We start from the raw sequence: 55,774 nt of genomic DNA, 5'->3' as shown, positions 1-55,774 counted from the left end.
ACGAATACGAATCGGCGCAGTAGCCCGTAAGGACGCCACGCTGAAGGCCATGGCAATCCGGTGGTCGCCATGGGCATGCACGTCGCCCCCGCCTATCAGGCCCCCGTCAATGATAATCCCATCAGGTGTCGGTTCACACTTCACGCCCAATGCCAACAGACCGTCGGCCATGACCTGAATACGGTCGGACTCTTTCACGCGCAACTCTGCAGCGCCGCGCAATACAGTGCGGCCCTCAGCGCAGGCCGCCGCGACGAACAACACCGGGAACTCATCAATAGCCAGCGACACCAACGCGTCAGGAATCTCGATGCCCTTCAGCGCAGCAGCACGCACGCGCAGGTCCGCAACCGGTTCACCGCCGACCTCACGCAGGTTTTCCAGGGTGATATCCGCGCCCATCAGCCGCAGGATATCGATCACCCCGGTACGTGTCGGGTTGACCCCCACATGCTCCAGCAACAACTCGGAGCCTTCGGCAATCGACGCCGCCACCAAGAAGAATGCAGAAGAAGAAATATCCCCCGGCACCTCAATATGCGTGGCGGTCAATGCATGGCCCGACTCGATCGACGCCGTAGCGCCCTGCACCTGCACCGGGTACCCGAAGCCGCGCAGCATTCGCTCGGTATGATCACGGGTCGGGGCCGGCTCAGTCACCGAGGTTTTACCCTCGGCGTACAAACCTGCCAGCAACAGGCAGGATTTGACCTGCGCACTGGCCATCGGCAGCGTATAGGTCAGCCCCTTCAATGCCTGGCCACCGCGAATGGTCAACGGCGGGTGCCCTTGCGGCCCGGTCTCGATCACGGCTCCCATTTCCCGCAGCGGCGTGACCACGCGGCTCATTGGGCGCTTGGACAGTGAAGCATCACCGGTCAAGACACTGTCGAAGCTCTGCGCCGCCAGCAACCCGGACAGCAGGCGCATGGACGTCCCGGAGTTACCCAGGTAAATCGGCCCCGGCGCTGGTTTCAAGCCATGCAAGCCAACGCCATGAATGGTCACGCGCCCATGGTGCGGCCCTTCAATCACCACGCCCATGTCACGAAACGCCTGCAAGGTTGCCAGGGCATCTTCACCTTCAAGAAAACCTTCAACCTCGGTCACGCCATCGGCCAATGAACCAAGCATGATCGAGCGATGGGAGATCGACTTGTCGCCCGGCATCCGAATCTGCCCGCTCAAGCGGCCACCCGGGTTGGCGAGAAAGGTCAGCTCATCGGCGTTCACGGCAGTTTCCATGTAGGCCCGGCGAGCCAGGATCTTGCTGAAATGCTCACGCGCCACCCTTGCACGGGTGAAAACGCCCAGTAATTGATGGCCGTCCCCGGCATCCACCGCGTCGCGCAAGGCGTCGAGGTCACTGCGGAAGGTGTCCAGGGTGCGCAATACCGCCTCGCGATTGGCAAGGAAGATGTCGTGCCACATCACCGGGTCGCTGCCGGCAATGCGCGTGAAATCGCGGAAGCCACCGGCGGCGTAGCGGAAAATGTCGAGGTTTTCGTTACGCTTGGCCAAAGAATCAACTAGACCAAACGCCAGCAGATGCGGCAAATGACTGGTCGCCGCCAGCACTTCGTCGTGGCGCTCGACCTGCATATGCTCGACATCCGCGCCCAGCTCGCGCCACAGCCGATCAACCACAGCCAACGCCGCCGGATCGGTTTGCTCAAGTGGCGTCAGGATCACCTTATGGCGGCGGAACAGCTGCGCATTGGACGCCTCCACCCCACTCTGCTCGGAACCGGCAATCGGGTGGCCCGGCACAAAACGCACCGGCATGCCGCCAAACGCGAGTTGTGCCGCGCGCACCACATTACCTTTGGCACTGCCGACGTCCGTCAGGATCGCCTGGCCCAAGTCCATCTCGGCCAGCAAAGCCAGCAGCTTCTCCATGGCCAGAATCGGCACAGCGAGCTGGATCACATCCGCGCCCTGGCATGCGAGCGCCAGGTCAGCTTCACAGCGATCCACCACGCCCAACTCAACCGCCAACTTGCGCGATTGTGGGTCCAGGTCCACACCGACCACTTCGCCGCACAACCCGCTTTCACGCAGGCCTTTGGCAAAGGAGCCGCCGATCAACCCCAGACCGACCACCACCAAGCGACCGATCATAGGCACAGCAGGTTGCAATGCAGTGACATCAACCACGAGCCAGAACCTTGGCCAACGCCTCCAGGAAGCGGCTGTTTTCCGCCGGCAAACCGATGGTGATACGCAGGTGGTTCGGCATGCCGTAGTTGGCCACCGGGCGCACAATCACGCCTTCGCGCAGCAGGCCCTGAAAGACCGGCGCAGCCGGTTGACCAAGGTCGACGCAAATGAAGTTGCCCTTGGACGGAATCCAGCCCAAGCCCAACTCACGGAAGCCTTCCTGCAGTTGCAGCATGCCGCTTTCGTTGATGCGACGGCCTTCTTCCAGGTATTCGGCATCCTTCACCGCCGCACAGGCCGCCGCCAGGGCGAGGCTGTTGACGTTGAACGGTTGGCGCACGCGGTTCAGCACATCGGCCACCACCGCCGTGGACAGGCCGTAACCCACCCGCAGCGAGGCCAGGCCATAGGCCTTGGAGAACGTACGCGACACCAGCAGGTTCGGGTAAGCCGCGAGGAAATCCAGGCCGTCCGGCAGGTCGCTGCCTTCGGCGTACTCGATGTAGGCCTCGTCCAGCACTACCAGCACGTGCTCCGGTACGTCTTGCAGAAAGTCGTTCAACGCCTGCGCATCGAACCAGGTGCCGGTCGGGTTGTTAGGGTTGGCGATAAACACCACACGGGTCTGGGCGTCGATGGCCGCCAGCATGGCCGGCAGGTCATGCCCCCAATCCTTGGCCGGAATAACGCGCGCGTCAGCACCCACCGCCTGAGTGACAATCGGATAGACGGCAAACGCGTGCTCGCTGAACACCGCATTCAAGCCAGGCGCGAGGTAGGCGCGGCCGACCAACTCAAGAATGTCGTTGGAACCGTTACCCAAGGTCACTTGGTTCAGCTCGACCCGGCAGTTTTCCGCCAGCAGGGACTTGAGGGCAAAACCGTTACCGTCCGGATAGCGGGTCAGCTCAGCCAGCGCTTCACGAATCGCCGCCAACACCTTGGGGCTTGGGCCCAGCGGGTTTTCGTTGCTGGCCAGCTTTACGATCTTCGACGGGTCCAGGTTCAACTCACGCGCCAGCTCGTCCACAGGCTTGCCTGGAACGTAAGGCGACAGTTGTTGCACGCCCGGCTGAGCCAGGGCGAGGAAGTTGCCACTCATGTTAAAGCCTCACAAAACCGCTTTCGGGTAAGAGCCCAGCACCTTGAGTGCTACGGCTTCCTGACTGATTTTCTCCAGCACACCTTTAACCAGTGGGTCGCGGTGATGGCCGATGAAGTCGATAAAGAACACATAAGTCCATTTACCGCTGCGCGAAGGGCGCGTCTCGATTCGCGTCAGGTCAATCCCGTTGTCGTGGAACGGCACCAGCAGCTCATGCAGCGCGCCGGGCTTGTTGCTCATGGAGACGATGATCGAAGTCTTGTCGTCGCCGGTCGGCGGCACTTCCTGACTGCCGATCATCAAGAAGCGCGTGGAGTTGTCCGGGCGGTCCTCGATTTTCTCGGCCAGACGCGTCAGGCCGTACAGGCCAGCGGCCATATCGCCGGCAATCGCCGCCGAATTCCACTCACCCTTGACCCGCTTGGCCGCTTCGGCGTTGCTGGACACCGCCACGCGCTCGACATTCGGGTAATGGGCGTCCAGCCACTTGCGGCACTGGGCCAGGGACTGAGCGTGGGAGTAGATACGGCTGATGCTGTCGGTCTTGGTGTTCTCGCCCACCAGCAAGTGGTGGTGGATACGCAGCTCAACTTCACCGCAGATCACCATGTCGTGCTCAAGGAAGCTGTCCAGCGTGTGGTTGACCGCGCCTTCAGTGGAGTTCTCCACCGGCACCACGCCAAAGTTCACCGCACCAGCGGCCACTTCACGAAACACTTCGTCGATCGCCGCCATCGGCTTGCTGATCACGGCGTGGCCGAAGTGCTTCATGGCTGCTGCTTGGGTGAAGGTGCCCTCAGGGCCGAGGTAAGCCACTTTCAGCGGCTGCTCCAGTGCCAGGCACGAAGACATGATTTCACGGAACAACCGCGCCATCTCTTCGTTGCCCAGCGGGCCCTGGTTGCGCTCCATGACGCGCTTGAGCACCTGGGCTTCGCGCTCAGGCCGGTAGAATACCGGCACTTCGCCTTCCGCCAGAGACGCCATCTTCACTCGTGCAACTTCCTGGGCGCACCGCGCGCGCTCACTGATCAGCTCCAGGACTTTCTCGTCCAGGCTGTCAATGCGTACGCGCAGAGCTTTGAGTTCTTGCTCAGACATTAGCCGTGTTCCTTTTCGAACTCTGCCATGTAGGCCACCAGCGCCTTGATGGCGTTGATGTCGACAGCGTTGTAGATGGAGGCGCGCATGCCACCTACCGAACGGTGGCCCTTGAGGTTCAGCAGGCCACGTGCGTCGGCACCGGCCAGGAATGGCTTGTCCAGACGATCATCAGCCAGACGGAACGGCACGTTCATCCACGAGCGGTCGGTCAGGTTGATCGGGTTGCTGTACAGGCCGCTGGCGTCGATGAAGTCGTACAGGGTGCGCTTCTTCTCTTCGTTGAGCTTGCCCATGGCGGCGACACCGCCCTGCTCTTTGAGCCACTCGAACACCAGGCCCGACAGGTACCAGGCGAACGCCGGCGGGGTGTTGTACATCGAGCCATTATCGGCCGCGACCTTGTAGTTGAGCATGGTCGGGCACACCGATCGCGCGCGACCCAGCAGGTCTTCACGAACGATGTTGACCAGGATACCGCTGGGGCCGATGTTCTTCTGCGCGCCGGCGTAGATCATGCCGTACTGGGACACATCAATCGGGCGCGAGAGGATGTCCGAGGACATGTCGCACACCAGCGGCACATCACCCACTTGCGGCACCCAGTCGAATTCCAGGCCGCCGATGGTTTCGTTGGCTACGTAGTGAACGTAGGCAGCATCCTTCGACAGCTTCCATTCGTTCTGACCGGGAATGGCGAAGTAGTCGTAAGGCTTGGCGGTGCCGGCTACATTGACGTGACCATAGCGCGAGGCCTCTTCAATCGCCTTCTGCCCCCAGATACCGGTGTCGATATAGTCGGCGGTGCCGTCTTCCGGCAGCAGGTTCAGCGGGATCTGGGCGAACTGCTGGCTCGCGCCGCCCTGCAGGAACAGCACTTTGTAGTTGGAGGGGATGCCCAGCAAGTCGCGCAGATCCTGCTCGGCCTTGGTGGCGATGGACACGAACTCATCGCTGCGATGGCTCATTTCCATCACAGAGAGGCCTTTTCCATGCCAGTCGAGGAGTTCACCCTGCGCGCGCTGCAGGACTGCTTCAGGAAGCGCCGCGGGACCGGCACAGAAGTTATAGGCTCTCTTGCTCACATCCAATCTCACTCTGATCTGGTTGGGGCTGCAATCATGTTCGGCAACAACCTTTATCTGAAGCAAACCCATGCGGGAGTTGGCTTGCCTGCGATACAGGCACCTCGGTAGTTCAACGGGTACCGCGGTGATGCTATCGCAGGCAAGCCAGCTCCCACAGGGAACGGCTCCAGACAAAAGCCAAGTATTTCAAAGGGGACAAACAACAAGGGGGCGAATCTTCATCCGCCCCCTGTGTGTCCGCTTATTCCTGCGGTTCTTCGTCGTCTGCGGCAGCATCGAGGGTTGGCTCGTCGACGTGGTCATCGCCGGTTGCGATCACCTCGCCGTCAAACACTTCACCTTCTTCCAGCTCTTCGCCTTCGACTTCGGACGGTTCCTGCACACGCTCCAGGCCGACCAGTTTTTCGTCCTTGGCCAGCTTGATCAGCGTCACGCCTTGGGTGTTGCGACCCAGGCTCGACACTTCAGCCACACGGGTACGTACCAGGGTGCCCTGGTCGGAAATCAGCATGATTTCCTCGCCATCGAGCACCTGGACCGCGCCGACCAGACGGCCGTTGCGATCGTTGCTGACCATAGCGATAACGCCCTGGCCGCCACGCTTGTACTCCGGGAACTCGCTGATGGCAGTACGTTTGCCATAACCGCGCTCGGAAGCGGTGAGGATCTGGCTGCCTTCTTCCGGGATCAGCATCGAAATCAGCTTCTGCCCTTCCGGCAGACGCATGCCGCGCACACCGCGAGCGGTACGGCCCATGGCACGCACGTCGGATTCCTTGAAGCGAGTCACTTTGCCGCCGTCGGAGAACAGCATGACTTCACGCTCGCCATCGGTGATGGCAGCGGAGATCAGTACGTCGCCTTCATCCAGCTCCAGGGCGATCAGGCCCACGCTGCGCTGACGGCTGAAGGATTCCAGCGGAGTCTTCTTCACGGTGCCTTTGGCGGTCGCCATGAAGATGAAGTGACCCTCGGTGTATTCGTCAACCGGCAACATGGTGGTGATGTATTCATCACTGTCCAGCGGCAGCAGGTTAACCAGCGGGCGACCACGGGCGGCGCGCGAGGCTTCCGGGATTTCGTAGGTTTTCAGCCAGTACACTTTGCCTTTGCTGGAGAACAGCAACAGCGTGGTGTGGCTGTTGGCGACGAGCAGGTGAGCGATGTAGTCCTCATCCTTCACGCCAGTAGCCGACTTACCTTTACCGCCACGACGCTGAGCCTGGTACGCAGCCAACGGCTGGGTCTTGGCGTAGCCACCGTGGGAGATGGTCACCACACGCTCTTCTTCCGGGATCATGTCACCCAGGGTCAGGTCGAGACGGGCATCGAGGATTTCGGTGCGGCGCACGTCGCCGTACTCGGCACGGATCACTTCCAGTTCTTCGCGGATCACTTCCATCAGGCGCACAGCGCTGCTGAGGATGCGGATCAACTCGCCGATCTGGTTGAGGATCTCCTGGTACTCGGCCAGCAGCTTCTCGTGCTCCAGACCGGTCAGGCGGTGCAGACGCAGTTCCAGGATGGCCTGGGCCTGTTCCGGCGACAGGAAGTACTTGCCGTCGCGCAGACCGTATTGCGGGTCCAGGGTCTCCGGGCGGCACGAATCGGCACCGGCACGTTCAACCATCGCCACGACGGCGCTGGATTCCCACGGCATCTTGATCAGCGCTTCTTTAGCTTCCGACGGCGTCGGCGAAGCCTTGATCAGCGCGATAACCGGGTCGATGTTCGACAGCGCAACCGCCTGGCCTTCCAGGATGTGGCCGCGCTCGCGCGCTTTGCGCAGTTCGAACACGGTACGGCGGGTGACCACTTCGCGACGGTGACGCACGAAGGCTTCCAGCAGATCCTTGAGGTTCAGGATGCGCGGGCGGCCGTCGATCAGGGCAACCACGTTGATACCAAACACGCTTTGCAGCTGGGTCTGGGCGTAGAGGTTGTTGAGGATCACCTCAGGCACTTCGCCACGACGCAGCTCGATCACCACGCGCATACCGTCTTTGTCGGACTCGTCGCGCAGCTCGGTGATGCCTTCCAGCTTCTTCTCTTTAACCAGCTCGGCGATCTTCTCGATCAGACGCGCCTTGTTCAACTGGTATGGGAGTTCGGTGATGACGATCTGCTGGCGGCCACCGACCTTGTCGATGTCTTCGATCATCGAGCGGGCGCGCATGTAAATGCGGCCGCGACCGGTGCGATAGGCTTCGATGATGCCGGCGCGACCGTTGATGATCGCGGCGGTCGGGAAGTCCGGACCGGGGATGTATTGCATCAGCTCATCGATGGTCAGCTCAGGGTTGTCGATGAGCGCCAGGCAACCGTCGATGACTTCACCGAGGTTGTGCGGCGGGATGTTGGTGGCCATGCCCACGGCGATACCGCTGGAGCCGTTGACCAGCAGGTTGGGAATACGGGTTGGCATGACCGCCGGGATCATTTCGGTGCCGTCGTAGTTCGGCACCCAGTCCACGGTTTCTTTATGCAGGTCGGCCAGCAGCTCGTGCGCCAGCTTGGTCATGCGCACTTCGGTGTATCGCATGGCCGCGGCGTTGTCGCCGTCGACCGAACCGAAGTTACCCTGGCCGTCTACCAGCAGGTAGCGCAGGGAAAACGGCTGGGCCATCCGAACGATGGTGTCGTACACCGCAGTGTCGCCGTGAGGGTGATACTTACCGATCACGTCACCGACAACACGGGCAGATTTCTTGTACGGCTTGTTCCAGTCGTTACCCAGCTCGCTCATCGCGAACAGCACACGCCGGTGCACGGGCTTCAAGCCATCGCGCGCATCAGGCAGTGCCCGCCCGACAATTACGCTCATCGCGTAGTCGAGGTAGGACTGTTTCAGCTCGTCTTCGATATTGACCGGGAGGATTTCTTTGGCCAGTTCGCCCATGAGAAGCCTGATTCCTTTTTCGGGTGAAACCTCGTCACATCCTATGGGACGAACGAAGCTCGCCGCTGCCGGCAGAGTGCCTGACAACGACTTACGACAAATCAACGAGTTATGACACGGATCTGCACGTTATAGGCGGCCCCTTGAGGCAGCCCTGGAAACCGCCGGATGTTATCACAATCGCCGCCACGCACCTATCCCCCTGATGCGCATGGAGCATAGTAAGTTGACGGATGACAGGCTTGAAGGCGACGAGAGAGGCTCAGAGATAGGGTGGTGCTATTTTTCCGGGGCAGATGCGAGGGGTTTATTGACTTTTAAGGCCAATCGCGGGCAAGCCCGCTCCCACATGTTGATTTGTGAACACAGTGAGTGTGGGAGCTGGCTGGCCTGCGATGACGGTTCCACAGACAGCAAAGCCCTCAATGCAGGCGCTTACGGCACATCAACTTGGCCAGCTTGGCCGTATCCGGACGCTCAACAACGCCCTTTTCCGTGACGATCACATCAATCAGGTCGGCTGGCGTCACGTCAAATACCGGATTAAAAGCAGCCACCTCCAAGCGCTGCCCCATGACATCCAACAATTCACCGGGATCACGCTCTTCCAGCGCGACGTCATCGCCCGTTGCCATCATCAAATCCAGCGTCGAACTCGGCGCCACCACCATAAAACGCACGCCGTGGTGCATGGCGCACACGGCCAACTGGTAAGTGCCGATCTTGCTCACCACATCACCATTGGCGGCAATGCAGTCGGCACCGACAACCACCCAGGTCACCCCTTTGGTCTTGAGGATATGCGCGCCGGCCGAGTCAGTATTCACCGTGACCGGGATGCCCTCGCCCGCCAGCTCCCACGCCGTCAGCCGCGAACCTTGCAGCCAAGGCCGCGTTTCGTTGACGTAGACACGCTCGACCAAGCCTTCCAGGAAGGCCGCACGAATCACCCCGAGGGCCGTGCCGACACCGCCGGTCGCCAGTGCGCCAGTATTGCCATGGGTCAGGATCGCCTGGGGGTTGCCCTGGTGCTTGCGAATCCGCTCAAGACCCAGTTGGGCCATGACCACATTGGCTTCCCGGTCGCTTTCATGGATCCCAATGGCTTCGGCTTCCAGCGCCGCCAGCGGGTCGGCGTGCTTGCTGACGCGGTCCAGGCGATCACGCATGCGCTTCAAAGCCCAGAACAGGTTCGACGCCGTCGGACGGGTATCGGCCAATAGCGCGTAGCCTTCTTCCCACGCAGCCTGCCAGTCACCGCCTTCAGCCATGGATTCACGGGCGGCGAGCACCAGGCCATAGGCGGCGCTGATACCAATGGCCGAGGCGCCGCGCACTACCATCGTGCGTATGGCATCGGCTACTTCAGCCACAGTAGTGCAGGCAACCCAGGATTCCTGAGACGGCAAGGCACGCTGATCGAGCAGGTGCAGCGCGCCATCACGCCATTGGATGGCCTTCACTTTCTCTGCCGCTAACAGTCGGTCGCGCATCCCTTACCCCGCACTCATGAACAAAAGCCGCCGATTATAGCGATCCGCCAGCCTGGACGCTCGGGTATACTTCGCCCTTCTTTTATAGCTGCCCGGGAAGAAGCCTGCGATGACCTCCACTGCCGCCCCGCTCGACGTGTTGCTGCTGCCCACCTGGCTGGTACCTGTCGAACCTGCCGGCGTGGTGTTCAAGGAATACGGCCTGGGCATTCGCGATGGGCGCATCGCCTTTATCGGGCCACGGGCCGCCGCGCTGAAGCTTTCGGCCACCGAAGTGCGCGAGCTGCCGGGCATGCTGCTCAGCCCCGGTCTGATCAATGCCCACGGCCATGCGGCGATGAGCCTGTTCCGCGGGCTGGCCGATGATTTGCCGCTGATGACCTGGCTGGAAAAGCACATCTGGCCCGCCGAGGCCAAGTGGGTCGATGAAGCCTTCGTGCGCGACGGCACCGACCTGGCTATCGCCGAGCAGCTCAAGGGCGGCATCACGTGCTTTTCCGACATGTATTTCTACCCCAAGGTCGCCAGCGACTGCGTACACAACAGCGGCATGCGCGCGCAGATCGCGATTCCGATCCTCGACTTCCCGATTCCCGGCGCCAGCACGGCCGATGAGGCGATTCGCCAGGGTGTCGAGCTGTTCGGCGACCTCAAGCACCACCCACGTATCAAGATCACCTTCGGCCCGCACGCGCCCTACACCGTGTGCGATGAGAACCTGGAGAAGATCCGCATCATCGCCGAGGAGCTGGACGCGGCCATCCACATGCACGTGCATGAAACCGCTTTTGAAGTGCAGCAAGCCGTCGAGCAGACCGGTGAACGCCCCTTGGCGCGCTTGGGCCGCCTCGGCTTGCTCGGCCCGCGCTTCCAGGCCGTTCATATGACCCAAATCAGCGAGGACGACCTGGCTTTGCTGGTAGAAAGCAACACCAGCATCATCCATTGCCCGGAATCGAACCTGAAACTGGCCAGCGGCTTTTGCCCGGTGGAGCGTCTGTGGCAGGCTGGCGTCAATGTGGCGATCGGCACCGACGGCGCCGCCAGCAACAATGACCTGGACCTGTTGGGCGAAACCCGTACCGCCGCGATGCTGGCCAAGGCCGTCGCCGGCTCGGCCACCGCCCTGGATGCCCACCGTGCCCTGCGTATGGCCACGCTCAACGGCGCACGGGCCATGGGCCTGGAAAGCGAGATAGGCTCGCTGGAGGTCGGCAAGGCCGCCGATATCGTGGCCTTTGATCTTTCAGGGCTGGCGCAACAACCGATCTACGATCCGGTCTCACAGCTTATATATGCCACCGGACGCGATTGTGTGAAACACCTTTGGGTCGCCGGCAAGCAGTTGCTCGACGACCGGCAATTGACCCGCATGGATGAACAACAGTTGACCGCCACGGCCATTGCCTGGGGCCAGCGCATCAGCGGGCACAGCGAATAACGCAGGGTTTGAACCTACGCTTGAACATCTGCAAACCGATTTATCAGATTTAGAGGATTCACCATGAGCAACGTCGACCACGCCGAAATCGCCAAATTCGAAGCCCTGGCCCACCGCTGGTGGGACCGTGAAAGCGAGTTCAAACCGCTGCACGACATCAACCCGCTGCGGGTCAACTGGATTGACGAACGCGTCAACCTCGCGGGCAAAAAAGTACTCGACGTTGGTTGCGGCGGCGGCATCCTCAGCGAAGCGATGGCCCAGCGTGGCGCCACGGTAATGGGTATCGACATGGGCGAAGCCCCGCTGGCCGTGGCCCAGTTGCACCAGCTGGAGTCCGGTGTGAGCGTGGAATACCGCCAGATCACCGCCGAAGCCCTGGCCGAAGAAATGCCTGAGCAGTTCGACGTGATCACCTGCCTTGAGATGCTCGAGCACGTACCGGACCCGTCCTCAGTGATCCGCGCCTGCTTCCGCATGGTCAAGCCGGGCGGCCAGGTGTTCTTCTCCACCATCAACCGCAACCCCAAGGCCTACCTGTTCGCGATCATCGGCGCCGAATACATCATGAAGCTGCTGCCGCGTGGCACCCACGACTTCAAGAAATTCATCCGCCCTTCCGAACTGGGCGCCTGGAGCCGTCAGGCCGGGCTGACCGTCAAAGACATCATCGGCCTGACCTACAACCCGCTGACCAAGCACTACAAGCTGGCCAGCGACGTTGACGTCAACTACATGATCCAGACCCTGCGCGAGGAGTAAGCCTGTGAAGTTGCGAGCGGTTCTCTTCGATATGGACGGTACCTTGCTGGACACCGCGCCGGACTTCATCGCGATCTGCCAGGCGATGCGCGCCGATCGCGGCCTGGCGCCGATCAACGACCAGCACATCCGCGATGAAATCTCCGGTGGTGCGCGGGCGATGGTTGCCGTGACCTTCTCGATGGACCCGGAATCCCCAGGCTTTGAAGAACTGCGCCTGGAATTCCTGGAGCGCTACCTCAAGGGCTGCGCGGTCCACAGCAAACTGTTCGACGGCATGGCCGAGCTGCTGGAAGACATCGAAAAATCCAAGCTGGTGTGGGGCGTGGTCACCAACAAGCCGCTGCGCTTTGCCGAGCCGATCATGCAGCAGCTGGGCCTGGCCGAGCGTTCGGCGCTGTTGATCTGCCCGGACCACGTGAAGAACAGCAAGCCGGACCCTGAGCCGTTGATCCTGGCGTGCAAGATGCTCGACCTGGACCCGGCCAGCGTGCTGTTCGTGGGCGATGACCTGCGCGACATCGAATCCGGCCGCGACGCCGGCACCCGCACCGCAGCAGTCACGTTCGGCTACATCCACCCGGACGACAACCCACGCAACTGGGGCGCCGATGTGGTGGTGGATCACCCGCTGGAACTGCGCAAGGTGCTGGATAACGCACTGTGCAGTTGCTGAGTGTTCGCAGATCTCACCAACACTGAGATCAATGTGGGAGCTGGCTTGCCTGCGATGGCGGAGCACCTGTCGCCACAGGTGCTGGCTGGCAGACCGCTATCGCAGGCAAGCCAGCTCCCACCTGAAATGGATTCCACTTCAAGAGCTGTATCAGCTTGAATTCTGTCGAGGCTATTTATGTTTGATTACTGCGCACGTCCAGAACTGCTCAAAGGCCGCGTGATCCTGGTGACCGGTGCCGGTCGCGGGATTGGCGCGGCGGCGGCGAAAACCTATGCCGCCCATGGCGCCACCGTGCTGTTGCTGGGTAAGACCGAAGCCAACCTGGCCCAGGTGTACGACGAGATCGAAGCGGCCGGCCAGCCGCAACCGGTGGTGATTCCGTTCAACCTGGAGACCGCCCTGCCCCATCAATACGATGAGCTGGCCGCGATGATCGAAAAAGAATTCGGCCGCCTCGACGGCCTGCTGCACAACGCCTCGATCATCGGCCCACGCACGCCGATCGAGCAGTTGTCCGGTGAGAATTTCATGCGGGTGATGCACGTCAACGTCAACGCGATGTTCATGCTGACCAGCACCTTGCTGCCGCTGCTCAAGCTGTCCCAGGATGCGTCGGTGGTGTTCACCTCCAGCAGCGTCGGGCGCAAAGGCCGGGCGTACTGGGGCGCTTATGGCGTGTCGAAATTCGCCACTGAAGGCTTGATGCAAACCCTGGCCGATGAGCTTGAGGATGTGGCGGCCGTGCGCTCCAACAGCATCAACCCGGGCGGTACACGCACCAGCATGCGTGCCCAGGCCTACCCAGGCGAGAACCCGATGGAAAGGCCTGCGCCGGAAGAGATCATGCCGGTGTACCTGTACCTGATGGGGCCGGACAGTACCGGCATTAATGGGCAGGCTTTTGATGCGCAGTAATAACTGAAACAACACCACCCAAAATGTGGAACTGGGTTTATGTAGGAACTGGCTTGCCTGCGATGCAGGCACCTCGGTGCATCAGGCATAGCCAGTTGATGCCATCGCAGGCAAGCCAGCTCCCACAGTTAGACTTCGGTGGTTTCAGGCTTTACAGCCTTCCTAGGCGCATCCACCAGCACCGGAATCTCCTTCCCGTCAGCATCAAACAACTTACCGCCGCTGAAGTAATCCCCCTCGCGCAACGCCGCCACGTCGTGGAAGCACAAACTGCGCTCAGTCCCCGCCACGAACACCGACTGCTGGTCCGAGTTACCGGCGGTGAAGTGGTTGAAGCCCAGGTTCAGCAGGATCGCCATGATCGCCGACGAACTGATGCCCGAATGAAAAATGGTCGCAAACCAAGTGGGGAAGTGGTCGTAGAAATTCGGCGCGGCGATGGGGATCATGCCGAAACCGATGCTCGTTGCAACAATGATCAGGTTCATGTTGTTGCGGTAATCCACCTTCGACAGCGTGCGAATACCACTGGCCGCCACGGTGCCGAACAGCACAATCCCGGCGCCGCCGAGTACCGACGTTGGTACGGCCGCAATCACCCGGCCCATAAAGGGCAACAGGCCGAGCACCACCAGGAACATCCCGCCGGTGGCTACCACAAAGCGACTCTTCACGCCGGTCACCGCCACCAAACCGACGTTCTGGGCGAACGCGCTTTGGGTGAATGAACCGAAAATCGGCGCGAACATGCTCGACAGCATGTCGGCGCGCAGGCCGTTACCCAGGCGTTTGGAGTCGACTTTGGTGTCGATAATCTCGCCCACCGCCAGGATGTCCGCCGAGGTTTCCACCAAGGTCACCATCACCACGATGCACATGGAAATGATCGCGGCCACATGGAAGGTCGGCATGCCGAAATGGAAAGGCGTGGGAAAGCCAAACATGGGCCCTTGGGCGACGCCGGAGAAATCCGCCATGCCGAGGAACACCGCGATCACGGTGCCAATCACCATCGCCAGCAGGATCGACAACCGCGAAATAGTGGCGCTGCCGATCTTGCTCAGCAGCAGCACCAGTACCAAGGTCAGCGCCGCCAGGCCGATGTTCGGCATGCTGCCGAAATCCGCTGCGCGGCTATTGCCGCCCATGGCCCAGCGCGCCGCCACGGGCATTAAGGTCAGGCCGATGGTGGTGATCACAATACCGGTGACCAGCGGCGGGAAAAACTTGGTAATCCGAGAGAACACCGGCGTGATCAACAGGCCGATCAACGACGCGGCCATCACCGCCCCAAGAATCGCCGGCACCCCGCCGGCGCCATCACTGCCGACAATCGCCACCATGGTTGCCACACCGGCAAACGACACGCCCTGCACCAACGGCAATTGGCAGCCAAAAAACGGCAGGCCCAGGGTTTGCAGCAGCGTGGCCAGACCACCGGCAAACAGCGACGCGGCGATCAACAGGCCGATATCCGCCGGCGACAACCCGGCCGCCTGGCCGACGATCAACGGCACGGCAACGATGCCGCCGTACATGGTGAGCACATGCTGCAGGCCGTAAGCCATGTTGGCGGCGACGCCAAGATTCTCATCTTCTGGCCGCTGCGGTGACGCCTTCGGGATAGTCATGGTGAGGGGTTCTCTGTTTTTGTTGTGCGAGCACTGTATGCAATGTTTGGACTGGATGTCCATAGAGTTGTATACAATCAATCGAACAAGATACCCTCCATCGGCGTTACAAAAACAATCCGGCCGTCATGAGCCAGAACGCCAAAGGACCTAGAACAATGAAAAAGGCATTACAGGGCGCAACCGTTGCACTCACCCTCCTCGGCGGCGGGGAGGCTGTCGCAGTGGAATGGATGAACAACAGCGTGGGATTTCGCTACGGCCAGCACTTCACCAACCCGAACAACCCCGACGACTTCAGCAAGCGCATCTACAGCTTTACCCACGCCAGCGGCTACCAATACGGCAGCAACTTTCTGAACCTCGATGTGTTTCTGTCCGACAGCCGCGACCCGCGCAAGGGCACCGACCATGGCGGCAGTGAGGTTTACGCGGTGTACCGGCACCAGCTGTACGCGTCACGGGTATTCGATGTGCCGCTCGGCACCGGGCTGATCAAGGATTACGCCCTGACCCTGGGCTTTGACGCCAACCGCAACAACAACCTCGCCTCAGCCAAAAAGCGCGCACTGGTGATCGGCCCGACATTGAAGTTCAACACCGTCGGCGTGCTGGATTTGAGCCTGATGTACTACAAGGAAAGGAACCACACCGGCATCCCCGGCGCGCAAGAGTCGAACCACACGTTTGACGACACCTACATGCTCAACCTGACGTGGATGCGCCCGTTCAACATCGCCAACCACGCGGCGAAATTCCAGGGGTTTGTCAATTATGTCGGGGAAAAAGGCGAGGACTACCATGGCCGTGACACCGCGCCGGAAACGCTGATGCGCAGCGCGCTGATGGTGGCGGTGCGGCCGGGTAAAAGCGTGAAGCCGAACCTGTATCTGGGGGTGGGTTATGAGTACTGGCATAACAAGTTCGGCGTGGACGGTGGCCGGGGTACCCGGACGTCAACGCCTACGCTGAATATGGAAGTGACCTTCTAAAAGTCGCCACTCAATCAGCTGAAGAACTGGGTCAACTGTGGGAGCTGGCTTGCCTGCGATGCAGGCACCTCGGTTTATCAGCCACACCGCGGCGATGCGATCGCAGGCAAGCCAGCTCCCACATCAGATCAGGCGTTTGCGAGCTCCGAATTGTCCGTCTTCGGCCGCGCCAACCAGTAACCCAGCACCGCCAACGGCGCCGTCGCCAGCATCACGATCACGGTAATCAGCAGCGGCTGATCAATCATCGACGACACCAGCAGGCTGCTGAGAAAGCACAGCCCCAGTTGCAAGGTGTTTTGCAGTGCCGCCGCCTTGCCGGAATTTTCCGCAAAGGGCATCAGCGCATTCGCCACCACAATGGGGTAGCTCGCACCGTTGACCAGTGCCATCAGGCAGAACGGGATCAGCAAAGTGGTCAAGGTCGGCACCGTCAACGTGGCGACCAGGTACAACGCCACCATGCTGATGCAATAAGCCACCAGCAACCAAGGCAACAGGGTTTTGCCCTGGTAATGCTGCAAGGCGCTACGGCAGCTGTAGCCACCGACCAAAAAGGCCAAGGTCGGCAGCACATAGCTCAAGCCAATGTCATTCGGGCTGTAGCCCATATCGCCGAGGATGAAGGGCGAAGCCGTCAGCCAGGCGAAGAAACTGGCCGAACAGGCGGCGAAGATCATCACGTTGCCGGTGAACACGCGGGAGGTCAGCAACTGCCCATAACCGAGGCGCGAAGGTTCGCCCTCCTCTGCCCGACGTTTCGGCATCTTGCGCAGGAACAACGTCGGCAGCAGCAACAGCAGCGACACGCCCAGCAACACCGCGAAGATCGCCTGCCAGCCGAAGTGATTCAACACCATGGCGCCCAGCAACGGCGCCAGGGCCGGTGAAAGCGACATCAGCGGCATGATGCTGGCGAACACACGGTGCGCCTTGTCGGCCGGGTAGCGGTCGATCACCAGCGCCTGCCAACTCACCGCTGCGGAACACACACCAATCGCCTGGATAAAACGCAACGCCAACAATTGCGGCGCCGTTTCGACCCAGAACATGCCCGCGCACCCCAGCACAAACAGGCTCAGGCCCGTCAGCAGGATCGGCTTGCGCCCCAGGCGGTCGGACAACGGCCCCCACAACAGCTGCCCCACCGCAAACCCGGCGAGGAAAATACTCAAGCTGGCGCCCACGGCACCTGGGCTTATGTGTAATTGCTCGCCCATGGCGCCGAACGCCGGCAAGTACATGTCCATGGCAAGATAACCGAGCATGCTCAGCCCCGCCAGATACCAAGTGAAACCAAAAGAATTTTTCATTGAAGCCTTGCTGAACCTGCCATCAAACTATTTGCTGACTGGCGCCCATTATGAAGCTGACAGTTTGTGTGTGAAGCGATAATAATTGGACACTCTTATCAATTTTTTTGAAGGCAGCCGCCATGTGGTCCGAATACTCGCTGGATGTCGTCGATGCCGTGGCACGCCATGGCAGCTTCAGCGCCGCCGCTCAGGAGCTGCACCGCGTGCCTTCCGCCATCAGCTACACGGTGCGCCAGCTTGAGGAATGGCTAGCGGTGCCGCTGTTTGTGCGCCGCCATCGCGACGTGGAGCTAACCCCCGCCGGGCGCCTGTTTATCGACGAAGCCCGTGGCGTGATGAAAAAAATGCTCGGCACCCGGCGTTTGTGCCAGCAGGTGGCGAATGGCTGGAGCGGCCAATTGAAGGTGGCCGTGGACTCCATCGTCAAGCCCCAGCGTTGCCGGCAACTGGTGCTGGACTTCTACCGGCGCTTTCCCGAGGTGGAATTGCTGCTGGAATACGAGGTGTACAACGGCGTGTGGGACGCCCTCGCCGACGACCGTACCGATATCGTCATCGGCGCCACCAGTGCGGTGCCGGTGGCCAGCCACTTCACGTTTCGCGACATGGGCCTGCTGAACTGGCTGTGTGTGGTCAGCGCCCAGCATCCATTGGCGGCGATGGACGGCTTGCTCAGTGACGATCAACTGCGCCCGTTCGCGTCGCTGTGCATGACCGACACTTCACGCAACCTGCCCAAGCGCGACACCTGGACCCTGGATAACCAACGCCGGCTGGTGGTGCCCAACTGGTCCTCGGCGATTGATTGCTTGCGCGATGGCCTGTGCGTCGGCATGGCGCCGGCGCATCAAGTGTTGCCGTGGATCGAACGCGGCGAGCTGGTGGCGCTGCAATTGAGCCGACCGTTCCCAGCCAGCCCGTCGTGCGTGGCGTGGGCGCAGAGCAAGCTGTCGCCGGCAATGAGTTGGTTGCTGGAGTACCTGGGCGACACCGAAACCATGAATCAAGAATGGCTGAATGGCCCAGATCTCTGAACGTCACGCCGTTCAAATGTGAGCTTGTGTGGGAGCTGGCTTGCCTGCGATGCAGGCGCCGCGGTCTTAATGTCAGACCGAGGTGATGCTATCGCAGGCAAGCCAGCGCCCACATTTTGATCGGGCTTCAATCCAATAAGCGGGTGATGGCCCTTACGATCATCTCCACTTCTTTTGCCTCCAGCGTCAGCGGCGGCAGCAATCGGATGACCTTGCCCCGCGTCACGTTAATCAGCAGCCCATGCTCGTGCGCCGCACGCTGTGCCAAGTCGCGATACGGGCGGGCCAGTTCGATACCAATCATCAAGCCCTGCCCGCGAATCGCCAGCACCTGCGGGTGTTCACTCAACTCCACCCGCAACCGCGCCAGCAGCCGTTCGCCCTGGTGCGCGGCGTTCTGCAGCAAGCCCTGCTCTTCAATAATATCCAGCACCGTGCAACCCACACGGCAGGCCAACGGGTTGCCGCCGAACGTGCTGCCGTGGCTGCCCGGCGTGAACAACTGGGCGACGGCGGCGCGAGCCAGGCAGGCGCCGATGGGCACGCCGTTGCCGAGGCCTTTGGCCAGGGTCATCACGTCCGGGGTGATGCCTTCATGCTGAAACGCAAACCAGGCGCCAGTGCGGCCGATGCCGGTCTGGATTTCATCCAGCATCATCAGCCAGCCGTGGCGCGTGCAGTGATCGCGCAGGGCTTTGAGGTAGCCGGGCGGCGCGGGTAACACGCCACTTTCGCCCTGGATCGGTTCCAGCAGCACGGCCGCAATGCGCGTACCGAATTGTTCAGTGATGACGTCCAGCGCCGCCAGGTCGCCAAACCCGACCTTGAGAAAATCCCCCGGCAAACGCTGGAAGCCCAGGCGCACCGAGGGGCCATCGCTGGCCGCCATGGTGCCGAGGGTGCGCCCGTGAAAAGCGCTTTCCATCACCACCACCAACGGTTCTTCAATACCTTTTTTCCAGCCATACAGCCGTGCCAGTTTCAGCGCCGTCTCGTTGGCTTCGGCGCCGGAGTTGTTGAAGAAGGCGCGGTCCAGGCCCGACAACTGCGTAAGGCGCTGGGCCAGGCGCTGCTGCCAATCAATGCTGTAGAGGTTGGACGTGTGCAGCAGCAGGCCCGCCTGCTCACTGATCGCCGCCACCAGCCTTGGGTGGGAGTGCCCGACATTGGTCACCGCCACACCCGCTACCGCGTCGAGGTATTCACGGCCCTGCTGGTCCCAGAGGCGCGTGCCCAAGCCACGGGTGAAACTCAGGGCCAAAGGTTGATACGTGGTCATCAGGCAGGCGGCGGTCATGGTGGCAGGCTCCAGTGCATCGTTGGGATGGGTGCAGTATCGTTAGCCACCTGAGCTGGATAAACTGCGCATTCCTGCAATGACTTTAAACCAGGGCTTGATAATGGATTTGTTCCAGGCAATGTCGGTGTACGTGCAAGTGGTGGAGACCGGCAGCATGACGGCTGCCGCGCAGGAATGCGGGATGTCGACCACCATGGTCGGCAATCACCTGCGCGCGCTGGAGCAACGCCTGGGCGTCAGCCTGCTCAAGCGCACCACGCGCAAGCAGAGCCTCACCGAGTTTGGAGAGCAGTACTACCAGCGTTGCCTGGAAGTGCTGGGGCTGGTGGCCGACTCCGAGTTACTGGCGGAGCAGATCCACAGCGGAACCCCCAAAGGCAGCCTGCGTATCACCGCACCGCCGGTGTTTGGCACCGAACGCCTCGCACCGGCCCTGAGCGAATTTTCCCAGCGCTACCCACTGATCGACCTGCACGTGATGCTGAGCAATGAGCGGATGAACTTGGTCGACAGCGGCTTCGACGTGGCGATCCGCCTCGGCGAACTGGAAACCTCCAGCCTGATCGCCAGGCCCATGCAGGCCTACACCCTGACCCTCTGCGCATCACCTGCGTACCTGGCGCGACGTGGCACGCCTTCGAAACCCGATGACCTGCGGCAGCACGATTGCCTGGCGTTCGCCTACCCTGCGACCGACAACTGGCGCGACACCGACAAGCTCTGGCGCATGACCGGGGAGGAAGGCGAGGTGGAGGTTCCGGTGGCCGGCTCATTGACCATCAACAGCTCGCAAGGCTTGCGCCAGGCAGCCGTCAACGGCATGGGCATCATCATGCTGGCCGATGCCCTGGTGCAACCGGACCTGGAGAGCGGCAAGCTGGTGGCCTTGCTGACCACCTATCAACTGTCAAGCCGCCCCATGCACCTGCTCTACCGCCAAGACCGTTATCGCTTGCCCAAGCTGCGCGCTTTTGTGGATTTCGCCATGGAGAAGTGGGCGCGCTAGAAGCCCACACCCAACTCGCGCAGGCGCGCCGCTGTACGTTCGGCCGACACATGGTGAATCCCCTGCCAACCGAGGGCGACCGCCGCCTCGATATTGCCGGCGACATCATCAATAAACACCACCTCACTGGCCTGGATATCCGGCAGATGGGCACGCACCTGGCTTAGGCTCGCGTGATAGATCGCCGCATCCGGCTTGATCAGCTTCAGCTCGCCCGACACCACGATGTCGCGAAAACGCTGCAGGAACGGATAGTTGGCCAGCGCATAGGGGAAGGTTTCAGCGGACCAGTTGGTGAGCCCGAACAGCGGCATATCGGCCGCATGCAACGCTTCGAGGATCGCCACGCCTTCCGGCAATGAGCCGCGCAGCATCTCGTGCCAGCGATCGTAATAGGCCTGGATCAAGGGTTGATGTTGCGGGTATTGCTCAATCAGGTGGCGCGTGCCTTCGGCCAGGCGGCGGCCGGCGTCCTGCTCGGTGTTCCAGGCCTGGGTGCAAATGGTGTCGAGAAAGTGTTGCCGCTCAAGATCGTCTGCAATCAGCTTGCGGTACAGGTGGTGCGGGTTCCAGTCGAACAGGACACCGCCGAAATCAAAAACTACTGCACGAATCGTCATCAGATCCTCCGTTAGCGTGGCTTGATAGCCGGTGGAGTCTGGCAGATTGTGAGGGCGGGTGGGAGGGTTCCCAAAAGGAAGGCGTGACGCAAACAAATGTGGGAGCTGGCTTGCCTGCGATAGCAACACTGCGGTGTGACTGACACACCGTGGTGTTGCTATCGCAGGCAAGCCAGCCCCCACATAAACAGCTCTTACATTTTTAGAGCGTGTTTCAGGCGTGGATCAGACCATTGATCTTAACGGTCGGGTTCACATCCGCTTCGTAATCAACACCGTCGATTTCAAAACCGAACAACCGCAGGAACTCAGCCTTGTAACCGGCAAAATCGCTGATCTCGTTAACGTTGTCGTCAGTCACCTGGTTCCACAGCGCCGCCACGGCGTCCTGGACTTTCGGCTCCAGCTCAGCCAGGTCGGCACGCAGGCGGCCGTCGGCATCAAGCTTGGGCTCTTTGCCGTACAGGCTGTCCTTGAACAGGCCGTAGACCTGCTCGATGCAACCTTCGTGAGTGCCCTGCTCTTTCATCACTTTGAACAGCAGCGACAAGTACAGCGGCATGATCGGGATGGCCGAGCTGGCCTGGGTGACGACGGCCTTGAGCACCGACACACGGGCGTCGCCCTTGAGTGCGGCGAGGTTGTCGCGCAGGGTCAGGACTTTTTTGTCCAGGTCTTTCTTGGCTTCGCCGATGGAGCCGTTCCAGTAGATGTCCTGGGTCAGCTTTTCACCGAGGTAGGTGAACGCGGTGGTCTTGGCGCCTTCGGCCAGTACGTCGGCGTCACGCAGGGCGTCGATCCACAGCTGCCAGTCTTCGCCGCCCATGACTTTCACGGTGCCGTCGATTTCTTCCTGGGTGGCAGGCTCAAGCGTGGTGTCGACCACAACGCCTTTGTCGGTGTTGATACCGCGCAGGGTCACGGCCTTGCCGATCGGCTTGAGGGTGGAGGTGTGCACCACGCCTTGCGGGTCGGTACGGCGTGGCGCGGCCAGGCTGTAAACGACCAGGTCGATCTTGCCCAGGTCTTTCTTGATGGTTTCGATGGTCAGGCGCTTGATCTCGTCGGAGAACGCGTCGCCGTTGATGCTCTTGGCGTACAGGCCTTTTTCAACCGCAAACTTCTCGAACGCCGCGCTGTTGTACCAGCCGGCGGAGCTCAGTTTGCCTTCTTCGCCTTCTTTCTCAAAAAACACACCCAGGGTGTCGGCGCCGCAGCCAAACGCTGCACTGATGCGCGCGGCCAGGCCGTAACCGGTGGAGGCGCCGAGGACCAGCACCTTCTTCGGGCCGCCTTCGATAACGCCATTCTTGGTTACGTAGTCGATCTGTTCCTTGACGTTCGCTTCACAGCCAACAGGGTGAGCGGTCACACAGATAAAGCCACGAACCCGCGGTTTGATGATCATAAAATTTCTGCCTCTTCCAAGGTGCCGAAGGCCAATGGTGGCCGTTCAACTTAATCGTACCGGTCTATGACGCCCGAAAAACCGAAGCGTCACGATAGTCGTAAATCTTCTGTTTACAAAATCCAATCGGCGCAGCGCTTTTTGGCGCATGCCTGCTACCGTTCACACACCTACCGAGCTTCCTGCGCAGAATTCTGAGCCCGACCCTAAATATGAAGATTTGTTCAACTTATTCACAATTTAGTAATATTTAAAACGCCTATTCGTCGCTGAACGCCTTATCATGGCAGGGTTGTATCTACATGTTTCTACCCCCCACCACTCGCAGCCACGGATCCGGACCTGTCGAATGGCGTCCAGCTGGAGCTGAGTTTCATGAGCAAGTCTGCCTTACGCAAAAAAGCAGTGTCGGTCGCCTGGGTCATTGGCGTCCTGCTGATTATTTGCCTCTTTCCCCTGACCACCGCGGTATTCCTCGGCCTGGTGCTGGTGTGCGGTGTCTACGACTTCCTGCGTAACGGCCTCTATGACGCCAACACCATCAAGAAGTACTTCATCGGCAGTGGCCGCAACACCTGGATATTGGCACCGTTCAACACCCTGTTTGACCTGTTGAGCCTGCGCAACCGCCATGTCTACACCATGCGCGACCTGCCACCCGCCTGGCGTGAAGACCTGCAGCAGGTCATCGACGATGCCATGGCCAACAAAGATGAAATCATCAGTTACCTGGACGAGCGCATGGCCGAGAAGAAGCGCGGCATGTTGTTCTTCCAGTGGTACGGCCGCCCAATCGAAACCACCTTGGACATCCCGCAACTGCGCAAGAAACTGCCGTTTGTGAAGACCATCGGCGTCTCGGTGTTCAACGAAAACCGCTCGACCTCCTTCCACTTCGGCCCGCTGCGCATGATGTTCCGTGTGCTCTACAACATGGCGCCGGCGCCTCACCACGACGGTGTCTTTATCCAGGTGGGCAAGCACAAGCACTACTGGCACGACGACCCGCTGTTTATCTTCGATGACACGCTGATGCACGCGTCCTTCAACAAAAACGACGCAAAACGTTACTGCCTGTTCATTGATATTGTGCGGCCAACCTTGTTGCCCTCCGTGCTCAACGCCGTGATCGCGGGTTTTGCCGGGTTGGTGTTTACCCTGCGTCGGGTTTTCTACAAAAACTGGAAGCTGATTCAGTAAGTTCTGCGGCATGATGGTGCTGGACGGTGTTTGCGCCCTGCCTGAGAGGCGGCCAAACTACAGTCTCGTGCGACCGAATTCGGCGCTCACCATTTTCAAGCCATCGCCGCCCTGTGCGGGTGCGGTGGCTGCGCCTTCAAGGAATCAGAATGCCCCAACGTCAAGTCATCAATGCCTCCGTCAGCCCCAAGGGCAGCCTCGAAACCCTGTCCCAACGTGAAGTTCAGCAACTGAGTGAAGCCGGCACCGGCAGCATCTACACCCTGTTCCGCCAATGCGCCCTGGCCATCCTCAACACCGGCGCGCATATCGACAACGCCAAGACCATCCTCGACGCCTATCAAGACTTTGAAGTGCGTATCCACCAGCAGGACCGTGGCGTGCGCCTGGAACTGTTGAACGCGCCGGCCGACGCCTTCGTCGATGGCGAAATGATCGCCAGCACCCGCGAGATGCTGTTCAGCGCCCTGCGCGACATCGTCTACACCGAGAATGAGCTGGGCAGCCAGCGCATCGACCTGAGCGACTCCCAAGGCATCACCGACTACGTGTTCCACCTGCTGCGCAACGCCCGTACGTTGCGCCCGGGTGTCGAGCCGAAAATCGTGGTGTGCTGGGGCGGGCACTCGATCAACACCGAAGAATACAAATACACCAAGAAAGTCGGCCACGAACTAGGCCTGCGCAGCCTCGACGTGTGCACCGGTTGCGGCCCTGGCGTGATGAAAGGCCCGATGAAGGGTGCGACCATTTCCCACGCCAAACAGCGTATTACCGGCGGGCGCTACCTGGGCCTGACCGAGCCGGGCATCATCGCGGCCGAAGCGCCGAACCCGATCGTTAACGAACTGGTGATCTTGCCCGACATCGAAAAACGCCTGGAAGCCTTCGTGCGCGTCGGCCACGGCATCATCATCTTCCCGGGCGGTGCCGGCACGGCCGAAGAGTTCCTGTACCTGCTGGGCATCCTGATGCACCCGGACAACCGCGACGTGCCGTTCCCGGTCATCCTCACCGGGCCGAAACACGCCGCGCCGTACCTGCAACAACTGCACGCGTTCGTCGGTGCCACCCTCGGCGAGGCGGCGCAGGCGCACTACCAGATCATCATCGACGACCCGGCTGAAGTCGCGCGCCAGATGACCGTAGGGCTCAAGGCCGTAAAGCAGTTCCGCCGCGAGCGCAACGACGCGTTCCACTTCAACTGGCTGCTGAAAATCGACGAAGGCTTCCAACGCCCGTTCGACCCGACCCACGAAAACATGGCCAGCTTGCAACTGAGCCATGCGCTACCGCCCCATGAACTCGCCGCCAACCTGCGCCGTGCGTTCTCGGGGATCGTCGCGGGCAACGTCAAGGACAAGGGCATTCGCCTGATCGAGCAACACGGCCCGTACGAAATCCACGGCGACCCGGCGATCATGAAACCACTGGACGAGCTGCTGCAGGCGTTTGTCGCCCAGCACCGCATGAAGTTGCCGGGTGGCGCGGCGTATGTGCCGTGTTACCGAGTGGTGCAATAACTAGCGTTGCACCGCCACACATTTGATTTCCACCAGCAACCCGGGGTGTGCCAGTTCGGACACCCCGATGGTCGTCCAGGCGCAATGGCCACGTGGGAACAGGCGGTTTTTCACCTCGCGAAAAACCGCCATGTGCTGGCTCATGTTGACGTGATACGTGGTCATGTCGACCACGTCTTCAAAACCACAACCGCCCTCCTCCAATACCTGCAGCAGGTTCTGCCAGGCGGCGATGAATTGCGCCTCGGGATCTTCTATCACCGCCAGTTCCAGTGTGCGGCCGACCTGCCCTGCGCAGTACAAGGTGTTGCCAACTTTAACGGCGGGCACGTAGCCAGCACGCTCAACGATGGGTTGCATGGCAGCGGGGATGATGAGGCGGCGGCGGTCAGTCATAGCTTGTATCTCTTTGGGGCTGAGGCAGGCGTGCGAGAGCAGACAGTTCGAACTAGGGTTTTACCTGTTCCCACTTACCAGCAGAGCAACCTATGGACCAACGGATCTTGTCCTTCATCAATCCTTACCTTAGGGTAAGGAATATCACGATGGAGATCTTCGCTATGGCCACCGCAACATTGACCTCAAAAGGGCAAATCACCATACCTGTCCAAGTCCGGACAGCACTCGGCCTGGAAACGGGCGATCGGGTTGAATTCGTCGAAACGGAAGATGGCAAATTTTCGATCATCGCGGCGAGCAAAACCGTGCAGGACCTCAAAGGGTTGATCCGCAAGCCTGCCCACGCCGTATCGATTGAAGACATGAACCACGCCATCGCGGCGCAAGGAGCAAAAGCCGGATGATCGGGCTGGATACCAACGTACTGGTGCGCTATGTCACCCAGGATGATCCCATTCAATCACCCAAGGCATCGGCGCTGATCGAATCGCTCACCACGCTGTCACCGGGCTTTGTGAGCCTGGTGTCCGTGCTGGAACTGGTCTGGGTTTTACAAAGCTGCTACCAGTCGGCCAAGAGTGATGTGGTGAATGTTTTGGAAACGCTGTTGCGCACGCGTGAATTGACCGTCGAACATGCCGAAATCATCTGGCAGGCCCTGCGACGATTCACGGCAGGCAAAGCCGATTTCGCCGACTACCTGATAGAACGCTGCGCCCATGCAGCAGGCTGTGAATACACCGCCACCTTTGACCTCAACGCAGCCAAGGCCACCGGAATGAAACGGCTGGCCTGAGCCATGGCATTGCGACGACGTTCAGGCTTTGGTAAAAACCGCGTTCAACCTTGATCGAGAGACAGACTCACGTGCGCACGCTTCTTCTCGCTACCTTGAGCATGGCCTGCACCCTGGCCAGCGCCGACACCATCACCTGGCCGGATCTGCCCCAGAGTTGCTTCGTCAGCGGCCGCTCAGCTACCAGCACGGATGTCGACACAGGCTGTGCGGCGTTTCTGATCAATGTGCAAGGCAAGGCGGCGGGTACGCCGATCAAGCTGGATATCCCCCAGTATGCGATGCATGTGGACGAAGCCACCGGCAAAGAAACGCCGGTGATCATCATCCAGGCGGAAGAGAACGGCGAGGTCAAGGCGGTCGGCTACAAGGAACTGGGCACCGATCAGCTCGGTGCCGCGTTGCTGCGGGAGGTTCGGCTTCTAGGCACCCAGAAGCCGATCTAGACGTTATTTGGTCTGGGCTCAGCGAACCCAGCCACCGCCCTGCCAGTGGTAACCGTCATTGCGCTGCACCCAATGCGGGTGCACATAACGATAGCCTTCGCGCACTTGCTCCCAATGGCCGTGCACCGCGACGTATCGCCCGCCTTCCCAACGCCAGTAACCGCGTGACCAGACATAGCCGTAGCGCGTAGCCGGTTCGACTTCGATCACCTGCACCGGCGGCGGTTGCGGCGCAACGACTTCGACATACTCACGTTGTACCGGCCTGCGGTCATGCACAACGCGCTCTTGCACACACCCGGACGCCGCGACGACTACCGCCGCCAATGCCGCATAACGTAGCCACATACAAAACCCTCGGGCGCTGACGCCCAACACTTGCACCGTAAAAAATGCCCCCTTGTTTCAGCCGCGCTCCTGCTTAGGCTTGGGTTCTTTTTTAACAGGTGATGTCTGTCAGCTTGCTGAACCCGCAGGCCTCAAGAGGCACACGCGACGGTCGGTCGTTTCAGGCGCACCGACAAACATGGGTTGCACCGGCCCGCACTCATACAACACACGCGATTGCACACAACTCAGACGCCGCGACAACTGCCGCCACCAATCCTGCATAACGTAGCCACATACAAAACCCTCGGGCCCCGACGCCCAACGCCTACACCCATCAAAAATGCCCCCTTGTTTGAGCCGCGCTCCTGCTTAGGCTTGGGTTCTTTTTTAGCAGGTGATATCTGTCGGGTTGCTGAACCTGCTGGCCTCAGGAGGCACACGCGACGGTCGGTCGTTTCAGGCGCACCAGCAGCAACCCCGCAACCACCACAGCAATGCCGGCGTAGGTCGACCCTGCGATCACATCGCCAAACATCAGCGCCGCCCACACCAACGTTACCGGCGGCTCCAGATAGACCAGCGCCGCAACATGGGTAGCCGTCATCACCCGTAACAACATCCACAGGCTCAGGTAGGCGACGAATGTAGAGAACAGCGTCAGCCAGACAATCGAGATCAACACGTCAGGGTCGTGGGGAATACTCAGCGTGTCGGTGTAAAGCACCGCAGCGGTAAAGCCGACCAGGGTCAGCAGCGACTGGATAAACAGCGGCAACACCAAGCCTGCGTCCTGGCGGTGCACGGTGCGGCGCTCATACAAGGTCGCCAGTGTCAGCCCCAACGCCGAGGCCAGTGGCAACAGGTACATGACCAGGCCGACGCTTTGGCCGCCGCTGCCATACTGCCCGGCAATCACGATCGACACCCCGCCGAAGCTAATCAACAGCCCGAGCCACTGCCAGCCACCGCTGCGCTCCGCCGCGCTGCCGGTCGACAGTGCCGCTGTCATCAACGGCTGCAGCGCCGCAATGATCGCAGCAATGCCCGGCGGCAAGCCATTCTGGATCGCCACGTACAGGCAACTCAGGTACAGGAACTGCGACAGAAAGCCGATCACGGCGTAATGGCGAACCTGAGCCCATGAAACCTTCAACAACCTCACATTCAAAAACAGCCCCAGGCACACCGAGACCAACAGGAAGCGCCAGAACAGCAGGTTGAACGCCCCGCCGCCTTGGGTACCCAACTTGGCGCCGATATAGCCGGAGCTCCACGACAGAACAAACGCCACCTGCAACAGCAGCCGCTTTAAGGTTGATCGCGTCATGAAGCCTCCCGTCAGTGCACATTGACGCAAAGGCTAAGGGCCGCGCATGCTTCTGTATATTTGAATTAACAGCTCTACTAATCCGTAATAGTGGAATCATGGCCAAACAACTGAATATCGATCTGCTGCGTACCTTCCATGCCGTCGCGCGCTTTCGGCGCTTCAACGAGGCGGCCGAGCATGTGCACCGCAGCGCGTCGACCGTGACCACACAGATTCAAAAGCTCGAAGACCAAATTGGCCAGCGCCTGTTCAGCCGCAGCAACCAAGGCGTTGAACTGACCCTGTACGGCCAGAAGCTTCTGGGCGAAACCACCGAGTTTCTCAAGAGCCACGACCGCCTGCTGATCGCGCTGATGCCACAGCGCATGCAGGGCAAGATTCGCCTGGGCATTCCCGACACCTACGCTCCGGCGTTCATGCAGGCGCTCCTGCCCCGTTTGATCGCCGACAACCCGCTGCTGGAGCTGGAAGTCGAAGCGCGCACCAGCGGTGAACTGCTGAATAGGTTTATGGCCAACCAACTCGACCTGGCCATCACCGTCAGCGCACAACCGCTGGCCCAGGGCGAACGCCTGGGGCCGGTGCAGCCGCTGTGGGTGGCGGCCGAGGGCTTCCGTTGCGCGCCGAATGCGGCGCTGCCGATCACCGTGCCGGTGGCCGGCTGCCCGTACCGTGCGGCGGCGTTGCAGGCGCTGAAGGATCACGGGATTTACCACCGGGTATTGCTGGAGAGCCCCAACTCCACAGCGGTCGAGGCCTGTATCCGCAGCGGCGTGGCGGTCGGGTTGATCGAGGAAAGCCGCATGGGCACCGGCCTGACGCAAGTGATTGCAGGGTTCGAATTACCGCCCTTGCCGGTGCATCATCTGTACCTGCTGTGCGATAGCAGCAATGCACTGGCCCTGCATCTGTATGCGCAGGTTAAACAGGGTTTCCACATGTGAGCCCTCACGCCGGGCCGAAGCGCGCCAGCACCGCCTCGACAAACCGCCGCAACTTGGCGGTTCGCTGCCGGTTGGCGGTGTAGACCAAGTGCATGGGGCGGCTGGGCGCCTCAAATGCCGGCAGCACCTGCACCAACTCGCCCTTGGCCAAGGCCGTGCGCAGAAAGTCTTCGGGGCCCAGCACGATGCCGAAGCCATCCAGTGCCGCCGACATCAACGCCCGGCTTTCATTGATCTGAAGGCGGCTGGCAACCTGCACCCTGTAAGGCGTCGCGCCTTGGTGAAAGACCCATTCGCGGTCCGCCGGGCGTGACCAAAAGGCGTAGCCCAGGCATTCATGCTGCGCAAGGTCCGCCGGACGCTGCGGCGTACCCCGCGCCGCCAGGTAAGCAGGCGCCGCGCACACCACCAGGCGATAAGGCGCCAGTGGCCGGGCCGTCAACCCGGTGGTGGCCAGCGGGCCGATGCGGAACGCCGCTTCATAGCCTTCCTCCACCAAGTCGACGAAACGATCCGTCAGGTGCAGGTCGATTTCCACGTCCGGGTTGTCGCGCAAAAACGCGGTAATCAGCGGCATCAGGCTGTAGGAGCCGAAGGTGACCGGGGCGGTGACTCTCAGCTTGCCGCGCGGCGTGTCATTCATGATCTGGGCGAGCGAATCGGCAGCCTCGGCCTCCGTCAGAATATGTTTGCAGCGCTCGTAGTACGCCTGCCCCAACTCCGTCAGGCTTTGCCGACGCGTGGTGCGGTTGAGCAAACGCGCGCCCAACCGTTGCTCCAGCGCGGCCACATGCTTGGCCACCATTTGCGCAGACATATTCAAGCGCTCGGCGGCGCGGGCGTAGGAGCCCAACTCGGCGGCCATCACAAAGGCATTCATGCTTGAAAGACGGTCCATCATTCCCCACTCCCAGTAACAACACCCACACCAGAACGCTCATTTATCGCCAACTGGTTGCCAATCATCATAACCGCTCGACGACTGACGAGGAGCAAGACCATGAAGATCGGTGTGATTGGAGCAGGTTTTATCGGGCGTGCCGTGGCACAGCTGGCGCTGGCCGCCGGGCATGAAGTGATGTTGAGCAACTCCCGTGGCCCGCAGACCATGAGCAGCGTGCTCAGCGGCATACTCGGCGTGCAGGTGGGCAGTGCTGAAGACGCCGCCAAGTATGGCGACGTGGTGCTGGTGGCCATGCCCCTGGAGCATTACCGCAGCGTGCCCGCGCAATGGCTGGAAGGCAAAACGGTGATGGACGCCAACAATTACTACCCCGACCGCGATGGGCACATCGCCGTGCTGGACCGCTTTGAAACCACCACCAGCCGGCTGCTCGCCGAGCATCTACCGCACGCTCACGTGGTCAAAGTGTTCAATGCGATTTTTGCGCCCGACCTGACGCAACACGCCCGCCCCCACGGCGCGCCAGACCGCCGCGCACTGCCGGTGGCCGCCGATGACGCCGCAGCGAAGGCGCAAGTGATCAAGCTGCTCGACGAACTCGGTTTCGATGCCGTGGACGCCGGCGGGCTGGATGAAAGCTGGCGTTTTGAACGGGCGAAACCTGCGTATTGCGTGCCGCTGGACCAAGCGGGTTTAACGGCGGCGCTGGCAGCCGCCGAACGCACGGTGGAACTGCCGCCGGTCGAACGCTCCCGCGCCTGAATACCACGCACAAAAAAGCCCGCTGACCGTTACCGGTTCAGCGGGCTTTTTTACATCAGGCTTGGCTTACAGCGCCAAGTCAGACGCCGGCTTGCTCGGCTCAGCCGCAGGCTTGGCAGCCTCGGTGGCCTTTGGCGCGGCCATCTGCGGAATCGCAGGCGGTGGCGTCAGTTGCAGGATACCGGCGGTGTAGGCCCATTCCTTGGCAACAGCCTCAGGGCTGTCGTTCAGCTTGGTGCCGTAGCTCGGTACGATCTGGTGCAGTTTGGCCTGCCACTCAGGGGTCGCGACCTTGTCCTTGAACACTTTCTGCAGCACGGTCAGCATGATCGGAGCCGCGGTGGACGCGCCTGGCGATGCACCCAACAGGCCGGCGATGGTGTTGTCGGCGGAGCTGACCACTTCGGTGCCGAGTTTCAGGACGCCGCCCTGCTCTTCGTCACGCTTGATGATCTGCACGCGCTGACCGGCTTGCCACAGGCGCCAGTCGGATTGCTTGGCGTTCGGGAAGTACTCCTGCAGCGCCTTGAAGCGGTCGTCATCCGACAGCATCAGTTGGCCGGCGAGGTACTCAACCAGTGGGTATTCACGAATACCGACTTTGGTCATTGGCCAGATGTTGTGGGTGGTGGTGCTGGTCAGCAGGTCCAGGTACGAGCCTTCTTTGAGGAACTTGGTCGAGAAGGTCGCGAATGGGCCAAACAGAATGACACGCTTGCCATCCAGCACGCGGGTGTCCAGGTGCGGAACCGACATCGGTGGCGCGCCAACCGAAGCCTTACCGTAGGCCTTGGCCATGTGCTGCTCGGCGATGGCCGGGTTATCGGTCACCAGGAACGAACCGCCCACTGGGAAGCCCGCGTATTCCTTGGCTTCAGGAATGCCCGACTTTTGCAGCAAGTGCAGTGCACCGCCGCCGGCGCCGATGAACACGAACTTGGCGTCGGTTTCAGTCTTGGTGCCGTCTTTCAGGTTTTTGTAGCTCACACGCCACGAACCGTCGGCGTTCTTGGTGATGTCCTGCACTTCGCTCGACAGTTTCAAGTCAAACTTCGGCGTGGTTTGCAGGTGGGCGACGAACTGGCGGGTGATCTCGCCGAAGTTCACGTCGGTGCCGATCGGGCTCCAGGTGGCGGCGATCTTCTGCTTCGGATCACGGCCTTCCATCATCAGCGGAACCCATTTGGCGATCTGCGCCGGGTCTTCGGAGTACTGCATGCCAGCGAACAGCGGGCTCGCTTGCAGGGCTTCGTAGCGTTTTTTCAGGAAGTTGATGTTGTCATCGCCCCACACAAAGCTCATGTGCGGTGTGGAGTTGATGAACGAACGTGGGTTCTTCAGCACGCCCTGCTGGACCTGCCAGGACCAGAACTGACGGGAAATCTGGAACGCTTCGTTGATCTCGACCGCTTTCGGGATTTCAACGGTGCCGTCCTTGTTTTCCGGGGTGTAGTTCAGCTCAGCCAGGGCCGAGTGACCGGTACCGGCGTTGTTCCAGCCGTTGGAGCTTTCTTCGGCCACGCCATCCAGGCGCTCGACCATCTCCATCGACCAGTCCGGCTGCAGCTCGTTGAGCCAAACACCCAGGGTCGCACTCATGATGCCGCCGCCGATCAGCAGCACATCGACTTTCTTTGCCTCTTCCGCGTGAACGGACGTGATCCCCATCGACAAAGCCAACCCCAGCAGGGCAGTGTTTACTTTTTTAAACATCAGTAGCACCTATGATAAAACGCCATCCGCCCTACCGCCCCTGAGCATGGGCAACCCTCCATCACGCTGCGTCAGGCAACGCACCGCGGGGTTTGCACATTCACGAGAGAGCCGCAGGGTGGGCACACAAGGCCGACGTATCGACCTCACTGTTTTTGTCCGTTCTGCGCTGACTTCTTATCATTATTGGCTTCAGCTACCTGGGCAACAGCCAACCGCCGGGACGTATACGGATGTACGCACCGGGGAAAGACTAGACCAAGACGGCGCGCAGAATATCACGGCATACAGCCAATATGCGCTGTTTGGCCAATTGACAGCTCTAAATCGCGGGTTTTAACCCGAGCGTGTCAAGCCTGGCAGGCGCGACGTGGGGTCACAGGCGGCTAGATGAAACTGAACTCTGCTGCAAAAGGCTGTTCTAGACACCTTCGCCATTGCTTGCGTAGCATCGGCCGTCTCCTTTCGTGCACACCCTCCACACAGAGTTACCCATGACTATCCAGCAAACACCCGGGCACGTGCTGCCAGCGCGCAGCGCCGCCAAAATGGAAGCTGCCATGGCCGTGGGCGCCTTCGCAATCGGCACCGGCGAATTCGCCATCATGGGTTTAATGCCCGACATCGCCCAGAATTTGAATTTGAGTGAACCGCAAGTCGGCCACGCCATCAGCGCCTACGCCCTGGGCGTGATGGTCGGCGCACCGCTGCTGGCCATCCTCGGCGCCAAGTTACTGCGCAAACACATGCTGCTGTTGCTGATGGGCCTGTACGCCCTGGGCAACCTCGCCACCGCCTTCACCCCGACCTTCGGCTCGCTGATGGCCTTCCGCTTCATCAGCGGCCTGCCCCACGGCGCCTACTTCGGCATCGCCGCCGTCGTCGCCTCGAGCATGGTGCCCAACGACAAACGCGCCGGCGCCGTGGCCCGCGTGATGATGGGCCTTACCCTCGCCATGCTGCTCGGCAACCCCATCGCCACCTTCCTCGGCCAACACCTGGGCTGGCGCTCGGCGTTCGCGCTGGTCAGCGCCATCGCCCTGTGCACCCTCTTCCTCGTCTGGCAATTCGTCCCCGACCGCCACGACGAACCGCGCAGCGACCCACGCAAAGAACTGCGCGCCTTCACCAAACCGCAGGTGTGGATGGCGCTGTCGATTGGCGCAATTGGCTTTGCCGGCATGTTCTGCGTGTTCAGCTACCTTGCCCCGACCATGCTCGAAGTGACCAAAGTCTCGCCACAATGGATCCCCTTCGGCCTCGCCGCGTTTGGCGTCGGCGGCATCATCGGCAACATCGCCGGCGGCAAACTGTTCGACCGCATGCAATTTCGCGCCGTGGGCTGGATTCTGGTGTGGTCGATAGCCGTGCTGCTGTTCTTCCCCTTCGCGGCATCGTCGCTGTGGGGCGTGCTGCTGAGCATGGGCCTGGTCGGCACCATGGTTGCGTTGGCCGCACCGCTGCAAATCCGCCTGATGGACATCGCCCACGAAGCCCCAAGCCTGGCGGCGGCGTCGAACCACGCTGCGTTTAACCTGGCGAACGCGCTGGGGCCTTGGTTTGGGGGGATGGCGATTACGGCGGGTTACGGCTGGACCAGCACCGGCTACATTGGCGCCGCAACAGCGCTGGTCGGCCTGGGCATCTACCTGATTGCCCGCCGCATGAAAGGCGGCCACTGACACTTCTCAGAGCACTACAGTCCTAATGTGGGCACTCTAAATGTGGGAGCGGGCTTGCCCGCGATAGCGGTGGGTCAGTCAACAAATCAATGACTGCCCACCCGCCACTCAATCATCATGCAACAACCCCGCCCCATACTCCCCATAACTACTCCCCAACCCACTGCCGCCAAAACTCATCTTGGCCGCCTTGCTCGGGCTATGGTCCCCAAACGCCCGACATCCCCCCGAAAAACAAGGGTCACCACTCCCGCCCGACGACCCCGTCGAACAAGCGCCCAACAGCAACGTGCCAGCAATCATCACGACTTTAACCAGGTTCGAGATCATGTTTCAGTTCCCTATGGGCTGGAGGCGCGGGGGTCCTCTCTTAAGTGGGAGCGTAGTCCTCAACGGTGCGGGGAATTATGAAACTTTGCTGGGTGACAGGATGGGTTCAGGTTGCCGCCTTGGAGTAAGGCGGCGGGGTTGGATGTCAGGCGGTGGCCGTGCTGGCGGCGGGCGCGACGTGCTCTTGGGCTCGTGCGACGAGTAAAGCGCTTAGGTCGATGAGTTGCTGGATGCCGAGGATGATGGCGCGGTGGGGGTCTTCGAGGTCGAAGGCCAGGGTGGCGGCCATTTGGTTGGCGGAATCGAGGTTTTCGGCGGCGTTGGCTAGGAGGGTTTCGGTGTCGATGTTGGGGCTGACGCGGAAAAGATTGCCGGGCGCGGGTTCAGAGATTGCATCGTCGTCAGATGGCGGCAGGTAATGATAAATAGCGCGCTGAGCCGCAGCGTGAAGCTTGGCATCAATGGGTTCAGCGTTTGAGGCATGAGGCGGATTAGGCGTGACCTTGTACATGGCGAAGCTCCTTTAGAATTCCAGGAACTACCAAACTCACTCCCACATGAGGGTGGCAGCTGTACGCAGGTGTGGAAGACCAGGGCTAAAGGACCCGGCGCACCGAAGTGCCCCGCGCACAGCCGCCATAAGCAATCATACAGACGTAAAAAAACGCCGGTAGGTGTTTATGGGCGATTGAGCGCCTTCAGCTTGGTCGGACTTCCACATCCGGCCGCTGGATTGGCAGCGGCTGGAGGAGGTTAGCTAGGGGTGGTCTGAGGGGCAAGCTGAGAAAAGCGTGGGAAGTTTGTTCCCGAGATCACTCCATACACTGTGAGTCGTCCCGATGATGGATTGGAGCCACTAACTCTACAGCCCATAGAATACGAGCCCTCGAGCGGCTTCTGAAAAACTCAGTACCACTTTCGTACCAACGCTACTCCCACGCACTGACGCCCTCCCCCTTTTTCGCTAGCTTTAGCAATCGCGATAGTTGCGACTGCTATGCTTGATTTTTTTCAGAACGAGTCGCCTACCATGGCTAGCGAGTATTCACTGACAGACGTGCTGGAACGGTTTTACCAAAATCAACTGGCCTTGGAGGCGGCAGTGATGGAGCTGACTCTTTGGGCTGAGCAGCAAAACGCTTTAGAAATGGGTAAGAATGTTCGGGGGGCACTTCACACGGTTGGTGAAAACGCGGGCCATATTAAACAAGGGCTGGCTCGACTGAGAGGGGCTGACCTCACCTAAAAATGGCAGTTATCGGCCAGAGGCTGCCCTTAATCACAGGCAGTATTCGGCCTAAGCGGCAATTTCGTGGCGCGAAGTTTCACCCTCTAGGAAGCCTATACGGATGCGCAACAAGCCTGGCCGAAATGATCCTTGCCCTTGCGGTAGTGGCCGCAAGTTTAAAAAATGTCATGGGTCCATCGATAATCTCGACATAGTGCTGAAGCTGAATGGATCGCGCATGCGCCAAGAGATGCAGATGACACTCGCTCGTCATGAAGCCCAAGAGTTTCAGAGGCGTGAGCAGCAGGGCCTCGGTAGGCCTATCATTTCCGCCGAGTTCCATGATCACAGGATCATAGCCGTCGGTCAGACGATGCATTCCTCACAGAAGTGGAAAACGTTTCACGACTTCCTGAATGACTACCCGAAGATCGTCTTGGGTAAAGAATGGTGGATCTCGGAGGGAAATAAGCCTCCAGAAGAGCGACATCGTATTCTCACCTGGGCGGTCCGCAGCTATGAGCACTCGAAAGCTCATATGGAACGGATGGGGACAGGTGTTCCGCAGCCGATGACGGGGGCTATTGGTGCCTATATGCGTTTCGCATATGACCTTTACAGCCTGAAGCACGCCATCGAGGTCCAAAAGCTGCTTATCGACCGAATTAGATGCCCTGAGAACTTCCCGGGAGCGTTGTACGAAGTACGGGTCGCCGCCGCCCTGCTTCGGGCAGGCTTCAGCCTGCAGCCCCAAGATGAAACTGACAGACGTACCACTCACGTTGAATTCATCGCTACGGACACCAAGTCCGGTGCGATCTACGCTGTTGAGGCCAAGCGACGAGAAGGGGCGCGGATGAAAATCAACAGGCAAATGAATCGCGCTTTAAGCAAAAAGTCGGATCATCCTCGCATTGTCTTCATTGACACAAACGACGGACGCCTGGAACTGGGCAGAGGTCAACCTAATCCTGTAGCGCTTGTGGAGGCTGAAAACCTCTTAAAGCTATATGAGCGGGACCCTATTGGGCAAAAGCTTCCGGAGGCATACGTCATAGTCACCTTCGATCCTGAGGAGCATCACCTTGATGCCATTGATCTGCCTTCCGGAGTGCTGCTATGGGGCTTCCACCTCGAAGATCTTCACCCAGGGCTGAAAAATCTGCTTCAACAGGTCAAAATTAGGCGTCGGCATGCGCCCGTTTTTGCGCTGCTGGAGTCGATGCAAAGGCACCGGCGCATTCCCGCTACGTTCGATGGAGAGGCCGAGTCGTTATCTGGTGGAATTCCCAAGGCACGGCTACAGGTTGGTCATCGAATGGAGGTACAAGGACCTAACGGGACGCAGATCGAGGCGACGCTAGAGAATTGCGTCGTCATGCCGAAGTCGGGAGAGGCATTTTGTGTCGCTTGTAGCGACGATCAACAGCGCTTCATAGTCAAGATTCCGTTGACGGATGATGAACTAAAAGCCCATGCCCAGCACCCTAAGACCTTCTTTGGAGTTATTGATAGGAATGCTGGTCGCTCTTGTCCGAAGACTGACTTGGACTGGTTCGACTTCCTCTGGGAAACATACTCAAGAAGCACAAAAGAGAAACTGATCGAGCTCATGGACCATGCGCCCGACGTTGAACGATTGAAGGAGATGACCCAAGAGGACTTGGCCGATGAATATTGCGTTCGAATGGCAAGCGCAATGCTGGAAGCACATATGGAAAAGATGTAACCCGCTCTCCGGCTCTAGCCCTGCAAAACTCTGGTGCATGAGGACGACGAGTGCAATCAAATAAACCTGCACTTTTATCATTCTATTTGCTGCACTTCGATTTTCATCACAGCATATTGAGGCGCTATGATCTTAGAACCACTAGAAAAACCAGTTATGATTGAAGGGCACGACCTTAAAATATTTAATTATAACTATTACGTATCAGACAGAACCCAGTTCGAAATCCTATCTAGTCGCTGGCACGGCGAGAAAGATCGGCTTACAAAAATAACACATGACATTCAAAAAGATGATCATCTTTGGTGCTCCAGCATAAGAAACTTTAACAACAAGCCTCTTACCGACATATGCGAAGGAAAAGGTGGCTATTCATATGGAAACTCTACAGAAGTAAAAAGCTACAACAGAGACCTAAGAGGCTTAAAAATAACCAACTGGGCGCATACAGAGCATTTTTCAGCATTAAGCTATACCAACTTCAGTTTTTGTCTTTTTTCAAAATGCCAGTTTGTTCAGCAGAAAAGAAAGGACATGTTGTTTTTTCAAAGCAGCATATCTAGCACTAAATTTGAAAACTGCTCATTTAAAAATGGTTGGTTTTTTGAAGGAGACATGAAAGACACAGTTTTTTATGACTGCTATTTTGATGACGTCGTATTTAATATGAATAGCAATGACAAGGAAAAATACGAGCGCATTGTATTCATCAATTGCAATTTTAAAAACTGCGACCTATCAAGGATAAACTTGCGAAGCTGCTGCTTTGTTGGGCACTGCGTCTTTTCAGGCCTGACTATGGACTCAGAAGATATAAAGCACTTTTCTTCTATCGGGGCAGAATTGCTTAAGATTTTCCGCCAATGGGACTGCAATGATTGGCCAAAACGAAAGCACATAAAGTCGGTTAAATACTCTGGCGTAGACAAGCCGATAGTAAACTATTTTGAAAACAATGAAAAACAACCAAACAGCAAGAACCACACGACAACAAAAATAGCCTTTATGGGTCTTATTCGCTTCTACGAGTACACAGCTAATACTTACGACAACCATACACACAGAGATGTATTTGCCCGAGCGCATTACGTTTTAAGTTGGTTAATTGATAATAAGTATGCAGTCGACAAGCCCTTCAAAGGCTTTTTCAGAATGTTTATTGGTAGGCATATCGCCGGTTATGGCGATAGACCATTAACCCCCATCCTGGCATGGTTCATAAACATAGTTATATTTGCGATCCTGCTTAGCGCATCTGGAATAGTTATTAACAATCAAACCGTTACACTCCTGAGCTCTTGGGATTCTGGCGGTTTTAACGAGGCGCTCTCAACATTCCTTAAAGCTTTGTACTTCTCAACGATCACTGCAACAACAGTTGGCTATGGGGACATACAGCCAAGCACAGGTTTGTCCATGCTATTTTGCGCATTAGATGCAGCCATTGGCATATTGCTCTACACCACCTTTACGGTCGTAATGGTACGCAGACTATTTAAATAAATAGAAAACGAGAATGGAATAGACCTGATACATCTTCATATCATGATGATTCCGGGTCTCTTTGCCTTGATTCTTTGAAGCACTAGTCCCCCCTGAAGTATTCGATAGTGGAGTACCGCCAGCCTGCAGTTAGTTTCCAAGCTTAGGCTAGTGGGCTGGCAAAGTCGGATGCTTTTGTCGTTGAGCGGTTTCAAATGCTGTCTGCGGTCCTTTTTACCATCGTCGCGCTTGGACTTCGGATCTGGCTTGATATCAGTAAACATACCTACTCCTGGATTGGCAGTGAAGGAGAGGTTCGAAAGTACCCGCACCCTCAACCGCTCAGCCGAGGCCCCGGAATACAAGGGCTCCAGCGGTGCCAGTTGCGCGAAAGCATTCCCACGCGCATCAGCATGCACCTCAGTACGCGTGCGCATCACACGTATAGGGGCCAGAAATTCGAAATCTGGAGGGGGGCAAAAAAAAGAGTAACATAAGTAATCTTGACCATTTTTCACGCTCAAGCCATTGAAATTAAAGGGTTTTATGTTTCGAGAAAAAGGTAATCTTTAAGTAATATTGAAGTAATCTGATTACTCTTTATAAATGTAATTCTCATCTTTATAAAAACCCTTTAAAAACAATAGCTTGGCAAATAATTACCTTTTCAATTACTTCTTTGTTACTCCTTTTTGTAATACCGAAACCCACGGAATACGTGGCCTCCAGCCCATTACCCAGACTGGGTTACTGAAATTACTCTTTTTGAACCCCCCCCCCTCTACCTGCACAGCAACGCCTCCAGACCTTTCGAAGAAATACCCCCTCAGTGCAGGGTTCCGCAGGCTTTCAACCTCCCCACAATGCCAAGCAAGCGCCCAGCCTGAGCCGCCGGAAGTGGTCCGCAGGGGCGCAGAAAAAACGACCCATTTAGCCCGCAGGCGAGGTGGGGGGACGACGGCGCGCGCCGGGTGATGAAGCACGCCACTGCCCCGATGCAGCACGTCAAATCCCCGGCATGGTGCGGCAGGCCCGGGTGCTGCTTCGTCGGTGGGCGGCTGAGCAGCTGACGCTGGTCCGAAAGCCCAGTACCTATTGGGCTGGACCGCCCTTTACGCTTGCCGTGACCCCGTGCAAATGCTATGTTTTGCTGGGCTTTTTTATGCTATTGAAGCGCGAACATTCATCTATCACAGCCGACTTTTTCCGGCCCCCCTTCCCCTCCCGCATGCTGTTCGTCGCCTCACATCGCGTCCTGGTCAAACCTCATTTACTGTATGCACATACAGCGCTGGATTCCCACCCATGAACGATGATGAAGACACCTTCGGGTGGCTTGGCCTCCCCGCTCCGTTGCAAATGTACCGACAGCACTGTCGCCTGCTGGAGAACGAGATCCAGGAACTGAACGTGCAATTACGCAAAGCGCGGGAAGATGTTTTCGGCATCAGCCAAATGCTGCTGGATGCTCACACCAAGAACGCTGAGTTCGCTGGGTACCTCCGTCAGAGGGGCGGTGAAGCGGCTGAGATGCGAAAGCAGATCGACACCCTGACCACGTCACTCCGGGTAAGTCAGCGTGAAGCCGAAGGCCTGAAGCGAATCATCAATGAAATGAGACCTCGACCTACCACGATTGTCTAAGGTGAAATGGAAGGAGGGCTTGGTCATGTGCGGAAGACTGTCGCAGTACCGGGGAATCCACGACTTTGTTGCGGCACTGAGTTTGCCTAACGCCCTGGCAAACTCCGTGGGTGATCAGCCGATTGAGCGATACAACGTGGCCCCGACGACCCAAGTGGCGTTACTGCACTTGCAGGGTGAGTTGCTGCACGCTGATGCGGTTCGGTGGGGATGGAGACCGTATTGGGCGAAGGACCGCGCCGCACCTATCAATGCTCGCGTCGAGAAGGTAGCCCACGGCCCGTTCTTCCGGGCAATCTGGCCGCACCGGGTGATCACGCCCATAGATAACTGGTTCGAATGGGTGGACGAAGGCGGTCCGAAAAAACAGCCTTATCTGATCCGCAGACGGGACGGCGCACCGATCCTATGTGCAGCCATAGGCCAACTGCCCGATGTCGATGACGGCCCAGGCGAGCATGACGGCTTCGTGATCATTACCGCCGACAGTGCCGGCGGCATGGTAGACATTCACGACCGGAGGCCTGTAGTGCTGACGCCAGACCTTGCCCGCGAATGGTTAGAACCAGCCACGCCCAAAGAGCGCGCTGAACAGATAGTTTTGCACCAAGGTGAACCGGCCGAAGTTTTCGAGTGGTTTAGGATTGATACGGCGATTGGAAACGTGAAAAATCAGAATAAGAGCTTGATATTTCCGTGCTAGGTATGAGTCCCGAGCAAAACTAACACCTAACTAACCTTTTGAATTTGCATGCATCATTAATCGCCGAAATTAGTGGAGCGCGCGTCCGAACATCCAACTGCGATAGTGCCCCATACATATAATCATCGGTATATTCCCCTTCAAAAAAATATAAAATAAATTGATAAAGATCTGAAAACTCGAATCTATCTCGAACGTCTTTCATTAAATCGTTTTGAAGCACATACAAATGTGTAAAGTACTTCTCCAAACCCTCATTTACTGGGCCATACTTAATTTTAACCTTCGCCGTGGCTAATGCGAAAAGATAACTCTCCGGCAGAATTTTTTCTTTAGCTGTTGCCGCACCCAAATCTAAATTGGCCATCGCCTTCAACAGCACGTTAAAAAACATACTTTGCCAGTGCATCCTCACGACCCCTTTGTTAACACTCTCATCAAGTTCAACAAAAAGCTCGTTAAAATCAGACCCTAAACCTCCCAAAGTGATACAGCAAGCCTTTATATTTTTGACACCTGTTTCTTGACCAACGTCAAAGTCTTTAATCACAGCAACCATTTTTAATATGACGGCTTTGCACTCCGAGACCAATACCGACTGACGATCAACGCTCTTACTTCTATTAAACTGATAAAAACCCAACACAAAAGCTCCAGCTGTTGCGAGCTGAGCCACTATATTCGCCACATCGACAAACTTTATATCCCAAAACGCTTTTGGCATATCTATATAATAGTAAAAAATCTCCCAAATTAAGAAGACTACAAGGGCAATCTCTACACAAAGTAGTGGTACAAACTCCCTCGACCTCTGCTTTTTCTTTTCGTACAACATAGCAACTCCCCAATGGCTTGTATTTCTTTGGAGGCATTAGGCCACACCTATTCATTGCCCGCCATTGATTAGGAATATGTGAGCCGCGTCACTCGGCTAAGACGCAGCACATCTGACTGGACTCCGCTTTTCGCCGGAATCTTTACTTCCCCCCCGTTGGAAGCTCAAATTCCTTGAAGCTGACAACCTCTTCACCCAGCCACTCATTGACCTGCGCCAACCTTGCCTGCAACGGCTCCAGCTCGTTGACCGCCCAAACCTCAGCAGCCTCCCGCAACGACCCAAAACCGCCCGCGTTCTGCGGCACAATGCCCATCAACTGCGGCGGAATACGCAACGCCGCGAGCAAATCGTCCCGGCTGATGTTCTTGATCGAGCTGAATTCGTCCTTGGCCGCAACCTCACTCACCGGAATCAGCTGAATGCCATCCTTCTTCCCTGCCGGCGCGTACACGAACAGGTTGCGAAAGTTACCTGGCCCTTTCGAGTTCTTCAGCGCGGTGCGCAGTGAGTCGATGTCCTCCTCCTTCTGCGCCGCGTCGGTCATGTACAGGATGAAACCGGCGTGACTGCCGTTGTTGTAGTACTTGCGCCGGAACAGCGTGGCACTCTCGTTGAGCAGTGCGCTTTGCAGCGCAGCCAGCCACTCCGGTAGGCCGTAGATTTCCTGGTTGATATCGGCCTCGCGCAAGTGACAGATCGAACCGGGGGCAAATTCGTGCTCGTCCTTCCAGCCACGCACCTGGTAATAGGTCTCCATGTCCACACCCCGGCGCATGTACTTCGCCAGTGGGGGCAACAGGCCCATGGTGTTGCGGAGCATGTTGTTGCGCTTTTCCAGGTAGCAGTTGCCACACCAGAGCCAGTCCAGGGCGAACTGCTCAAAGGCCTGGCGGCTTAGCAGCCGGTGAGGAACGAACGTTCGGGCGAGCATGTTGCGCTTGAAGTTCAGCCCCGACTGTAGGTACACGCTGGCCCGGGTCGTTTTTGCCAGGCCGTCCATGGACATTGGCGTTTCAAACCAACGCCCATTGGCCCAGCATTCCAGGTAGTCGAGGATCTCCCGGCTATCCAGCACGGGGGCGGGATCACCGAAAGTGAACGCTTCAACCGGCCCGGACTCAGGCGGCAACAAGTCCCCTTCAACGGGTGGCTGAGCGGTGGCCAGCTGGGTTCCGCGCTTACGTCTGCTCATCAGTAGGACTCCATAAATCCGGTATTTGCCGTGGTCTGCCCTTCAAGGGGTTCGTTGTGCAGTGCATGGAACAGCGCCCACGCCAGGTCGGCATGGCCCGTCTCGTCTGTGCGACCGGCCGTGTAAGTGAACATGCGCCCAGAGGCGGTGATTGTTTTGCGGATAGCCATCAATGACTGCGCCATATCGGTCCAGCCTGCATCGAACTCCAGACGGCCGTTTTTGATGACGTCGTAAGCCTTCAGCACCAGGCGGGTTTTGACTTCGGGCGAGTAGCTGAACGTGGTGATGTTCGGGAAGAACTGCTTCACCAACTGCGCCACGCCAGAGCCCATGCCGGTGATATCGATCCCGATGTAGGTCACCCAGTAGCGTCTGGTGACCTGGCGAATGGCTTCAGCCTGGGCCGCAAAGTCCATGCCCCGGAATTGGTGTTTTTCCAGCACCCTGAACTTGCCTCCAGGCACCATGGGCGGGCCGATCACCACCAACCCTGCGCTGTCACCATTCTCTGCTGGGTCGTAACCCACCCAGACCTGACGATCCCCGAAAGGCCGCGCAGCAAACGGTTTGTAGTCCTCGGCCCAAAGGTCCCAACTGTCCACCATGCACGGCTGCAACATCGCAAGCGGGAATATGCTCGCCCCGTCGTCGATGAACTGGCACATCAGCAGGTTCTGGAACGCCTCGGCGTCGTACTCCTGGCGCAGCTCGTCGAGGTCGAACAGGTCGCAGCCACGGTCCTCCGCGTCGAGGATGGTGACGATCTGCCGCCAGACCCGGTCCTCACACAGCCTCCCCTGCTGCAGGGCGTCATGGGAGACGTCGATTTTTACCCGTTGCGCCGCCGGTTTGCCCTTGTTGAACCGCTCGCCCGTCCAGAACGTATAGGCCTCGTGCGCCATGCTGGAAGGCGTCGAAAAGTAGGTCCGGCGGTACTGCTTCTGCATCGCCATGCCGCTGGCGACCTTGTTCAGTTCCTTGAACTTGAACGTCCAGAAGAATTCGTCGAAGTAGAAATTGCCGTGGTAGCCCTGCGCGGTTCGGGCGTTGGTGCCCAGGAAGTGCAGCTCCGCACCATTCCCCAAAATGATCGGATCGCCCGTCAGCTCGACACCCACCACCTCGCGGGCAAAGGCCTGGATGTAGGCCTTGAAGATATGCGCCTGGTTTTTTGAGGCCGACAGAAATATCTGGTTGCGACCAGTCGTCAGCGCATCGATCAGCGCTTCGCGAGCGAAGTAGTACGTCGCGCCGATCTGCCGTGACTTGAGGATCGCCCGGGTTCGCTGGTTACCCGCTTTGTACCAATCCAGCTGATAACCGAAACAGCCGTCAATGAACGCCTCAGTCAGCTTTTCGATGTGTTCTTCGTCGAACTCGTTGCGCTTCGGCGCTTTCTTCGGCCCGTCGTTGCGCTTGGCCAGGTTCGGATTCAGCTCGGTTTCGGTACCGCCGTCGTTGAAGCGCTGAATGCGAGCTTGCCGCTCCAGTTGACGGTGCAACAGGTCAATTTCCTTGTAGTCCGATCCTGACTTTGGGTCCTTGAGAATCAACTGCACTAGGCGGGCTTCGGTCGCCGCCTGGATACGCTCCAGAGGTGTCGCCCGGTCCCATTCGTCGCGGGCCTTCCAGCTGTGCAGGGTCTTTTCTTTCTCCCCAATCAGCTCGGCGATCTCGCACACGCGATAGCCCTGCCAATACAGGTGCTTGGCGTGGCGGCGGTGATCAGTGGGCAATTCGACGATGGCATTCATGGCGCAGATGCTGCCGCCCGCGCGCGTACAGTTCTCGCTCCGGTCCTTGTAGTCCCTCGATCTACAACAGCGCCTCGTTGCCCGTCGCGCTCGCGCTCAACAACATGCGCTCATCGCCAAGGCACACAGCCACCGCTCTGAGGATCCACGCATGGCCGGCAAAACCGACAACCCAGGCAAAAAACAGCTCTCTAAGTTCTTCCGCGTCGCCGTCGAAGGCGCCACCACTGACGGTCGCCAGATCGAACGGCAATGGCTGGTCGATGCCGCCGAGACCTACAGCCAGAACACCTACGGTGCTCGGGTGTGGATCGAGCATATGCGCAGCCTGCTGCCCGATAGCCCATTCCGTGCTTACGGCGATGTGGTCGCACTGAAGACCGAAGAAGTCGATATTGCCGGCGCCAAAAAGCTCGCGCTGTTTGCCCGGATTGAACCGACCGCCGACCTGATCACGATGAACAAGGCGCGGCAAAAAATGTACACCAGCATCGAGATTCGTCCGAAGTTCGCCGACACCGGACGGGCCTACTTGGACGGCATCGCGGTTACCGACACTCCGGCCAGCCTGGGAACCGAGATGCTGACTTTCAGCGCTCAACACCCAGACATGAACCCACTGGCAGCCCGTAAGCGCGATCCTGGCAACCTGTTTTCCGAGGCTGTCGAGATCGAACTTGAATTCGAAGAAGTTGAGGACGAAAGCGGAAAGGTCACAGGCCTGTTCACCCGCGTTCTCGAACTCCTCGGCAAGAGCAAGGACAAGGAAGGCAAGGACGCCGCTCTATTCACTGAACTCGGCGAGGCCGTCGAGGCCATGGCCGAGCATGTCGCCAGCCAGGGCGAAACCTTCGCCGTCGAAAAGTCCGCCCGCGAAAGCTTGCAGATTGCCCACGACAAGCTGTCCGCCGACTTCGCGGCGCTGGTTACCCAGCTCGAAAAAACCCCGGACACCACCGGACAAAAACCGCAGTACTCCGTTCGCCCGCCGGCTACGGGCGGTGACGGCACGCTCGTCACCGACTGCTGATCCACATCACGGACAACACCCAGCCAAGGAACATCGGAGAACACCATGCGTAACGATACCCGCGTCCTGTACAACGCCTACCTGCAACAACTCGCGCAACTGCACGGGGTTGGCGACGTCACCACCAAATTTACCGCCGCACCGAGCGTGGCCCAGACCCTGGAAACTCGTATCCAGGAGTCCAGCGCCTTCCTCAGTGCCATCAATGTGTTTGGCGTGTCCGAGCAGTCCGGTGAAAAAATCGGCATCGGTATCGACGGCACCATCGCCAGCACCACCGACACAACCCTCAAGGACCGCGAGCCGCGCGACCCGAGCGGACTGGACAACCGTGGGTACGTTTGCACCCAGACCAACTTCGACACTGGCATCCGTTACCAGAAGCTGGATCAGTGGGCCAAGTTCAAGGACTTCCAAGCGCGTATCCGCGACGCCATCATCAAGGCCCAGGCACTCAACCGGATCATGATCGGTTGGAACGGCACCAGCCGCGCCGCGACCTCCAACCCGACGCTCAACCAACTGTTGCAGGACGTCAACATTGGCTGGCTGGAGAAAATGCGCCTGGAAAACCCTGCCCGTGTGATGAAGGAAGTCGTCGACGGCAGCGGAAAGATCCAGATCGGTGCCGGAAAGGACTTCGAAAACATCGACGCCCTCGTCGTGAGCATGGTCAACGAGTTCATCGAGCCCTGGTATCAGGAAGACACCGACCTGGTGGTGATCTGCGGTCGCCAGCTGTTGGCCGACAAGTACTTCCCGATCATCAATAAAACCCAGGCGCCGACCGAGATGCTCGCGGCCGATATCGTCACCAGTCAAAAACGCATCGGCAACCTGCCAGCGGTGCGTGTTCCACACTTTCCTGCCAACGGCCTGCTGGTGACCCGACTCGACAACCTGTCGATCTACTGGCAGGAAAACACCCGCCGACGCACCGTCGTCGACAACGCCAAACGCGACCGCATCGAGAACTTCGAATCGGTCAACGAAAGCTATGTGATTGAAGACCTGGGCTGCGCTGCCATGGCCGAAAACATCACCCTGAGCTGAGGCCGGCGATCATGACCAACCCTTGTCGCCGTCACTTCCAGCGCGTCACAGCAGCCGTTGCAGCGGCTGCCGTGGCAGGCCCAGCCATGACCATGGAAGGCGCATCCGTTTATGAGCTGCACCTCGCGAAGCTCCAGCAGGACTATCTGCGCCTGAAACAGGTGCAGTCGACCGAGGGCAAAGCAGAGCTGAAAAAGCAACTGCTGCCCGAATACGTCCCGTACGTGGAAGGTGTTCTGGCAGGCGGCAAAGGTGCGCAGGATCAGGTGCTGACCACTTTGATGGTTTGGCGAATGGATGCGGGCGACTTTGCCGGCGCGCTGGACATTGCCGAGTACGTCATCCAGCACGCATTGCTCATGCCTGACCGCTTCGAGCGCACTACCGGCACCATCGTTGCCGAAGAAATTGCCGAAGTCGCCCTGAAGGCGCAGAAGGCCGGTGGCACCTTCGACGTGAAACTGCTGCTCCGGACTGAGCAAATCGCGGGTGAAGAAGATATGCCCGACCAGGCAAAAGCCAAGCTGCATCTGGCCCTGGGCAAGGCTTTCGCGGAGATGGTTTCCGATGACGACACGTCAGAAAGCAAGGTGGTCGCCCTGTGTCACCTGGAGTCCTCGAAAAAATATCTGTCCCGCGCCATCGAGCTGAACACCAATTGCGGTGGCAAGAAGGATTTGGAGCGCGTCGAGCGTCTCCTCAAAAAATACGCTGCTCCAGCAGCTAACTGAGCGTCCCCACGCACCCCGCCGGCTCGGGGCGGATCGGCCAGACCGCTCCTCCTGAACGTGAAGCCCCGACCACCGGCGACCCATTTTTGAGTGCTGTTCCATGAGCGCATTTGTAGCCAGCGGCCCAGTCACCGGCGGTCACATCAACACCGATCCGTTCTGGCCGTCAATCGACCTTGAGCAGCTCCGCGCCACTCTACGCATCGACAGCAGTGTCACCCCCGCCCGCTTGGAAACTGCCGTAATCGCTGCAGCGATCAACCTCAATCGTGAGTTGAAGCCTTGGAAAGCCATCCAACTGGCCGCCGGCTATACCACACTGGCCGACGTCCCTGACGACACGATCAACGATGTATCGGTCCAGGCACACCTCTACAGGCGCGCGATCGAGGCCGGTACCGGCGCCGAAGTCTGCGAGCGGTACCGCGACTACAGCGCAACCAATACAGGCAACGATAAAGCCGAAGAAGTCGGCCCGACCATCGACGACTACCGCCGCGATCTGCGCTGGGCCGTGCGTGACTTCCTCGGTTTAAGCCGCACCACCGTGGAGTTGATCTGATGCCCGTCGCTGTCCGCACGAACCAAAACGACACCGTCGACGCCCTCTGCTGGCGGTTCTACGGACGCACCGCTGGCGTCACAGAGGCAGTGCTTGAGGCCAACCCCGGCCTGTCCGACCATGGCCCAGTCCTGCCGCAGGGCCTTGTCGTCAACATGCCCGAAGCCCAAACCAGCGCGCCCCAGCGGCAGATGGTGCAGCTATGGAACTGACCCTCTGCAACCAAGGAAACCCACACCATGGCTGATCCGACTTCCAGCGTTGTGTCTGGCCTGCTCATTGGCTTGGGCCTGGCCAGCGCCACCCCAGTCATCGATGACGGGGCGCTATTCGGCGCCATACTTGGTGCTTGGCTGGTTACCAGTACCAAGCGTGACCTGAAGGTCTGGCAACGGCTTGGTTCACTGTTCCTGTCGGCCGGCGTGGGCTATTTGTTCGCGCCCATGGCCTTACAGGCAATCCCGTTTATCACCAGCGGTGGCAGCGCCTTTCTCTGTGCCCTGGTGGTCATCCCGATCAGCATAAAACTGATGGTTTGGGTGGAAAAGGCGGATATCTGGGACATCTGGCGTCGCATCAGAGGGGGCACCTGATATGCAGAACATCGAACTGGCCGTGCAGTTGATCGCGACAATGGCCTACCTGCTGAGTGCCTTGCGCCTTGCTTGCTACACCCGAGGCGAAGCGCGGTACCGGCGCAGCATCTCGCTGCTGGCAAGCGTCTTTGGCGCAACGTTGTGCATCTGCGGTCTGGAGATCCTGCTGGACCGCCAGCCAACCAGCCTCGGCCAGGCCGCTTCCATCGTGCTGCTCTGCATTCTGATTTTCCGTTCACGCGGCAACGTCGCCGCCCTGTTGAGGCCCAGCGCATGACCACCACCCTCCGCCACGGCGACCGTTCACAAGCGGTGCTGATGCTGCAAAAAAATCTCAACAAGAACGGTGCCAACGTCGTGCCGGACGGTGACTACGGCGACGCCACAGAAGCCGCCGTCCGCGCGTACCAGGTCAAAATGGGCCTGGTCGCCGACGGCATCGCCGGCACCAAGACTCAAGCCAGTCTTACCGGTGGCGACTGTACCCAACTGCTACGCAACAACGACCTGGTGGTCGCAGCGGAACGTCTCGGTGTACCGCTGGCGAGCATCTACGCGGTCAACGAAGTGGAATCCAAGGGCAAGGGCTTTCTCGACAACGGCAAGCCGGTGATCCTCTTCGAACGCCACATCATGTACCGCCAGCTCGCCACACCTCGAAACGCAGGCGATGACCCGGACGAACTCAAGCGCCACGCCGGCCAGCTCGCCGTCGCCACACCTGCCCTGGTCAACCCGAAACCGGGTGGATACATAGGCGGCACCGCCGAACACCAACGTCTGGCTATGGCTCGCCTGATCGATGACACCGCCGCCCTGGAATCAGCGTCTTGGGGCGCCTTCCAGATCATGGGCTTCCACTGGAAGCGCCTTGGCTATGCCAGCGTGCAGGACTTTGTGGCGGCAATGAGTGCCGGCGAATCACAGCAGTTCGACGCCTTCACCCGATTTATCGAGACCGACCCGGTGCTACACAAGGTCCTGAAAGCCCGCAAGTGGGCCGAGTTCGCCAAGCTCTATAACGGGCCGGACTATCTGCGGAATCTCTACGACACCAAGCTCCAGCGCGCCTACGAGCGGCACGCCGGTTGCGAGTGTGGGCAAGGAGTGGCGGCATGATCGACTTCGACGCGGTAGAAAAACTACGGGTGCAGGACGGTGACGTGCTGGTGGTGCCTGCGTCGTCCGAACATGACGACATGCAGCTCCTGGCCGAGTCCATCCAGATAATGAATGGCGCCCGGGCCGTGATCGTGCGCGGCCCTATCAAGCAGCTCGACACCGCGACCATGAACAAGCTCGGCTGGTACCGCGCGTGAGCGTTCTGCGCCAGGCGCTATATGGCATCGCCCTGCTCGGCGCCCTGGCGCTGCTGATCTGGGGCCAGGAAGTGCGCATCGACGTCGCTGAAGGTCAGGCCAAGCTGGCACAGCAAGCGGCCAAAACCGCACGCGAAGACGCTGACCGCAACCTTGTCACCGCCAACACCCTCACCACCACCCTGAAACAGGAACGCGATGCACAGACCATCCTGCGCGGCCAGCAGGACCAACTGCGTCAGGGCCTGGCGAATCGCGAGCAATCAATTGAGGTACTGAAACGTGAAAACGCCGAACTACGCGAATGGGCTACTCAGCTTTTGCCTGACGCTGCTCGCCGGCTGCGCGAGCGCCCCGCCCTTGCCGGCGCCGCCGCTTATCGTGACTGGTTGTCCGGCCGTGGTGCCGTGCCACCTACCGGCGACCGGCCCCCTCAACAACGGTGACCTACTGACCGACCAGGACCGCGCCGAAGCCGCCTGGGCCGACTGCGCAGCTCAGGTGGACATGGTCTACAAACGCCAGCAGGCAACCCAATGAACAAGCCAGAAAGCCTGCGCGCTCACCTCCTGTCCACCGTCGCTGAGTTCAAGCACAATCCCGACCGTCTGCTGATCTTCATCGACAATGGCAAGGTCCGTTGCACCGCTGCCCACACCCTGTCATTTGAATACAGCTTCGACCTGCAGATCATCCTCACCGAGTTCGCCGGCCACCCCGACAGTGTGATCCTGCCAATCCTGGGATGGCTCAGCGTCAACCAATCCGATCTGTTGGAGAACCTCGACAAGGTCAAAGACGGCATCCAATTCGAAGCCGACATCCTGGACAAGAACAAAGTGGACCTTAGCCTGACTCTACCGCTGACAGAGCGGGTGGTGGTCGGAAAGGATGACCAAGGCAACACTACGGTGAAGCACCCGAACGAACCACAGTACGTGGCCAGTTACCTCGACCCGAACTGGAAGCCTGGGGCCCAGGGCAACACCAGTGAATGGAGAGTGCCTGATGGCGAATAGCCTGGAAGCGCTGGAGGACTGGGCGGGAGTGCTGCTCGCTCGGTTGGAGCCAGGGGAGCGGAGCAAACTTGCACGGAGCATTGGACAGGACTTGCGTCGCGGTCAGCAGAAGCGGGTGATGGCGCAAGAAAACCCGGATGGCAGCAAGTACGCTCCCCGCAAAAAACGTAACTTGCGCGGGAAACAGGGGAGGATTCGCAGAAAGCTGGCGATGTTCAAGAAGCTTCGCACCGCGACTTACATGAAAGTCCGAGGCGACAGCAATGGTATTACCGTAGGCTTCACCGGGCGTATCGCCCGGATCGCAAGGGTTCACCAGTACGGATTGAAGGATCGTGCTGAGCACAGTGCGCCGGACGTTCGGTATGATCAGCGTGAGGTGCTTGGGTTCAACGATGCAGATCTTGACTTGATCCGGGATGGGCTTTTAGCTCACCTTACACGTTCTGATCGTTGACAATGGAACCAGGTGGAAGTACTCGCAAGCGTGGAAACTCTCCGCTTTCAAGGCCATGGTTAAACACTCTCGTAAACGCTTCAAAAAATGCTTTATCGCCGTGAATGAAACGGGAGTACTGGTGCAGCTCGCCATATGATAATGGGATGCATGAAATCCCTGTCTGCTGGAATAATTCGAGCATGAGACTCGTATAATCACGATATTCATCATCAAACAACTCCTTCATCACCACTAAGGAATATATTCTTTTACCTTCTAAATTTATCTCCACCTCCGCACCATCCATAATCACAACGAACGGCGAGTACTTCCGAATATAACCAATAGCTCCTTTGACCTGTGCAACCGCTTTTTTCAGTGCCTTATTAGTAGCAGACCTTTTTTTCTCAAGAGTCTTATTAATAGTGCGCTCAAGATTTTGACTATCCTTAGCTTGAATCAAGATCACGCTCTCATCAGTTACGACTAAGACATCGACTACTTCTTCCTTGTCATGAGTTCTTTTAGGTCCAAGATAAATACTCTCAGAGTCAAAAGTTCTCTCAAGCAGAGCAATTATCTCTTTTTCTTGCGAAGGCCCTGGCACCTCGCGCTCCAACGTAAACATGCTGTATCCTGGACTGCCATGATAACTATGATTTTCGGGACGCATGTCTATATAAACAATGTCTTCGAGCATCAGGGGCTCAGTCAAACTTACTTTAATTGCACGAGAATCGTCTTCTAGCGTACTGAGCATAAACCACTCAGTCAGTTGAGTTAGAATTGCACTCTGATTGAGCCCTTGAAAACTTGGAACTATAGCTCTTCTAAGCATTTCTCGATGTGCTTTTGTAGAGCTAAATTCTGCTCTATATGCCAAAAGCTCTCTCCCAAGCTCATCAAAAAAATGAACATCAACATGGGGCGAGATAAAAAGCTTGGACAGCTCCCGTCCAGAAAATTCTTTAACCAGCGCTCCCGCAATAGTTAGAGGGTGGTCCTGATCGTCAAAAAAGGTAGCTATAAAACCTACAGACTTTAATTGGCCAATCTCATACGGGGCTAAGTGTATTAAGAACTCGCGACGCACCTTGGCAGTTAGGATAGTTTCCTTAGATGCTTTAACGATCAACTTCGGAATATAATCCCCTCTAACCGTCACAGGAAACAAGCCTATCGATAGTTCGTTTACTTTTCGCATAACACTGGGATGACTGATGGATAGCATGTCTTTCGTTCCTTGAATTCCGTCACTGTTGGGAGCTGTTTTTCAATTCGGTACCCTATCGCAGAAGCCCTCATCTGTAACCTCCGCTCTTACAAGATGAAACTGCTGCGCTCGCGCACACGCAACGCCACCATCGGCGCCATGAACGACTTCGCCGCCCTCGCCCGCATGCTCGAAAACCTCATCCGCTTCGGCGTCATCGCCGCCGTGCAGATGGTGCCCCCACGCGTGCAGGTTAAAACCGGAACATTGACCACCGCCTGGCTGCCGTGGGTCACCCTGCGCGCAGGCGCTGATCAGGAGTGGGATCCGCCAACAGTCGACGAACAAGTGGTTCTGTTCAGTCCTTCCGGCCAGCTCGCCAACGGCTTCGTCATCGCCGGGATTCCCAGCGACAACATTCCGGCCAACGGCGACCGTGCCGGCCTGCACCGCCGAACCTACGCCGACGGCACGGTGATTGAGTACGACAGCGTCGCCCACCACCTGAATGCCACCCTGCCCGACAGCGGCACCACCAGCATCGTCAGCAAGGGCGGCATCAATATCATCGGCCCCATCAATCACCAGGGCGACTACAACCAAACCGGCAACCAGAACGTGGTCGGCCTTGTGACCGTCTCCAAAGATGTAGTCGCCGCCGGCATCAGTCTGGTCAACCACCCCCACGGCGGCGTGATGCCAGGCAACGGCAAGACGGGGAAACCAGAATGAACCGACAAACCGGCGGCGCCATCGGCACTCTGGACCACATCGCCCAGTCCATGACCGACATCCTCACCACCCGCATCGGCACACGTATCGCGCGCCGCGAATACGGCAGCCTGTTGCCCGAGTTGGTGGACCACCCGTTCAACGATGTCACCCGACTTCGGGTGTATTCGGGCACCGTCATGGCACTGATGCGCTGGGAGCCACGTGTAAGCCTCAGCCGTGTGCAGTTCCTCGGTGCCAACCTGCAAGGGGAGTCGGTGCTGGACGTAGAGGGCAGCGTCGTCGACAGCAACGAACCGTTCAGCTTGAGCATTCCGCTGCAACTGGGAGGAAGTGTATGAACGCCTTTGCCGCGATTGACCTCAGCCAGCTCCCCGCGCCGCAGATCGTCGAACAGATCGACTTCGAAATTATTCTGGCCGAGCGCAAGGCCTACACGATCAGCCTCTGGCCGATCGAAGAACAGCCGCAGATCGCCGCACGCCTCGAACTGGAATCAGAGCCACTGACCAAGCTGCTGCAGGAGAACGCCTACCGGGAAATGATCTGGCGTCAGCGGGTCAATGAGGCGTCGATAGCGAACCTGCTGGCCTTCGCCAAAGGCTCCGATTTGGATCAGCTGGCAGCTAACTTCAACGTCAAGCGCCTGGTGGTTCAGGAAGCCAAACCCCAGGCAATCCCACCCGTAGCTCGGTTGATGGAGAGCGACGACAGCTTGCGCGAGCGGGCTCAGATGTCCTGGGAAGGGCTGAGCACCGCAGGCCCGCGCAACAGCTACATTTTCCACTCCCGAGGGGCGGATGGTCGCGTTGCCGACGCCACAGCTGAAAGTCCGTCCCCTGCCGTGGCTGTGGTTACCGTGCAATCGTTGCTCGGCGACGGCACTGCGCCGCCAGACCTGATCGCCGCAGTCAAGGCGTACCTGAGCGACGATGACCGCAGGCCCGTGGGTGATCGCTTGACCGTCCAGAGTGCGCAGGTCATTCACTACCAGGTCAAAGCTAAGTTGTATTTGCTGACCAGCGGCCCCGAGTCGGAACCCATCCTTGCTGCCGCTGAGCAACGCCTGCTCGCGTACGTCAAACAGCGTCGGCGCCTGGCAATGGAAGTGTCGGAATCCGCCCTGCACGCCGCGCTATTCGTCGAAGGTGTGCGCAAAGTTGAACTAGAAGACTGGGTCAACATCGTCGCCACCAAG

At 58.9% G+C, this 55,774-nt stretch carries 57 protein-coding genes and 1 pseudogene (2 of these 58 cut by a window edge); 36 read left to right on the top strand and 22 right to left on the bottom strand.

Annotated features, from left to right (window positions below):
• The 6 genes from K0P33_RS10010 to mtnA all read right to left on the bottom strand — a co-directional run.
• Positions 1–2,121 carry the 5' portion of a bifunctional prephenate dehydrogenase/3-phosphoshikimate 1-carboxyvinyltransferase gene (locus K0P33_RS10010; RefSeq protein ID WP_242155066.1) on the bottom strand. 90 nt of this gene lie to the left of the window's left edge, so 2,121 of the gene's 2,211 nt are visible here — the first part of the coding sequence; the start codon lies at positions 2,119–2,121; its stop codon lies off the left edge, out of view.
• Positions 2,122–2,149: 28 nt separating this feature from the next.
• Positions 2,150–3,262, bottom strand: a complete 1,113-nt coding sequence (gene hisC / locus K0P33_RS10005; protein WP_242155064.1) for a histidinol-phosphate transaminase — start codon at positions 3,260–3,262, stop codon at positions 2,150–2,152.
• Between the two features lie 9 nt (positions 3,263–3,271).
• Positions 3,272–4,366, bottom strand: a complete 1,095-nt coding sequence (gene pheA, locus K0P33_RS10000) for a prephenate dehydratase (RefSeq protein ID WP_094952927.1) — start codon at positions 4,364–4,366, stop codon at positions 3,272–3,274.
• On the bottom strand, positions 4,366–5,451 hold the full coding sequence (serC, locus tag K0P33_RS09995; RefSeq protein ID WP_094952926.1) for a 3-phosphoserine/phosphohydroxythreonine transaminase: 1,086 nt from the start codon (positions 5,449–5,451) through the stop codon (positions 4,366–4,368). The genes pheA and serC overlap by 1 nt, the downstream gene beginning before the upstream one ends.
• Before the next feature lie 244 nt (positions 5,452–5,695).
• Positions 5,696–8,353, bottom strand: coding sequence for a DNA gyrase subunit A (gene gyrA, locus K0P33_RS09990; RefSeq protein WP_242155063.1), 2,658 nt, complete (start codon positions 8,351–8,353; stop codon positions 5,696–5,698).
• A 422-nt stretch (positions 8,354–8,775) separates the two neighbouring features.
• Positions 8,776–9,846: an S-methyl-5-thioribose-1-phosphate isomerase gene (gene mtnA / locus K0P33_RS09985; protein ID WP_094952924.1), complete on the bottom strand. Its 1,071-nt coding sequence runs from the start codon at positions 9,844–9,846 to the stop codon at positions 8,776–8,778.
• Between the two features lie 109 nt (positions 9,847–9,955).
• On the opposite strand from mtnA, the gene K0P33_RS09980 reads away from it, so the two are divergent.
• From K0P33_RS09980 to K0P33_RS09965, 4 genes are all read left to right on the top strand, one after another.
• Complete coding sequence (locus K0P33_RS09980; protein ID WP_242155062.1) at positions 9,956–11,287, top strand: TRZ/ATZ family hydrolase; 1,332 nt, start codon at positions 9,956–9,958, stop codon at positions 11,285–11,287.
• A gap of 63 nt (positions 11,288–11,350) precedes the next feature.
• Entirely contained in the window at positions 11,351–12,049 is a 699-nt protein-coding gene (gene ubiG / locus K0P33_RS09975; protein ID WP_064451482.1) for a bifunctional 2-polyprenyl-6-hydroxyphenol methylase/3-demethylubiquinol 3-O-methyltransferase UbiG, read from the top strand.
• 4 nt (positions 12,050–12,053) lie between these two features.
• A complete protein-coding gene (gene mupP / locus K0P33_RS09970; protein ID WP_094952921.1) occupies positions 12,054–12,725 on the top strand; it encodes an N-acetylmuramic acid 6-phosphate phosphatase MupP in 672 nt (223 codons plus the stop codon).
• A gap of 177 nt (positions 12,726–12,902) precedes the next feature.
• Positions 12,903–13,643: a YciK family oxidoreductase gene (locus tag K0P33_RS09965; protein ID WP_094952920.1), complete on the top strand. Its 741-nt coding sequence runs from the start codon at positions 12,903–12,905 to the stop codon at positions 13,641–13,643.
• A gap of 128 nt (positions 13,644–13,771) precedes the next feature.
• On the opposite strand, the gene K0P33_RS09960 is transcribed toward K0P33_RS09965, so the two are convergent.
• Entirely contained in the window at positions 13,772–15,274 is a 1,503-nt protein-coding gene (locus K0P33_RS09960; protein ID WP_094952934.1) for a nucleobase:cation symporter-2 family protein, read from the bottom strand.
• Between the two features lie 158 nt (positions 15,275–15,432).
• Here K0P33_RS09960 and K0P33_RS09955 point away from each other — a divergent pair, with 158 nt between their 5' ends.
• Positions 15,433–16,266 (top strand): nucleoside-binding protein, encoded by an 834-nt coding sequence (locus K0P33_RS09955; RefSeq protein WP_242155061.1) that lies wholly within the window; start codon positions 15,433–15,435, stop codon positions 16,264–16,266.
• A 128-nt stretch (positions 16,267–16,394) separates the two neighbouring features.
• Here K0P33_RS09955 and punC read toward each other — a convergent pair whose 3' ends face one another.
• Entirely contained in the window at positions 16,395–17,579 is a 1,185-nt protein-coding gene (gene punC, locus K0P33_RS09950) for a purine nucleoside transporter PunC (protein ID WP_242155060.1), read from the bottom strand.
• 122 nt (positions 17,580–17,701) lie between these two features.
• Between punC and punR the strand changes: the two genes are divergently transcribed.
• A complete protein-coding gene (gene punR / locus K0P33_RS09945) occupies positions 17,702–18,616 on the top strand; it encodes a DNA-binding transcriptional activator PunR (protein WP_242155059.1) in 915 nt (304 codons plus the stop codon).
• Between the two features lie 127 nt (positions 18,617–18,743).
• Here punR and K0P33_RS09940 read toward each other — a convergent pair whose 3' ends face one another.
• Positions 18,744–19,913 carry an aspartate aminotransferase family protein gene (locus tag K0P33_RS09940; protein WP_242155058.1) on the bottom strand — a complete coding sequence of 390 codons (1,170 nt, stop codon included), beginning with the start codon at positions 19,911–19,913 and terminating at the stop codon, positions 18,744–18,746.
• A 103-nt stretch (positions 19,914–20,016) separates the two neighbouring features.
• Here K0P33_RS09940 and K0P33_RS09935 point away from each other — a divergent pair, with 103 nt between their 5' ends.
• Positions 20,017–20,922, top strand: coding sequence for a LysR family transcriptional regulator (locus K0P33_RS09935; RefSeq protein ID WP_242155056.1), 906 nt, complete (start codon positions 20,017–20,019; stop codon positions 20,920–20,922).
• On the opposite strand, the gene K0P33_RS09930 is transcribed toward K0P33_RS09935, so the two are convergent.
• The gene (locus K0P33_RS09930; protein WP_094952861.1) at positions 20,919–21,542 is read right to left on the bottom strand and encodes an HAD family phosphatase; all 624 of its coding nucleotides are present in this window, start codon (positions 21,540–21,542) and stop codon (positions 20,919–20,921) included. The genes K0P33_RS09935 and K0P33_RS09930 overlap by 4 nt on opposite strands.
• A gap of 214 nt (positions 21,543–21,756) precedes the next feature.
• Positions 21,757–22,950 carry an enoyl-ACP reductase FabV gene (gene fabV, locus K0P33_RS09925; protein ID WP_094952862.1) on the bottom strand — a complete coding sequence of 398 codons (1,194 nt, stop codon included), beginning with the start codon at positions 22,948–22,950 and terminating at the stop codon, positions 21,757–21,759.
• A gap of 375 nt (positions 22,951–23,325) precedes the next feature.
• Between fabV and K0P33_RS09920 the strand changes: the two genes are divergently transcribed.
• Together K0P33_RS09920 and ppnN are read left to right on the top strand one after the other, a co-directional pair.
• The gene (locus K0P33_RS09920; protein ID WP_094952863.1) at positions 23,326–24,150 is read left to right on the top strand and encodes an aspartyl/asparaginyl beta-hydroxylase domain-containing protein; all 825 of its coding nucleotides are present in this window, start codon (positions 23,326–23,328) and stop codon (positions 24,148–24,150) included.
• A 149-nt stretch (positions 24,151–24,299) separates the two neighbouring features.
• Positions 24,300–25,673, top strand: a complete 1,374-nt coding sequence (ppnN, locus tag K0P33_RS09915) for a nucleotide 5'-monophosphate nucleosidase PpnN (protein WP_094952864.1) — start codon at positions 24,300–24,302, stop codon at positions 25,671–25,673.
• Here the strand turns inward: ppnN and K0P33_RS09910 are convergent, their stop codons facing one another.
• Entirely contained in the window at positions 25,674–26,069 is a 396-nt protein-coding gene (locus K0P33_RS09910) for a RidA family protein (RefSeq protein ID WP_094952865.1), read from the bottom strand.
• 149 nt (positions 26,070–26,218) lie between these two features.
• Here K0P33_RS09910 and K0P33_RS09905 point away from each other — a divergent pair, with 149 nt between their 5' ends.
• The 3 genes from K0P33_RS09905 (at position 26,219) to K0P33_RS09895 (ending at position 27,314) form a co-directional block, all read left to right on the top strand.
• Positions 26,219–26,476 (top strand): AbrB/MazE/SpoVT family DNA-binding domain-containing protein, encoded by a 258-nt coding sequence (locus K0P33_RS09905; RefSeq protein ID WP_242155054.1) that lies wholly within the window; start codon positions 26,219–26,221, stop codon positions 26,474–26,476.
• On the top strand, positions 26,473–26,868 hold the full coding sequence (locus tag K0P33_RS09900) for a type II toxin-antitoxin system VapC family toxin (RefSeq protein ID WP_094952867.1): 396 nt from the start codon (positions 26,473–26,475) through the stop codon (positions 26,866–26,868). The genes K0P33_RS09905 and K0P33_RS09900 overlap by 4 nt, the downstream gene beginning before the upstream one ends.
• A gap of 71 nt (positions 26,869–26,939) precedes the next feature.
• Positions 26,940–27,314 (top strand): hypothetical protein, encoded by a 375-nt coding sequence (locus K0P33_RS09895; RefSeq protein WP_242155052.1) that lies wholly within the window; start codon positions 26,940–26,942, stop codon positions 27,312–27,314.
• Between the two features lie 18 nt (positions 27,315–27,332).
• Here the strand turns inward: K0P33_RS09895 and K0P33_RS09890 are convergent, their stop codons facing one another.
• Both K0P33_RS09890 and K0P33_RS09885 read right to left on the bottom strand, forming a co-directional pair.
• Positions 27,333–27,662 (bottom strand): YXWGXW repeat-containing protein, encoded by a 330-nt coding sequence (locus tag K0P33_RS09890; RefSeq protein ID WP_094952869.1) that lies wholly within the window; start codon positions 27,660–27,662, stop codon positions 27,333–27,335.
• Between the two features lie 409 nt (positions 27,663–28,071).
• Entirely contained in the window at positions 28,072–28,971 is a 900-nt protein-coding gene (locus K0P33_RS09885) for a DMT family transporter (RefSeq protein WP_094952870.1), read from the bottom strand.
• Between the two features lie 98 nt (positions 28,972–29,069).
• Between K0P33_RS09885 and K0P33_RS09880 the strand changes: the two genes are divergently transcribed.
• The gene (locus K0P33_RS09880; RefSeq protein WP_242155050.1) at positions 29,070–29,918 is read left to right on the top strand and encodes a LysR substrate-binding domain-containing protein; all 849 of its coding nucleotides are present in this window, start codon (positions 29,070–29,072) and stop codon (positions 29,916–29,918) included.
• Positions 29,919–29,922: 4 nt separating this feature from the next.
• Here K0P33_RS09880 and K0P33_RS09875 read toward each other — a convergent pair whose 3' ends face one another.
• Positions 29,923–30,819 carry a LysR family transcriptional regulator gene (locus K0P33_RS09875; protein ID WP_094952872.1) on the bottom strand — a complete coding sequence of 299 codons (897 nt, stop codon included), beginning with the start codon at positions 30,817–30,819 and terminating at the stop codon, positions 29,923–29,925.
• 81 nt (positions 30,820–30,900) lie between these two features.
• Between K0P33_RS09875 and K0P33_RS09870 the strand changes: the two genes are divergently transcribed.
• Positions 30,901–31,584, top strand: a complete 684-nt coding sequence (locus K0P33_RS09870) for an NAD(P)-binding domain-containing protein (RefSeq protein WP_277933796.1) — start codon at positions 30,901–30,903, stop codon at positions 31,582–31,584.
• Between the two features lie 66 nt (positions 31,585–31,650).
• Here the strand turns inward: K0P33_RS09870 and mqo are convergent, their stop codons facing one another.
• The gene (mqo, locus tag K0P33_RS09865; RefSeq protein ID WP_242155046.1) at positions 31,651–33,297 is read right to left on the bottom strand and encodes a malate dehydrogenase (quinone); all 1,647 of its coding nucleotides are present in this window, start codon (positions 33,295–33,297) and stop codon (positions 31,651–31,653) included.
• A gap of 494 nt (positions 33,298–33,791) precedes the next feature.
• Here mqo and K0P33_RS09860 point away from each other — a divergent pair, with 494 nt between their 5' ends.
• Complete coding sequence (locus tag K0P33_RS09860) at positions 33,792–34,979, top strand: MFS transporter (protein ID WP_094952875.1); 1,188 nt, start codon at positions 33,792–33,794, stop codon at positions 34,977–34,979.
• 108 nt (positions 34,980–35,087) lie between these two features.
• Here K0P33_RS09860 and K0P33_RS09855 read toward each other — a convergent pair whose 3' ends face one another.
• Together K0P33_RS09855 and K0P33_RS09850 are read right to left on the bottom strand one after the other, a co-directional pair.
• Positions 35,088–35,309 carry a hypothetical protein gene (locus K0P33_RS09855; RefSeq protein WP_242155044.1) on the bottom strand — a complete coding sequence of 74 codons (222 nt, stop codon included), beginning with the start codon at positions 35,307–35,309 and terminating at the stop codon, positions 35,088–35,090.
• Positions 35,310–35,454: 145 nt separating this feature from the next.
• Positions 35,455–35,820 carry a DUF6124 family protein gene (locus K0P33_RS09850; protein ID WP_242155042.1) on the bottom strand — a complete coding sequence of 122 codons (366 nt, stop codon included), beginning with the start codon at positions 35,818–35,820 and terminating at the stop codon, positions 35,455–35,457.
• Positions 35,821–36,339: 519 nt separating this feature from the next.
• Between K0P33_RS09850 and K0P33_RS09845 the strand changes: the two genes are divergently transcribed.
• The 5 genes from K0P33_RS09845 to K0P33_RS09825 all read left to right on the top strand — a co-directional run bounded on the left by K0P33_RS09845 (position 36,340) and on the right by K0P33_RS09825 (position 42,095).
• Positions 36,340–36,555 carry a hypothetical protein gene (locus K0P33_RS09845; RefSeq protein WP_242155040.1) on the top strand — a complete coding sequence of 72 codons (216 nt, stop codon included), beginning with the start codon at positions 36,340–36,342 and terminating at the stop codon, positions 36,553–36,555.
• 103 nt (positions 36,556–36,658) lie between these two features.
• Positions 36,659–38,266, top strand: a complete 1,608-nt coding sequence (locus K0P33_RS09840; RefSeq protein ID WP_242155038.1) for an SEC-C domain-containing protein — start codon at positions 36,659–36,661, stop codon at positions 38,264–38,266.
• A 126-nt stretch (positions 38,267–38,392) separates the two neighbouring features.
• The gene (locus K0P33_RS09835; RefSeq protein ID WP_242155036.1) at positions 38,393–39,769 is read left to right on the top strand and encodes an ion channel; all 1,377 of its coding nucleotides are present in this window, start codon (positions 38,393–38,395) and stop codon (positions 39,767–39,769) included.
• Positions 39,770–41,053: 1,284 nt separating this feature from the next.
• Positions 41,054–41,392, top strand: coding sequence for a hypothetical protein (locus tag K0P33_RS09830; protein WP_242155034.1), 339 nt, complete (start codon positions 41,054–41,056; stop codon positions 41,390–41,392).
• A 25-nt stretch (positions 41,393–41,417) separates the two neighbouring features.
• Positions 41,418–42,095, top strand: coding sequence for an SOS response-associated peptidase family protein (locus tag K0P33_RS09825; RefSeq protein ID WP_242155031.1), 678 nt, complete (start codon positions 41,418–41,420; stop codon positions 42,093–42,095).
• Between the two features lie 19 nt (positions 42,096–42,114).
• On the opposite strand, the gene K0P33_RS09820 is transcribed toward K0P33_RS09825, so the two are convergent.
• From K0P33_RS09820 to K0P33_RS09810, 3 genes are all read right to left on the bottom strand, one after another.
• Complete coding sequence (locus K0P33_RS09820) at positions 42,115–42,930, bottom strand: hypothetical protein (protein WP_242155029.1); 816 nt, start codon at positions 42,928–42,930, stop codon at positions 42,115–42,117.
• Between the two features lie 142 nt (positions 42,931–43,072).
• Positions 43,073–44,125: a phage portal protein gene (locus tag K0P33_RS09815; protein ID WP_017477265.1), complete on the bottom strand. Its 1,053-nt coding sequence runs from the start codon at positions 44,123–44,125 to the stop codon at positions 43,073–43,075.
• Positions 44,125–45,882, bottom strand: coding sequence for a terminase ATPase subunit family protein (locus K0P33_RS09810; RefSeq protein ID WP_177026833.1), 1,758 nt, complete (start codon positions 45,880–45,882; stop codon positions 44,125–44,127). The genes K0P33_RS09815 and K0P33_RS09810 overlap by 1 nt, the downstream gene beginning before the upstream one ends.
• Positions 45,883–46,033: 151 nt before the next feature.
• Here K0P33_RS09810 and K0P33_RS09805 point away from each other — a divergent pair, with 151 nt between their 5' ends.
• The 13 genes and pseudogenes from K0P33_RS09805 (at position 46,034) to K0P33_RS09745 (ending at position 52,649) form a co-directional block, all read left to right on the top strand.
• On the top strand, positions 46,034–46,912 hold the full coding sequence (locus K0P33_RS09805; protein WP_242155028.1) for a GPO family capsid scaffolding protein: 879 nt from the start codon (positions 46,034–46,036) through the stop codon (positions 46,910–46,912).
• A gap of 45 nt (positions 46,913–46,957) precedes the next feature.
• Positions 46,958–47,965, top strand: coding sequence for a phage major capsid protein, P2 family (locus K0P33_RS09800; protein WP_242155026.1), 1,008 nt, complete (start codon positions 46,958–46,960; stop codon positions 47,963–47,965).
• Positions 47,966–47,976: 11 nt separating this feature from the next.
• Positions 47,977–48,696: a phage terminase small subunit gene (gene gpM / locus K0P33_RS09795; RefSeq protein WP_242155024.1), complete on the top strand. Its 720-nt coding sequence runs from the start codon at positions 47,977–47,979 to the stop codon at positions 48,694–48,696.
• A 100-nt stretch (positions 48,697–48,796) separates the two neighbouring features.
• Positions 48,797–49,258, top strand: a complete 462-nt coding sequence (locus tag K0P33_RS09790; protein ID WP_242155023.1) for a head completion/stabilization protein — start codon at positions 48,797–48,799, stop codon at positions 49,256–49,258.
• On the top strand, positions 49,258–49,470 hold the full coding sequence (locus K0P33_RS09785) for a tail protein X (protein ID WP_242155021.1): 213 nt from the start codon (positions 49,258–49,260) through the stop codon (positions 49,468–49,470). The genes K0P33_RS09790 and K0P33_RS09785 overlap by 1 nt, the downstream gene beginning before the upstream one ends.
• Positions 49,471–49,497: 27 nt before the next feature.
• Positions 49,498–49,851 (top strand): putative holin, encoded by a 354-nt coding sequence (locus tag K0P33_RS09780; protein ID WP_242155020.1) that lies wholly within the window; start codon positions 49,498–49,500, stop codon positions 49,849–49,851.
• Between the two features lies 1 nt (position 49,852).
• The gene (locus tag K0P33_RS09775; protein WP_242155019.1) at positions 49,853–50,131 is read left to right on the top strand and encodes a phage holin family protein; all 279 of its coding nucleotides are present in this window, start codon (positions 49,853–49,855) and stop codon (positions 50,129–50,131) included.
• Positions 50,128–50,973, top strand: coding sequence for an N-acetylmuramidase family protein (locus K0P33_RS09770; protein WP_242155018.1), 846 nt, complete (start codon positions 50,128–50,130; stop codon positions 50,971–50,973). The genes K0P33_RS09775 and K0P33_RS09770 overlap by 4 nt, the downstream gene beginning before the upstream one ends.
• Complete coding sequence (locus K0P33_RS09765; RefSeq protein ID WP_242155017.1) at positions 50,970–51,173, top strand: hypothetical protein; 204 nt, start codon at positions 50,970–50,972, stop codon at positions 51,171–51,173. The genes K0P33_RS09770 and K0P33_RS09765 overlap by 4 nt, the downstream gene beginning before the upstream one ends.
• Positions 51,170–51,535 (top strand): annotated as a pseudogene (locus K0P33_RS09760) (LysB family phage lysis regulatory protein); the annotation flags it as partial. The gene K0P33_RS09765 and the pseudogene K0P33_RS09760, both read left to right, overlap by 4 nt.
• Positions 51,456–51,713, top strand: a complete 258-nt coding sequence (gene lysC, locus K0P33_RS09755) for an Rz1-like lysis system protein LysC (protein ID WP_242155016.1) — start codon at positions 51,456–51,458, stop codon at positions 51,711–51,713. The pseudogene K0P33_RS09760 and the gene lysC, both read left to right, overlap by 80 nt.
• Complete coding sequence (locus K0P33_RS09750) at positions 51,710–52,192, top strand: phage tail protein (RefSeq protein ID WP_242155015.1); 483 nt, start codon at positions 51,710–51,712, stop codon at positions 52,190–52,192. The genes lysC and K0P33_RS09750 overlap by 4 nt, the downstream gene beginning before the upstream one ends.
• Positions 52,182–52,649, top strand: coding sequence for a phage virion morphogenesis protein (locus K0P33_RS09745; protein WP_242155014.1), 468 nt, complete (start codon positions 52,182–52,184; stop codon positions 52,647–52,649). Before K0P33_RS09750 ends, K0P33_RS09745 begins: the two co-directional genes overlap by 11 nt.
• Here the strand turns inward: K0P33_RS09745 and K0P33_RS09740 are convergent.
• Entirely contained in the window at positions 52,630–53,862 is a 1,233-nt protein-coding gene (locus K0P33_RS09740) for a hypothetical protein (RefSeq protein WP_242155013.1), read from the bottom strand. The two genes, K0P33_RS09745 and K0P33_RS09740, sit on opposite strands and share 20 nt — an antisense overlap.
• Before the next feature lie 141 nt (positions 53,863–54,003).
• Between K0P33_RS09740 and K0P33_RS09735 the strand changes: the two genes are divergently transcribed.
• The 3 genes in view from K0P33_RS09735 to K0P33_RS09725 are tightly spaced (each overlapping or abutting the next) and all read left to right on the top strand, a layout consistent with a single transcriptional unit that may run on beyond the window.
• A complete protein-coding gene (locus K0P33_RS09735; RefSeq protein ID WP_242156025.1) occupies positions 54,004–54,576 on the top strand; it encodes a phage baseplate assembly protein V in 573 nt (190 codons plus the stop codon).
• The gene (locus K0P33_RS09730; RefSeq protein ID WP_242155012.1) at positions 54,573–54,917 is read left to right on the top strand and encodes a GPW/gp25 family protein; all 345 of its coding nucleotides are present in this window, start codon (positions 54,573–54,575) and stop codon (positions 54,915–54,917) included. Before K0P33_RS09735 ends, K0P33_RS09730 begins: the two co-directional genes overlap by 4 nt.
• Positions 54,914–55,774: the 5' portion of a baseplate J/gp47 family protein gene (locus K0P33_RS09725; RefSeq protein WP_242155011.1), read on the top strand. The gene runs 51 nt beyond the window's last position; only the first 861 of its 912 coding nucleotides appear in the window; it begins with the start codon at positions 54,914–54,916; its stop codon lies beyond the right edge, outside the window. The genes K0P33_RS09730 and K0P33_RS09725 overlap by 4 nt, the downstream gene beginning before the upstream one ends.

It is taken from the genome of Pseudomonas sp. ArH3a (assembly GCF_022648765.1).
In the GTDB taxonomy this organism is placed as follows: Bacteria; Pseudomonadota; Gammaproteobacteria; order Pseudomonadales; family Pseudomonadaceae; genus Aquipseudomonas.
Note: the sequence above shows the minus strand (reverse complement) of the source record. Positions and strands in the feature narration are given on the sequence as shown.

Excerpts from the sequence above, each read along its gene's own strand:
- hisC (WP_242155064.1), bottom strand. The coding sequence starts at position 3,262 with ATGAGTGGCAACTTCCTCGCCCTGGCTCAGCCGGGCGTGCAACAACTG.
- pheA (WP_094952927.1), bottom strand. The coding sequence starts at position 4,366 with ATGTCTGAGCAAGAACTCAAAGCTCTGCGCGTACGCATTGACAGCCTG.
- gyrA (WP_242155063.1), bottom strand. The coding sequence starts at position 8,353 with ATGGGCGAACTGGCCAAAGAAATCCTCCCGGTCAATATCGAAGACGAG.
- mtnA (WP_094952924.1), bottom strand. The coding sequence starts at position 9,846 with ATGCGCGACCGACTGTTAGCGGCAGAGAAAGTGAAGGCCATCCAATGG.
- K0P33_RS09980 (WP_242155062.1), top strand. The coding sequence starts at position 9,956 with ATGACCTCCACTGCCGCCCCGCTCGACGTGTTGCTGCTGCCCACCTGG.
- ubiG (WP_064451482.1), top strand. The coding sequence starts at position 11,351 with ATGAGCAACGTCGACCACGCCGAAATCGCCAAATTCGAAGCCCTGGCC.
- K0P33_RS09965 (WP_094952920.1), top strand. The coding sequence starts at position 12,903 with ATGTTTGATTACTGCGCACGTCCAGAACTGCTCAAAGGCCGCGTGATC.
- K0P33_RS09960 (WP_094952934.1), bottom strand. The coding sequence starts at position 15,274 with ATGACTATCCCGAAGGCGTCACCGCAGCGGCCAGAAGATGAGAATCTT.
- K0P33_RS09955 (WP_242155061.1), top strand. The coding sequence starts at position 15,433 with ATGAAAAAGGCATTACAGGGCGCAACCGTTGCACTCACCCTCCTCGGC.
- punC (WP_242155060.1), bottom strand. The coding sequence starts at position 17,579 with ATGAAAAATTCTTTTGGTTTCACTTGGTATCTGGCGGGGCTGAGCATG.
- punR (WP_242155059.1), top strand. The coding sequence starts at position 17,702 with ATGTGGTCCGAATACTCGCTGGATGTCGTCGATGCCGTGGCACGCCAT.
- K0P33_RS09940 (WP_242155058.1), bottom strand. The coding sequence starts at position 19,913 with ATGACCGCCGCCTGCCTGATGACCACGTATCAACCTTTGGCCCTGAGT.
- K0P33_RS09935 (WP_242155056.1), top strand. The coding sequence starts at position 20,017 with ATGGATTTGTTCCAGGCAATGTCGGTGTACGTGCAAGTGGTGGAGACC.
- K0P33_RS09930 (WP_094952861.1), bottom strand. The coding sequence starts at position 21,542 with ATGACGATTCGTGCAGTAGTTTTTGATTTCGGCGGTGTCCTGTTCGAC.
- fabV (WP_094952862.1), bottom strand. The coding sequence starts at position 22,950 with ATGATCATCAAACCGCGGGTTCGTGGCTTTATCTGTGTGACCGCTCAC.
- K0P33_RS09920 (WP_094952863.1), top strand. The coding sequence starts at position 23,326 with ATGAGCAAGTCTGCCTTACGCAAAAAAGCAGTGTCGGTCGCCTGGGTC.
- ppnN (WP_094952864.1), top strand. The coding sequence starts at position 24,300 with ATGCCCCAACGTCAAGTCATCAATGCCTCCGTCAGCCCCAAGGGCAGC.
- K0P33_RS09910 (WP_094952865.1), bottom strand. The coding sequence starts at position 26,069 with ATGACTGACCGCCGCCGCCTCATCATCCCCGCTGCCATGCAACCCATC.
- K0P33_RS09905 (WP_242155054.1), top strand. The coding sequence starts at position 26,219 with ATGGAGATCTTCGCTATGGCCACCGCAACATTGACCTCAAAAGGGCAA.
- K0P33_RS09900 (WP_094952867.1), top strand. The coding sequence starts at position 26,473 with ATGATCGGGCTGGATACCAACGTACTGGTGCGCTATGTCACCCAGGAT.
- K0P33_RS09890 (WP_094952869.1), bottom strand. The coding sequence starts at position 27,662 with ATGTGGCTACGTTATGCGGCATTGGCGGCGGTAGTCGTCGCGGCGTCC.
- K0P33_RS09885 (WP_094952870.1), bottom strand. The coding sequence starts at position 28,971 with ATGACGCGATCAACCTTAAAGCGGCTGCTGTTGCAGGTGGCGTTTGTT.
- K0P33_RS09880 (WP_242155050.1), top strand. The coding sequence starts at position 29,070 with ATGGCCAAACAACTGAATATCGATCTGCTGCGTACCTTCCATGCCGTC.
- K0P33_RS09875 (WP_094952872.1), bottom strand. The coding sequence starts at position 30,819 with ATGATGGACCGTCTTTCAAGCATGAATGCCTTTGTGATGGCCGCCGAG.
- mqo (WP_242155046.1), bottom strand. The coding sequence starts at position 33,297 with ATGTTTAAAAAAGTAAACACTGCCCTGCTGGGGTTGGCTTTGTCGATG.
- K0P33_RS09860 (WP_094952875.1), top strand. The coding sequence starts at position 33,792 with ATGACTATCCAGCAAACACCCGGGCACGTGCTGCCAGCGCGCAGCGCC.
- K0P33_RS09855 (WP_242155044.1), bottom strand. The coding sequence starts at position 35,309 with ATGATCTCGAACCTGGTTAAAGTCGTGATGATTGCTGGCACGTTGCTG.
- K0P33_RS09850 (WP_242155042.1), bottom strand. The coding sequence starts at position 35,820 with ATGTACAAGGTCACGCCTAATCCGCCTCATGCCTCAAACGCTGAACCC.
- K0P33_RS09845 (WP_242155040.1), top strand. The coding sequence starts at position 36,340 with ATGGCTAGCGAGTATTCACTGACAGACGTGCTGGAACGGTTTTACCAA.
- K0P33_RS09840 (WP_242155038.1), top strand. The coding sequence starts at position 36,659 with ATGCGCAACAAGCCTGGCCGAAATGATCCTTGCCCTTGCGGTAGTGGC.
- K0P33_RS09835 (WP_242155036.1), top strand. The coding sequence starts at position 38,393 with ATGATCTTAGAACCACTAGAAAAACCAGTTATGATTGAAGGGCACGAC.
- K0P33_RS09830 (WP_242155034.1), top strand. The coding sequence starts at position 41,054 with ATGAACGATGATGAAGACACCTTCGGGTGGCTTGGCCTCCCCGCTCCG.
- K0P33_RS09825 (WP_242155031.1), top strand. The coding sequence starts at position 41,418 with ATGTGCGGAAGACTGTCGCAGTACCGGGGAATCCACGACTTTGTTGCG.
- K0P33_RS09820 (WP_242155029.1), bottom strand. The coding sequence starts at position 42,930 with ATGTTGTACGAAAAGAAAAAGCAGAGGTCGAGGGAGTTTGTACCACTA.
- K0P33_RS09815 (WP_017477265.1), bottom strand. The coding sequence starts at position 44,125 with ATGAGCAGACGTAAGCGCGGAACCCAGCTGGCCACCGCTCAGCCACCC.
- K0P33_RS09810 (WP_177026833.1), bottom strand. The coding sequence starts at position 45,882 with ATGAATGCCATCGTCGAATTGCCCACTGATCACCGCCGCCACGCCAAG.
- K0P33_RS09805 (WP_242155028.1), top strand. The coding sequence starts at position 46,034 with ATGGCCGGCAAAACCGACAACCCAGGCAAAAAACAGCTCTCTAAGTTC.
- K0P33_RS09800 (WP_242155026.1), top strand. The coding sequence starts at position 46,958 with ATGCGTAACGATACCCGCGTCCTGTACAACGCCTACCTGCAACAACTC.
- gpM (WP_242155024.1), top strand. The coding sequence starts at position 47,977 with ATGACCAACCCTTGTCGCCGTCACTTCCAGCGCGTCACAGCAGCCGTT.
- K0P33_RS09790 (WP_242155023.1), top strand. The coding sequence starts at position 48,797 with ATGAGCGCATTTGTAGCCAGCGGCCCAGTCACCGGCGGTCACATCAAC.
- K0P33_RS09785 (WP_242155021.1), top strand. The coding sequence starts at position 49,258 with ATGCCCGTCGCTGTCCGCACGAACCAAAACGACACCGTCGACGCCCTC.
- K0P33_RS09780 (WP_242155020.1), top strand. The coding sequence starts at position 49,498 with ATGGCTGATCCGACTTCCAGCGTTGTGTCTGGCCTGCTCATTGGCTTG.
- K0P33_RS09775 (WP_242155019.1), top strand. The coding sequence starts at position 49,853 with ATGCAGAACATCGAACTGGCCGTGCAGTTGATCGCGACAATGGCCTAC.
- K0P33_RS09770 (WP_242155018.1), top strand. The coding sequence starts at position 50,128 with ATGACCACCACCCTCCGCCACGGCGACCGTTCACAAGCGGTGCTGATG.
- K0P33_RS09765 (WP_242155017.1), top strand. The coding sequence starts at position 50,970 with ATGATCGACTTCGACGCGGTAGAAAAACTACGGGTGCAGGACGGTGAC.
- K0P33_RS09750 (WP_242155015.1), top strand. The coding sequence starts at position 51,710 with ATGAACAAGCCAGAAAGCCTGCGCGCTCACCTCCTGTCCACCGTCGCT.
- K0P33_RS09745 (WP_242155014.1), top strand. The coding sequence starts at position 52,182 with ATGGCGAATAGCCTGGAAGCGCTGGAGGACTGGGCGGGAGTGCTGCTC.
- K0P33_RS09740 (WP_242155013.1), bottom strand. The coding sequence starts at position 53,862 with ATGCTATCCATCAGTCATCCCAGTGTTATGCGAAAAGTAAACGAACTA.
- K0P33_RS09735 (WP_242156025.1), top strand. The coding sequence starts at position 54,004 with ATGAACGACTTCGCCGCCCTCGCCCGCATGCTCGAAAACCTCATCCGC.
- K0P33_RS09730 (WP_242155012.1), top strand. The coding sequence starts at position 54,573 with ATGAACCGACAAACCGGCGGCGCCATCGGCACTCTGGACCACATCGCC.